Annotated in this window: 58 protein-coding genes; 6 read left to right on the top strand and 52 right to left on the bottom strand. The window is 35.5% G+C overall.

All coding sequences use genetic code 11. The features are described from left to right. Positions 1-286 (top strand): transposase (locus J2S23_RS11325; protein WP_370868705.1); only part of this gene is annotated, 286 nt, incomplete at its 5' end. Between the two features lie 495 nt (positions 287-781). On the opposite strand, the gene J2S23_RS07975 is transcribed toward J2S23_RS11325, so the two are convergent. The 5 genes from J2S23_RS07975 to J2S23_RS07955 form a co-directional block, all read right to left on the bottom strand. Next, complete coding sequence (locus tag J2S23_RS07975; RefSeq protein WP_307122191.1) at positions 782-1,942, bottom strand: tyrosine-type recombinase/integrase; 1,161 nt, start codon at positions 1,940-1,942, stop codon at positions 782-784. Next, entirely contained in the window at positions 1,943-2,185 is a 243-nt protein-coding gene (locus tag J2S23_RS07970; RefSeq protein WP_168260675.1) for a DUF3173 family protein, read from the bottom strand. 182 nt (positions 2,186-2,367) lie between these two features. Beyond that, positions 2,368-2,727: an SAG1252 family conjugative relaxosome accessory protein gene (locus tag J2S23_RS07965; protein ID WP_024397052.1), complete on the bottom strand. Its 360-nt coding sequence runs from the start codon at positions 2,725-2,727 to the stop codon at positions 2,368-2,370. A 384-nt stretch (positions 2,728-3,111) separates the two neighbouring features. Then, the gene (locus J2S23_RS07960) at positions 3,112-4,098 is read right to left on the bottom strand and encodes an aldo/keto reductase (RefSeq protein WP_307122190.1); all 987 of its coding nucleotides are present in this window, start codon (positions 4,096-4,098) and stop codon (positions 3,112-3,114) included. Between the two features lie 84 nt (positions 4,099-4,182). Further along, complete coding sequence (locus J2S23_RS07955) at positions 4,183-5,046, bottom strand: aldo/keto reductase (RefSeq protein ID WP_307122192.1); 864 nt, start codon at positions 5,044-5,046, stop codon at positions 4,183-4,185. A 118-nt stretch (positions 5,047-5,164) separates the two neighbouring features. Here J2S23_RS07955 and J2S23_RS07950 point away from each other — a divergent pair, with 118 nt between their 5' ends. Further along, positions 5,165-6,040 carry a LysR family transcriptional regulator gene (locus tag J2S23_RS07950; protein ID WP_307122189.1) on the top strand — a complete coding sequence of 292 codons (876 nt, stop codon included), beginning with the start codon at positions 5,165-5,167 and terminating at the stop codon, positions 6,038-6,040. A gap of 398 nt (positions 6,041-6,438) precedes the next feature. Here the strand turns inward: J2S23_RS07950 and J2S23_RS07945 are convergent, their stop codons facing one another. From J2S23_RS07945 to J2S23_RS07815, 27 genes are all read right to left on the bottom strand, one after another. Beyond that, on the bottom strand, positions 6,439-7,353 hold the full coding sequence (locus J2S23_RS07945) for a pre-toxin TG domain-containing protein (RefSeq protein WP_307122188.1): 915 nt from the start codon (positions 7,351-7,353) through the stop codon (positions 6,439-6,441). A 26-nt stretch (positions 7,354-7,379) separates the two neighbouring features. Beyond that, the gene (locus J2S23_RS07940; protein WP_017770768.1) at positions 7,380-7,673 is read right to left on the bottom strand and encodes a DUF4176 domain-containing protein; all 294 of its coding nucleotides are present in this window, start codon (positions 7,671-7,673) and stop codon (positions 7,380-7,382) included. A 13-nt stretch (positions 7,674-7,686) separates the two neighbouring features. Next, positions 7,687-8,565: a hypothetical protein gene (locus tag J2S23_RS07935; protein WP_002943583.1), complete on the bottom strand. Its 879-nt coding sequence runs from the start codon at positions 8,563-8,565 to the stop codon at positions 7,687-7,689. Next, a complete protein-coding gene (locus J2S23_RS07930; RefSeq protein WP_307122187.1) occupies positions 8,558-10,078 on the bottom strand; it encodes an LXG domain-containing protein in 1,521 nt (506 codons plus the stop codon). Before J2S23_RS07930 ends, J2S23_RS07935 begins: the two co-directional genes overlap by 8 nt. Further along, the gene (locus tag J2S23_RS07925; RefSeq protein ID WP_017770766.1) at positions 10,068-10,412 is read right to left on the bottom strand and encodes a DUF3958 family protein; all 345 of its coding nucleotides are present in this window, start codon (positions 10,410-10,412) and stop codon (positions 10,068-10,070) included. Before J2S23_RS07925 ends, J2S23_RS07930 begins: the two co-directional genes overlap by 11 nt. Next, positions 10,399-10,716, bottom strand: coding sequence for a TIGR04197 family type VII secretion effector (locus J2S23_RS07920; protein ID WP_017770765.1), 318 nt, complete (start codon positions 10,714-10,716; stop codon positions 10,399-10,401). Before J2S23_RS07920 ends, J2S23_RS07925 begins: the two co-directional genes overlap by 14 nt. Before the next feature lie 12 nt (positions 10,717-10,728). After that, complete coding sequence (essC, locus tag J2S23_RS07915; RefSeq protein ID WP_141600306.1) at positions 10,729-15,105, bottom strand: type VII secretion protein EssC; 4,377 nt, start codon at positions 15,103-15,105, stop codon at positions 10,729-10,731. A 15-nt stretch (positions 15,106-15,120) separates the two neighbouring features. Continuing rightward, the gene (essB, locus tag J2S23_RS07910; RefSeq protein WP_307122186.1) at positions 15,121-16,263 is read right to left on the bottom strand and encodes a type VII secretion protein EssB; all 1,143 of its coding nucleotides are present in this window, start codon (positions 16,261-16,263) and stop codon (positions 15,121-15,123) included. A 13-nt stretch (positions 16,264-16,276) separates the two neighbouring features. Continuing rightward, positions 16,277-16,519 (bottom strand): hypothetical protein, encoded by a 243-nt coding sequence (locus J2S23_RS07905; RefSeq protein ID WP_017770762.1) that lies wholly within the window; start codon positions 16,517-16,519, stop codon positions 16,277-16,279. Between the two features lie 111 nt (positions 16,520-16,630). Beyond that, positions 16,631-17,095 carry a type VII secretion EssA family protein gene (locus tag J2S23_RS07900; protein WP_095123090.1) on the bottom strand — a complete coding sequence of 155 codons (465 nt, stop codon included), beginning with the start codon at positions 17,093-17,095 and terminating at the stop codon, positions 16,631-16,633. 1 nt (position 17,096) lies between these two features. Continuing rightward, on the bottom strand, positions 17,097-20,381 hold the full coding sequence (esaA, locus tag J2S23_RS07895; RefSeq protein WP_307122185.1) for a type VII secretion protein EsaA: 3,285 nt from the start codon (positions 20,379-20,381) through the stop codon (positions 17,097-17,099). Between the two features lie 64 nt (positions 20,382-20,445). Further along, positions 20,446-20,742, bottom strand: a complete 297-nt coding sequence (locus J2S23_RS07890; protein ID WP_017770820.1) for a WXG100 family type VII secretion target — start codon at positions 20,740-20,742, stop codon at positions 20,446-20,448. 460 nt (positions 20,743-21,202) lie between these two features. Beyond that, positions 21,203-21,499 carry a DUF5962 family protein gene (locus tag J2S23_RS07885; RefSeq protein ID WP_307122184.1) on the bottom strand — a complete coding sequence of 99 codons (297 nt, stop codon included), beginning with the start codon at positions 21,497-21,499 and terminating at the stop codon, positions 21,203-21,205. Between the two features lie 249 nt (positions 21,500-21,748). Continuing rightward, on the bottom strand, positions 21,749-22,954 hold the full coding sequence (locus tag J2S23_RS07880; protein WP_307122183.1) for a tyrosine-type recombinase/integrase: 1,206 nt from the start codon (positions 22,952-22,954) through the stop codon (positions 21,749-21,751). 2 nt (positions 22,955-22,956) lie between these two features. Beyond that, on the bottom strand, positions 22,957-23,205 hold the full coding sequence (locus J2S23_RS07875; protein ID WP_000860227.1) for a DUF3173 family protein: 249 nt from the start codon (positions 23,203-23,205) through the stop codon (positions 22,957-22,959). A 268-nt stretch (positions 23,206-23,473) separates the two neighbouring features. Then, on the bottom strand, positions 23,474-23,698 hold the full coding sequence (locus J2S23_RS07870) for a helix-turn-helix domain-containing protein (protein ID WP_307122182.1): 225 nt from the start codon (positions 23,696-23,698) through the stop codon (positions 23,474-23,476). 188 nt (positions 23,699-23,886) lie between these two features. Beyond that, the gene (locus J2S23_RS07865) at positions 23,887-24,774 is read right to left on the bottom strand and encodes an aldose 1-epimerase family protein (protein ID WP_307122181.1); all 888 of its coding nucleotides are present in this window, start codon (positions 24,772-24,774) and stop codon (positions 23,887-23,889) included. Between the two features lie 22 nt (positions 24,775-24,796). Further along, the gene (locus J2S23_RS07860) at positions 24,797-25,075 is read right to left on the bottom strand and encodes a DUF3884 family protein (RefSeq protein ID WP_307122180.1); all 279 of its coding nucleotides are present in this window, start codon (positions 25,073-25,075) and stop codon (positions 24,797-24,799) included. A gap of 24 nt (positions 25,076-25,099) precedes the next feature. Next, positions 25,100-26,506, bottom strand: a complete 1,407-nt coding sequence (lacG, locus tag J2S23_RS07855) for a 6-phospho-beta-galactosidase (protein ID WP_307122179.1) — start codon at positions 26,504-26,506, stop codon at positions 25,100-25,102. A 97-nt stretch (positions 26,507-26,603) separates the two neighbouring features. Further along, positions 26,604-28,289 carry a lactose-specific PTS transporter subunit EIIC gene (locus tag J2S23_RS07850; RefSeq protein WP_046391246.1) on the bottom strand — a complete coding sequence of 562 codons (1,686 nt, stop codon included), beginning with the start codon at positions 28,287-28,289 and terminating at the stop codon, positions 26,604-26,606. Further along, positions 28,289-28,606 (bottom strand): PTS lactose/cellobiose transporter subunit IIA, encoded by a 318-nt coding sequence (locus tag J2S23_RS07845; protein WP_001078262.1) that lies wholly within the window; start codon positions 28,604-28,606, stop codon positions 28,289-28,291. The genes J2S23_RS07850 and J2S23_RS07845 overlap by 1 nt, the downstream gene beginning before the upstream one ends. Positions 28,607-28,642: 36 nt before the next feature. Next, on the bottom strand, positions 28,643-29,476 hold the full coding sequence (locus tag J2S23_RS07840) for a PRD domain-containing protein (RefSeq protein ID WP_037592259.1): 834 nt from the start codon (positions 29,474-29,476) through the stop codon (positions 28,643-28,645). Between the two features lie 235 nt (positions 29,477-29,711). Continuing rightward, a complete protein-coding gene (gene lacD / locus J2S23_RS07835; RefSeq protein ID WP_307122178.1) occupies positions 29,712-30,692 on the bottom strand; it encodes a tagatose-bisphosphate aldolase in 981 nt (326 codons plus the stop codon). Between the two features lie 2 nt (positions 30,693-30,694). Further along, entirely contained in the window at positions 30,695-31,627 is a 933-nt protein-coding gene (gene lacC, locus J2S23_RS07830) for a tagatose-6-phosphate kinase (RefSeq protein WP_307122177.1), read from the bottom strand. A gap of 10 nt (positions 31,628-31,637) precedes the next feature. Continuing rightward, the gene (gene lacB, locus J2S23_RS07825; RefSeq protein WP_050196751.1) at positions 31,638-32,153 is read right to left on the bottom strand and encodes a galactose-6-phosphate isomerase subunit LacB; all 516 of its coding nucleotides are present in this window, start codon (positions 32,151-32,153) and stop codon (positions 31,638-31,640) included. Between the two features lie 32 nt (positions 32,154-32,185). Further along, a complete protein-coding gene (gene lacA, locus J2S23_RS07820; RefSeq protein ID WP_000215993.1) occupies positions 32,186-32,611 on the bottom strand; it encodes a galactose-6-phosphate isomerase subunit LacA in 426 nt (141 codons plus the stop codon). A 225-nt stretch (positions 32,612-32,836) separates the two neighbouring features. Then, entirely contained in the window at positions 32,837-33,592 is a 756-nt protein-coding gene (locus tag J2S23_RS07815; RefSeq protein ID WP_307122176.1) for a DeoR/GlpR family DNA-binding transcription regulator, read from the bottom strand. A gap of 414 nt (positions 33,593-34,006) precedes the next feature. Between J2S23_RS07815 and J2S23_RS07810 the strand changes: the two genes are divergently transcribed. Then, positions 34,007-35,764 (top strand): DUF4365 domain-containing protein, encoded by a 1,758-nt coding sequence (locus tag J2S23_RS07810; RefSeq protein ID WP_307122175.1) that lies wholly within the window; start codon positions 34,007-34,009, stop codon positions 35,762-35,764. Positions 35,765-36,666: 902 nt separating this feature from the next. On the opposite strand, the gene J2S23_RS07805 is transcribed toward J2S23_RS07810, so the two are convergent. The 4 genes from J2S23_RS07805 to J2S23_RS07790 all read right to left on the bottom strand — a co-directional run bounded on the left by J2S23_RS07805 (position 36,667) and on the right by J2S23_RS07790 (position 39,489). Next, positions 36,667-37,401: an ABC transporter permease gene (locus tag J2S23_RS07805; RefSeq protein WP_307122174.1), complete on the bottom strand. Its 735-nt coding sequence runs from the start codon at positions 37,399-37,401 to the stop codon at positions 36,667-36,669. Beyond that, on the bottom strand, positions 37,398-38,153 hold the full coding sequence (locus J2S23_RS07800; RefSeq protein WP_307122173.1) for an ABC transporter permease: 756 nt from the start codon (positions 38,151-38,153) through the stop codon (positions 37,398-37,400). Before J2S23_RS07800 ends, J2S23_RS07805 begins: the two co-directional genes overlap by 4 nt. 1 nt (position 38,154) lies before the next feature. Next, on the bottom strand, positions 38,155-39,063 hold the full coding sequence (locus J2S23_RS07795; protein WP_307122172.1) for an ABC transporter ATP-binding protein: 909 nt from the start codon (positions 39,061-39,063) through the stop codon (positions 38,155-38,157). 255 nt (positions 39,064-39,318) lie between these two features. After that, on the bottom strand, positions 39,319-39,489 hold the full coding sequence (locus J2S23_RS07790) for a lacticin 481 family lantibiotic (RefSeq protein ID WP_050572218.1): 171 nt from the start codon (positions 39,487-39,489) through the stop codon (positions 39,319-39,321). Between the two features lie 202 nt (positions 39,490-39,691). Between J2S23_RS07790 and J2S23_RS07785 the strand changes: the two genes are divergently transcribed. Next, on the top strand, positions 39,692-40,390 hold the full coding sequence (locus J2S23_RS07785) for a response regulator transcription factor (RefSeq protein ID WP_024380728.1): 699 nt from the start codon (positions 39,692-39,694) through the stop codon (positions 40,388-40,390). A 10-nt stretch (positions 40,391-40,400) separates the two neighbouring features. Beyond that, positions 40,401-41,771, top strand: coding sequence for a sensor histidine kinase (locus J2S23_RS07780; protein WP_307122171.1), 1,371 nt, complete (start codon positions 40,401-40,403; stop codon positions 41,769-41,771). Positions 41,772-41,862: 91 nt separating this feature from the next. Here J2S23_RS07780 and J2S23_RS07775 read toward each other — a convergent pair whose 3' ends face one another. From J2S23_RS07775 to J2S23_RS07705, 15 genes are all read right to left on the bottom strand, one after another. Further along, complete coding sequence (locus J2S23_RS07775) at positions 41,863-43,728, bottom strand: SAG1250 family conjugative relaxase (protein ID WP_307122170.1); 1,866 nt, start codon at positions 43,726-43,728, stop codon at positions 41,863-41,865. Beyond that, positions 43,715-44,080 carry a plasmid mobilization relaxosome protein MobC gene (mobC, locus tag J2S23_RS07770; protein WP_307122169.1) on the bottom strand — a complete coding sequence of 122 codons (366 nt, stop codon included), beginning with the start codon at positions 44,078-44,080 and terminating at the stop codon, positions 43,715-43,717. Before mobC ends, J2S23_RS07775 begins: the two co-directional genes overlap by 14 nt. Positions 44,081-44,089: 9 nt before the next feature. Then, entirely contained in the window at positions 44,090-44,449 is a 360-nt protein-coding gene (locus J2S23_RS07765; RefSeq protein WP_000529541.1) for an SAG1252 family conjugative relaxosome accessory protein, read from the bottom strand. A 394-nt stretch (positions 44,450-44,843) separates the two neighbouring features. After that, positions 44,844-47,492: an AAA family ATPase gene (locus J2S23_RS07760; RefSeq protein ID WP_307122168.1), complete on the bottom strand. Its 2,649-nt coding sequence runs from the start codon at positions 47,490-47,492 to the stop codon at positions 44,844-44,846. Continuing rightward, on the bottom strand, positions 47,489-48,184 hold the full coding sequence (locus J2S23_RS07755; protein WP_307122167.1) for an ABC-three component system middle component 1: 696 nt from the start codon (positions 48,182-48,184) through the stop codon (positions 47,489-47,491). The genes J2S23_RS07760 and J2S23_RS07755 overlap by 4 nt, the downstream gene beginning before the upstream one ends. A 2-nt stretch (positions 48,185-48,186) precedes the next feature. Beyond that, the gene (locus J2S23_RS07750; protein WP_307122166.1) at positions 48,187-49,560 is read right to left on the bottom strand and encodes an ABC-three component system protein; all 1,374 of its coding nucleotides are present in this window, start codon (positions 49,558-49,560) and stop codon (positions 48,187-48,189) included. Positions 49,561-49,582: 22 nt separating this feature from the next. Next, positions 49,583-50,341: a type II toxin-antitoxin system toxin PezT gene (gene pezT / locus J2S23_RS07745; RefSeq protein ID WP_307122165.1), complete on the bottom strand. Its 759-nt coding sequence runs from the start codon at positions 50,339-50,341 to the stop codon at positions 49,583-49,585. Then, a complete protein-coding gene (gene pezA / locus J2S23_RS07740; protein ID WP_307122164.1) occupies positions 50,341-50,817 on the bottom strand; it encodes a type II toxin-antitoxin system antitoxin PezA in 477 nt (158 codons plus the stop codon). The genes pezT and pezA overlap by 1 nt, the downstream gene beginning before the upstream one ends. 70 nt (positions 50,818-50,887) lie before the next feature. Beyond that, a complete protein-coding gene (locus J2S23_RS07735) occupies positions 50,888-51,175 on the bottom strand; it encodes a hypothetical protein (RefSeq protein ID WP_307122163.1) in 288 nt (95 codons plus the stop codon). 44 nt (positions 51,176-51,219) lie between these two features. Continuing rightward, positions 51,220-51,615: a DUF5945 family protein gene (locus tag J2S23_RS07730; protein WP_307122162.1), complete on the bottom strand. Its 396-nt coding sequence runs from the start codon at positions 51,613-51,615 to the stop codon at positions 51,220-51,222. Between the two features lie 3 nt (positions 51,616-51,618). After that, positions 51,619-51,846: a DUF5965 family protein gene (locus J2S23_RS07725; protein WP_124758848.1), complete on the bottom strand. Its 228-nt coding sequence runs from the start codon at positions 51,844-51,846 to the stop codon at positions 51,619-51,621. Between the two features lie 53 nt (positions 51,847-51,899). After that, a complete protein-coding gene (locus J2S23_RS07720) occupies positions 51,900-52,988 on the bottom strand; it encodes a toprim domain-containing protein (protein WP_307122161.1) in 1,089 nt (362 codons plus the stop codon). A gap of 38 nt (positions 52,989-53,026) precedes the next feature. Next, positions 53,027-53,665, bottom strand: coding sequence for a peptidylprolyl isomerase (locus tag J2S23_RS07715; RefSeq protein ID WP_307122160.1), 639 nt, complete (start codon positions 53,663-53,665; stop codon positions 53,027-53,029). Positions 53,666-53,835: 170 nt separating this feature from the next. After that, positions 53,836-55,413: an ATP-binding cassette domain-containing protein gene (locus J2S23_RS07710; RefSeq protein WP_307122159.1), complete on the bottom strand. Its 1,578-nt coding sequence runs from the start codon at positions 55,411-55,413 to the stop codon at positions 53,836-53,838. 1 nt (position 55,414) lies between these two features. After that, a complete protein-coding gene (locus tag J2S23_RS07705; RefSeq protein WP_307122158.1) occupies positions 55,415-55,651 on the bottom strand; it encodes a hypothetical protein in 237 nt (78 codons plus the stop codon). A gap of 363 nt (positions 55,652-56,014) precedes the next feature. Here J2S23_RS07705 and J2S23_RS07700 point away from each other — a divergent pair, with 363 nt between their 5' ends. Continuing rightward, positions 56,015-56,866, top strand: coding sequence for a helix-turn-helix domain-containing protein (locus tag J2S23_RS07700; protein WP_307122157.1), 852 nt, complete (start codon positions 56,015-56,017; stop codon positions 56,864-56,866). A gap of 138 nt (positions 56,867-57,004) precedes the next feature. Here J2S23_RS07700 and J2S23_RS07695 read toward each other — a convergent pair whose 3' ends face one another. Beyond that, a complete protein-coding gene (locus tag J2S23_RS07695) occupies positions 57,005-57,295 on the bottom strand; it encodes a DUF5966 family protein (RefSeq protein ID WP_307122156.1) in 291 nt (96 codons plus the stop codon). Positions 57,296-57,349 lie beyond the last annotated feature (54 nt).

Raw genomic sequence — 57,349 nt, 5'->3', positions numbered from 1 at the left:
GATTGAGAGGCTTTTTGGGACATCTAAAGAATACCACAACCTCAGATATACACGAGAGAGAGGCAAGTCCAAAATGGAAGATAAGGTTGGGCTGACTTTGGCATGCTTAAATATCAAAAAATTGGTAAAACGACTGGCGGGAAGGCCTTTTTATTTTGCCCAAAATAGAGCTATCACCCTGATACTTTTAATCCATGAACACGTTTTATTCAAATCGCAAGAAAAGACAAACCTCAAAATGAAGTTTGTCTTCGGTCTGAATATTTTATTTATTTTATTAAATTAAATAAATATTTTTCCAAAAACTCTATTTTTTATGAACTCACTTTACATCTTTTGATGCAAAGCGATTATTTCTACAATAAAATTAATTGATTGGACGTTAATTTTTTATTGATTTTTGTTTTCTAAAATTCTATTTCTATTTTCTAACAAGTTTGATCGATGTCAAATCTTTAAAATAATACTTTTAAATTAAGTATATTTTTAGATTGTTTAAATTTAAATGATACTATTTATTACTAATAATTTTAATCGAATTAGCATTACTTAAAATAAATCTAAAAAACAAACCCCACCAAGAAAAAATCTTGGTGGGGTTTTAGTGAGGAATGATTTCATTCGCCCTATTTTTAATCGCTTTGAAAATACGTCAAACCTTGCTATGCTAGGATTCCGCAATCAAATTGCGATACTCTATTATTTAAGAGTAACATAAGCAAATTGCTTTTAAACCTTAGTATTATGCATTTTTTTAGTCAAATATTATTGATAGTGGTCCTTATCGGGGTGTTGATGAAACACCCTCCTTTTTCAATAATTCTGTTATCTCATTACCTACTGTCTGCTTTCTAGCATTGTAAAAATGAGAATAAGTATTTAGAGTTGTAGCTTTATCAATTCTACCTGAACGTTGAGAGACTGCTAAAACATCTTTTCCTAGGACATTGATCATAAATGAATCATGACTATGTCTCAATCCTTTACCAGTTATCTCAGGTACTCCTGCTAACTTAGCCTGTCTCTTCAACATTCTAGTTAAGGTACTCTTAACCATAGGTTCACCAAACTTAGATAAGATGTAGTTATCATCAGAATTAGCAATTTGAACTTTTCTCCAACGTTCTAAGACATTAATCGTTTCATCATCTAGATCAACAAATCGAACCCCTGCATCCGTTTTAGTCTGGTCTTTTATACGATAAATACCACCTTTTAACGCTTCTAAAGTTGAATGGACAAAAATTCGCTTATTCTCTTTATCATAGTCAGACCACAATAAAGCAAAACCTTCACTGACTCGCACCCCGGTCATGTAGTATAACCAAGTTGTTGTAAAGCGATGTAAATCTTCATAGTCTTCTATATCAAAGGTTGCAATAACTTTTTTGAACTCATCGAATGTCCAAAATTTTGTATCTGGTCGCTTCCCTTTTGGATTATCAAGATTCTTACATGGGAAAGTTTTAATATATTCCATTCTTTCCGCATATCCTACGCATTGTTTGAAACGAATCCAAACACATTTTGCATAATTAGGAGAATGGTTTGCTATAAGCTTTAGTCGAAATCTCTCGCAATCACGTGGCTTAATATCACGCAATTTCATTTTCCCGAATTCCTCTATAAATAACGTAAAATGAGTGATTGCAGTTCTATATGTTGAATCCTGTACCGTTTGTTTATAATACGGTAAGAAAATGTCTTCCATGTATTGAGCAAATGTTAAATTATAATCTGAATAATCAAATTTATCATAAAACTCAACTCTTGCTCGACAAAGCTCATCATAAGCTTCTTTCTCTGTCGTGAAAGATTTTCCCCACATATTGCGATAACGTTTAAAACGTTGACGTTTCCCAGTTGCAGATGCCTTAAATTCAGTTTGACAATATATCCTACCTTTTTCATCTCTAAATACACCTTTATATTTCTTAGACATTTATTTGTTTTCCTTTCTTTCATCAATGATTGGAAAACCGAGCAGCTCCTCTACGATAATTTTTGGAGCTAAGTCTAATCGTCTATTATCAAAAGGCGATTTTCTTAATTTTACCGCATTATTATCTAAATGACTACTATAAAATTGATTAACGGCTATTGCTTTAGCTTCTCTGATAATCAACTTTGAAGCTGTCTTAGAAAAACCAAGCTTCATAATACTTTTATGTGTAACAGTTTCCATAAGATACTCCTTCTATTTTTATTCTGATTAAATCTCAGTAATAGTAATGTATCAATTTATGTTTGAAAAAGTTATCACAGTACAGTCATTTCTAAAATACTACTTTAAAACTTTCATTACTTAAAATTAAAGTAAGTAAATCCCTAGGATTAAAACAGCTATACACTATAAAATTAAATCTACTAACCTATATACTTTTCACGAAACTCTCTACTCAATGGTTGCATCTGACTAACTTCGAAAATTAAATCTTGAACACAGGTCAATAAAATAGATACATGTTCCTGAGTCACTTGATTATTCACTCTTGCGACAGTCATAATTTCATGAACATCACGTCCAATCTGTTCTAACTTTTGAGTTTTCCAAAATGAAAACCACTCTTTAGCAGTTAACTGTTTATCATCAGTCATTAATAATTGATCTCTGACAAATGGTGAAAAGTGTCGATAACGCTTCTCCCTCATTAATTGTTCAATTTGTTTTAACTCATTGGCTGTTAAATTTATTTCTTTTCGAATATCTCTATATTGTTCAGACATGTTATTTTCTCCTTTTTATCCTTTCTCGGGTAATCCCCGACCCCGTATGTCATACGGGAAATTCCCTAAAGACCTTGTTGGGTCTTTGCGAGCTCAGATATTGTGTCCACAATATCCCAAAAATCATATCGCCAGCCAACCAAAACTTTCCAGTTTTGACAGCCAACGATAAGATAACTTGGTAGCTTTGCCCCCAAACCCCCAACAAAAAATCAAGACTTGATTTTCTTAGGTATAATATTAGGATAACAAGGATGATTTGGAAAAGTTATCACATCACTCAATAAAGCATAATAAAAAGAGAACAGAATGCTCTCTTTAATACTTTATAATGAACTTATTTTTGTGGCTCTAAGAATGTTAGTTTCTAAGAAGATATATTAATTACAAAGCACCTACAATTTTATGAGGGAGATATTTTTCATCTAAATAAGCAATATCTTCATCTATCAATGTAACTTCAAAAGCTCCCATAAAATCATCTAAGTATTTTTCTTTTGTGACACCAACAATAGGAGAATCCATTCCCTTCTTCCACAACCAAGCAAGTGCTACTTGAGAACGAGTAACGTTATATTTTTCTGCAATTTCTGCTACCCTCATTACAATTGCTTTGTCCTGCTCCATCGTACTATCATATTTTGAAATAGCTACTGTATCTGTTTTACTTCTAGCAGTGTCAGCATCCCAGTCTCTAACGATACGACCTGATGCAAGTGGGCTATAAGGGGCAAGACCAACACCATAATCTTTACAAAATGGAATCATCTCTCGTTCATCTTCACGATAGAGCATATTGTAGTGATTTTGCATGACGGAAAACGGTGTCCAACCATTTTTCTCAGCAATATACTGCGCTTTTTGAAATGGCCAAGCGTACATCACAGAAGCGCCTAGATAATGTACTTTTCCAGAACGGACCAGATCGTTTAACGCAGATATCGTTTCCTCAATTGGAGTGTTGTAATCCCAACGATGAATGTACAAAACGTCAATGTAATCCGTACCTAAGCGTTTTAAGCTTGCTTCAACTTGGCTAAAAATAGCCTTTCTAGATAAACCAGTTGTATTTCTTCCCTCATGGAGACCGTCTCCGAAAAACACTTTTGTTGCAATAACAACCTCTTCTCGATCTGCAAAATCGCGTAAGGCACGCCCCAGATATTCTTCACTAGTCCCTTTACCATAAACATTTGCAGTGTCAAAAAAGTTAATCCCCATATCCAAGGCTTTTTTGATAATCACACGTGATTTTTCTTCATCTAATAACCATCCTGAATGAAACTCTTGACTGGCATCTCCAAAACTCATGCAACCTAAACATAATTTTGAAACTTCGAGACCTGTGTTACCTAATCGTGTGTATTTCATATTGTCTTCCTTTCTATTTTGAAAATCTCAATAAGTCAGTCTGCCAAGACCAACTTTTTTGCTATTTGCTCAAGATGATATAGCTTAGAAGCTTTTCCCCACAAATCCAGCCAAGAGTTCAACAGTTGTAGCGTCGTGGTGGTCGGCAAAGACAGTAGTATCAGTGTTGAGAGTGGCAATTTGTGCCATATCGTCATCCGACAATTCAAAATCAAAGATTGCAAAGTTTTGACGAACACGTTCTGGATTAGCTGATTTAGACAGGCTTACGATACCACGTTGCAACTGCCAACGCAACATGACTTGGGCGGTTGTCTTGCCGTACTTGTCTGCAATAGCTTTCAAGACAGGATTGTTGAACACATCATTTTTACCTTCTGCAAAAGCACCCCAGCTCTCCATTTGAATCCCTTTTGAAGCGAGATAGTCTTGGTCAGCTTGTTTTTGGTGAAAAACATGGACTTCTACTTGGTTGACAGCTGGAATGACCTCATTAAAGAGTGACAGATTAGCAATCTGGTCATTTTTGAAGTTTGAAACGCCAATAGCACGGATTATTCCTGCCTTGTAAAGTTCTTCCAAAGCACGCCAGGCCCCAAAAGTATCACCGACAGGCTGATGTAAGAGATATAGGTCAATATAATCCAAATCCAATTTTTTCAAAGATTCAGCGAAGGCTTCCTTAGCCCCCTCGTAGCTCATATGCTGGATAAAGGCTTTGGTCGTAATAAAGAGCTCCTCACGTGGCACACCAGAGGCTTTAATGGCTTTTCCGACTGCCTCTTCATTACCATAGACTTCAGCCGTGTCAATAAGGCGGTAGCCTGTCTTGATGGCTTCTTCTACCACTTGTTGGGTCGTATCGGCATCTTGAATCTGGAAAACACCAAAACCAACTGCTGGCATTTTTACGCCGTTATTAAGGGTTACTGTAACTGTGTTTGTCATCATGTTTACCTCACTTGTTTTTCTTGATGATATTAGTATAACCTGCTTTAAAGGACTTGAAAATTGCTAGTTAGGCATGGTAGTATACTATTAACATATACTTATGAAAGGAGATATTATGATTGACAATTACCTCTTAGAAGAATTGGTGGCTTTTGCTAAGTACGGGACGCTGGCCGCCACAGCAGAGCACCTCATGGTGACCCAACCTACCGTCACGCGCGGCATGCAAAAGTTGGAAGATGACCTAGGTGTAGCCCTCTTTGACCGCAAGCCCAACCGCATCAACCTGACCGAAACAGGCCAACTGGCAGTCAAAGAAGCAGCCAAGCTTCTGAAAGCCCAAGACAACTTCATCCAGACTGTTCAAAATTTCGATCGCCACCACCGAAGTATTCAGATCGGCTTTACACTACCCGGACCACGCCTAGTTTTGAAAACTGAGGTAATTAAAAATACCACATTATTACCAGGCTTGCTAAAAACGTCTGACATCATACAGCGATTGTTCAATCGTAAAGCAACACTTATCCTCTCCGATCAGGAACTCCACTCCGACCAAATAGAGTCGCTTTACCTGGCAGATGAATATCTCTATGTCAATTTGGACGCCATGACGACAACCGCCGATAAAAGTGAGACAAGCTTTAACAATTTGGCTGGGCAGAGCTTCTTGGTACTAAGTGACATAGGGGTATGGCAAGAGATTATCGAGAAACATATTCCTCGTGCAAAATTCCTCTACCAACAGAATGACGATAGCTTTGAAGAAATCAATCGATATGCCAACTTCCCTGTCTTTACAACCAACCTAACCAACAAATTACGCAGTGAGAAAATCGACAATTTCGACCGTAGAATTGCCCTAAAAATCACTGACGAGGTTGCTACTGTTCCCATATATGCCAATTATCTGATTGAAGACAAGCAGCGCCTAGCACCTTTACTTACAACTATCCGAGACAAGCTGAACCAAACAATCTCTTCAGAATGAAGCCTCTGAAGGGATTATTTTTACGTTTATGATTTAGGGACATATAAAAGTCAATATTTTCTCCATCTTCTGGGATAACCAATTGGTCGACAAAGCCTTTTTCGGTTGTAAAACGATCCAACTCTGAACGCGAAAGTACCCAACGGTTGACGGCTTCCATATGAACAGATAATAACTGGGCACCATGACCTCCTATAAAGTGGGTACGATTCTATTCCCAAAAACTCCTTGTCAATGGAAACAAACACGTACCCACAGGGTAAATGGAAATAGAAACTGATAATTTCTTGCTATCACTTCTACTTACTCCAAAAATTTACTCACTCTGATACTTCCCCACTATAAAGCAAAAAGCCTTGTAATCAAGGCTTTTCATTATCCCTTTCGTTCCAATGTTTCTAGGCTTTTACGGCCGCAAGTCCTGCCTTCTTCCCTGTCTTGGCCAAGTCATTGAGATAGGAAACACCTGGGATTAGGTCAAAGAGAGAAAAGACGCCACGAAGCACACGCTCTGTGTTATCCAACTCTCGGCCCGTTCCCCAGTCTTTCCCGACAGCTGCTGAGTACATATCAGCTCCTGCTAGAACGACACCTGCCGCAGCTCCTGCTGGTGGACAGAAGATAGTAAGGATAATGACACCCGCAGTCAGTGCAAGGTCACGCCACATCTCAATTCTTTCCTTCTGGTCATCAATAGAGTCATAGGTAAACGCCCTAGTATGATGCATGGCCATCAGGTAGTCGTCTTTGCTGAGTTTATTGTCCTTGTAGGCATCGCTATTTCTAAATTGCTCATAGCTTTTCTCAAGAGTGGCCTTATAGGGGCTATCCACCTTATATAGGTCAGAAAGACTGATTGTTGGAGGAGTCACCTCCCGGGACACAAATTGCATTCCAGTCGCATCTGGGACATACTCTGTCCTCTTAAATCCTACCGTATTACTTGTCGTATAACTCCTAATCGATACGGCTTCAAGTCTTGCACCAACTTTATCCATCTCTTCATAGAAAGGTTGGTCAATCTTCTCCTTGAGGTAGCAAGAGACATTGCTGGAGTAGCGTTCTAACTTGACCAAATTAACCTGCAAGTTTGTTGCAGTAGTTCGGTCATCGTGATAGTTAAAAGAGACTACACCGTCTGTATCTTTCTCGGCAATGAGACGCTTGGCTTTTTCAGAAATTTTAACCAAATCATCGATTCGTTTACTAAATCCCTGCTTTCCTGAACTGATGTCCATAGAGTAGCTTGAACCCATGTAAGACCCTCCATAGCTGGAGGAGGCTTCTGTAATGGCAGCTAAAGCTCCTTTCATCTTCGACCAGGTATTTGAACGATGGTTTACATTTTTATTTTTATTACTTCTAGCTCAGATTCCCAACTTTCATACACTTCCATAAAGCGTTTTTCTTCATCATCTTTATAGCCTTCAAATACAACCTTTTCAATATTTTCGTGGTTGAAGAAAATGGCATCTTCTGGATTGATCCCTTCTGGATAAATTACTCCTACATAATCACTATACACATTCTCCCCATCTGATTCAAAAATAGGACCTCTTCCTACAATCATCAACTTTGTTGTTGCTTCCTCTAAGTAAATCACACTTCCTAATGGTAATAATTCTTTAGTCATTATTTTACTCCTATTATTTATTTTTATTCATCTTTTTTGCACGCCATTTACCATACCATTGCTCGTTTGAGACTTTAAAGAACTGGCGATATTCTTTTTGGTACTTGAAAAAGTAAAATGCAGCTACAAAATTTTTCAGGGTCATGCCCGTAGTAAAAATCATGAGAGCCGCAACTAATAAGAAAGCCCAACCATACAAGAAACTGAAAATGTCTGGTTGCGTTTTGATCGCTTCCCCAAAATTGAAGGTCCAACGATTGACAATAGCTAGAAGTAATAGAACACCTCCATACTTCTTGATAAATGCCATTAGGCTCTCTCCCCAGTCTTTATTAGCTGGTTCCCCCTTATAAAGTTGTTTTTTAAGCTGTTCTACATTTGAGATTACTAGAGTCTTCCACAGATATACACATACTAACAGTTGAAGTAAAAAACCAATCCATCCAAAGGCACCTACTGTGAGACCGATTGTAAAGGGAAACAGCATCAAAAATACTGTGATTAAAAAAACAAGAAGAGTAATGGTTCCATAAAGCAATTGATGTGCATAATTTTTTTTTGGAAAAACATTTATGATAACCATTACTATTGAGCAATACATCAGTGCCAATAGCGGGATTCTAAAGATTGTTCCAATAGTGACAATTGATTGGGCAGTAGAGGTTGATATGTATCTAATTTTCTCTGTTGAGGTTAAGAGACTTTCTGGTAGATATACTCCTACTCCATATGACATAATAAAAAGTAATAAAATGACTAGCCCAGAAAACCTTTGAGATAGCTTCATAGAAGATAATACGCCAACCTGTGCACCTTCTTCTGTTAGTATCTTCTTACTAACAACCTTTTTTGATTGCTCAAAGGTTGCCGATAGTAACCTCTCTTTACGCATATTTAGCTCCTCCACCAAACCAACTAGTCACAGAATTCCATGTACCTTTAACCGCTTTCCCGACACCATCCGCAATGAAATCGTATCCATCGTCTAGTACATTCTGTACTCCAGAGTAAAACGCATTTTTTGTATCTGGTGACACAATACCCCAAACAGTATTTATAGTGCCTGCCGCAAAACCGGCAAGAGCGCCCCAGGGTCCAGCTTTAGCACCTATCAGAGCCCCTTCAATCGGTCCTGCGCTCTTCAGTTGTGCAACACCTGCATGAATTAAAGACTTTCCTACGCTACCGTAGGCTCGACTGTCCTTATTATTAAATTCTCTGACACTAGTGACAGTGACATCAACCCCAACAGCAACCCAACCCAGTACTTTTGCAGCCTTACCTACGAATTTAAGTTTACTTCCTATTTTAGACTTACTTACTGTCTCGATTAATTTTTTTCCATAGGTTTTTATTGGATCTGTCATTTTTCCAAGCACGGAATTAATATTTTTTACAGGATATTTACCAAATACTTTAAAGTTTGCAGCCTTTGAAGTGATGGAATGATGGAATGTACTCAAAAACTGATTGAAGCTTCCCTTTTTCCACTTCGAACCTAGTTTAGCATACCACTTCCAATTTTTCTCGTTTGCAAGCTTTTTCACACTACGCCATGCAGTCTGTAAATTCTCGTTGGCTTTTTTCCCCAACTTACCGTATTTCATAAAGCCAGATTTTTTGTAATCTTTTGAGACAGCTGACATATAACTCTTCCCCATTAAATATGCTGTTTTTGCATAAGGATGAATTGCACCTGCCCCTTTAGAAATAAAATCTGGTTTTATGAGGTAATCAATACCAGCTTCGACAAGGTCTATACGCTGCTCCCACTTCTTGTTCACACCTTCAGCCCAAGATAGCTTTTCCTTTTCAGGTATCACGAAACTTCGAGTGCTCGAATTCCAAGAATTTTTTACTTGCTTCAAGCCTTGTTGAACAGCATCTATCAAAGGTTCAATTGAAGAGAAGAGATGTGCAGACTGATTATTAAATATCAAAAGTTTTTGCAACTTTTCCTGCAACCTTCGCTCAACCTCCATATAGCGACTAGCTGTAAGAGATAGGTTGTAAGCATGCGATAGATTGGGAACTTTCTTGTTTCGCTCTAAAGACGCTAGGTAGTCGTACCGACTAGCCATGAGGCCTGCCCTCTGAATCTTATCACGCAACTCGTCCTCCCTCAAATCAATATTGTCTACTTGGCTACGATACTCTCTAGGTAGTTTAGCGCAGGCTTCTTTTATCGCTTCATCAAGCAAAATGGCTCCTTTAAGTAGCGGAATTAGGACTTGACTACTATAAGTTTTGGCTGTTTTATAGGCCTGTCCTTGCAAACTATTAGAACCAATAAAAATTCTCAGACTATCCCTAATAGACTGGTAAGCATTAATCCGATTAGATAAAATAGCCGACGCAGTTCCTGCTTGTTGTTCCGACTGACCTAAGTACATTTCAACGCCCATTTTTCTCCTCCTCTAATCTCCGTTTCTGTGACGCCATTTCATCCACTCGAGAACTTACAAAACGGTATTCACTTTGTAATTCGTCGTATTCTCGCTCAATATCACCTTTTAATTTTTTGTCAAGCGACACTAACTCATCATAGAATCCTTGAAAGATATGGCCTTCTGAAGAGCCTTGAAGAAGAGCCAGTGTCTCTTGAAAAAATCCTTGCCCTTCCTTAGACAATTGTTGAATTTCTTCTAGACTGGTTTTATTTTCTTTTAGTCTTTTTTGAATTTCAATTACTTGTTCAGTCAGATTTTTTTCATCACTAAGTAGTTTATTTTCTTCCATTTAAGCTAAACTCCAGACTATTGGCTTGATCTAACTTATTGAGTTGATTGCCCAATTGATTATCCATCGCTTCAAATTCACTAGAGACACTTCTGATATTTCGTGACATTTGTTCAATCGCCTGACCTATTGCTTTAGAAATATCGTAAGAGGCACTAATAGCACTCTTAGCTTTGTCATTTCCGCTGAGTCTGCTACGTTCGTCTCTGATAACCGTACCTGTACTAGCTAGAGACGACACACCTCGAGCTAGCGAGGTGGCATTCCTTCCTGCTACATGAACATCGTTTTGTAAGATTTCCATCATATTTCCTTTCTAAATCTCTAATAACTGAATAAACTCATAGCCCTCGGGATGCAAGATATAACCCTGATTTGGTCGAAGAGCTGGTTCATTATTGATATATGGGTAGCGTGTATGATTTTGATCACTGATACGTACGCCAAGGAAGACCTGCTCCACCAGTTGGTTGGCCAACTTAACAAAGCTGTCATAGGTATTAGAGACCAAATCTTGATAAGTTCCAATGAGAAGCACCGTCACCCCATGCTGGCTGCCTTCCACAAGCAAGAGCTTCAAGTCCGACTCGCTAATCCCGGCTGCCATTACAGTCGCCGCAAGGTCAGGAATTACAATCAACCATTTTGGATAATCTGGATTTGGTTCTGCCACTCGTTTTCTCAAATCTTCTAGAATGGTTTTCATGACATTTTCCACATCCAATGATTTATCAAACCGCTTAAGCCCTACAAACAGGTTGTTAGACAGGCGTTGGCTAGAATCCAGAATAACCGTATTGTAAACTCCTGCCAAGCGTTTCAAATGGAACTCAAGCAGTTTATAGTAATTGTTCACAAAAGCGGGACTGTCTGAGGCCATCAAAATTGGACGCTCAAAACTCATTATCGCTGGTACAACAGCTTCACGCTCCAATCCCAAGACAAAGTCTTGGCTGCTTGCTAGGACATCTGCCAGTACCTTTTCGCTGACTTTCTCTGGCAACATTGGGATACCCATAGGCAGTGAACCGATGTAGGCCTCTTTCATAGCCTCCACCTCATCTCTGACCTCAGAAATATAGTCAGTATAGTGTTCACTACTATAAGGCAGCGTCATTTGGAATTGGATAATTTCATCTAACTTGGTTATCGCCCGTCCCTTGATTTCATCTAGTGAAATATTGGAACGACCGACGACACCTGACAGGTCACTATTGTCAAATAAGAAGAGAGATAGCTTGGTCTTGAAGTTAGACTGTAGCTGCAAACGCATAGCATTAAGACGTGACAGAGTTACCACAAGATAGATGCCTAGGGAAACACCGTCACGGGCAATGACATTCAGGACATCATAGAAGGCGTCGGAGAATGGGGCATCTGCTACACTATCAAAACCGTCAATCTGGATAAAGAGAGTAGGAAAGCTATCAGAGGATAGCTGATTATACTGGGCTAGGTTGGTCGCCTTGACTTTGGATAAGGCTTTCTTACGTTTTTTTACTTCCTTGGTCAAGAAACGAAGGGATTTCATAATCTTCTCTGTCTCATCTAAAGCAAAATAATCAGCCACATGAGGAAAATCAGACAATGAAATCAAACCACTTGTCCCAAAGTCATAGAGGTAGAAATGAACCTGGGCTGGCGTCTGCTTCCGCATAACGTCTACTGCAAAATTCTGTAGGAAAGTGGATTTACCAAAACCTGGACTGGATACGAGGAGAATATGGCCTCGTTGTTCCATATCAAAGTAGAGAGGGGATTGTTCCTGTCTCTCAGGGATATCCTGATAACCTACCAAGATTGGTTGAAGGCTATCAGTCTGGTTCCAATAATCTCTAAAGTCTACAGACTGCAAGTCTTTGGCATAAATCTTTTCCTTCAAAGGAGGAAGCCATGGACTAGCTACTTTTGGAATCTGCAAGCCTTCAAACAGCTGATGTGCTTCTTCCACGATGGCATCCAACTCTGTTGGCACAGATTTGGTTTCTTTTTTCTTATCCAGGCCACTCAAGTCCTTGTTAATGGCGTTGTACTGACCATTTTCTGTAATTTCATAGACTGTCGTATCTCGCTGGATATGATTGCGACCTTCAGGATTATAGTCAGCACCTGACCAGGCACTCTGGAAGAGTTCATAGATCTCATTATTTCCGACCTGCAAATAGGCACGACCAGTCTGCGTGATTTCTGCTGCGTCCGGTGTCTTGATGACTTCACGAGAATCTGCGACATCTTGAACCTTCAGGGCGATTTTGAACTTGGAGTTAGACCAAATTTGGTCGTTTACCACACCACTTGGTTTCTGAGTCGCTAAAATCAATTTCACACCAAGTGAGCGACCGATACGAGCTGTGGAGACAAGCTCATCCATAAAGTCAGGTTGGTTGGCTTTCAATTCCGCAAATTCATCACTAATAATCAAGAGATGCGGAAGAGGTTCGCTCACTTTTCCTTCCTTGTAGAGCTTCATATACTGATTGATGTGGTTGACATCATTTTCAAGGAAAATTTGTTGGCGTTTTTTCAGTTCTGCCTTGATGGATACCAAAGCTCGGTTAGCTTGGTTTCCATCCAAGTTGGTAATTGTACCAACCACATGAGGAAGATCCGCAAAGAGATTGGCCATTCCCCCACCCTTATAGTCAATCAAAAGAAAGGCAACTTCATAGGGATGGTAGTTGACTGCAAGGGAAAGGATATAGGACTGGACCAGCTCAGATTTCCCTGAACCCGTCGTACCCGCAATCAGACCATGGGGCCCATGAGCCTTTTCGTGTAGGTTGAGATAGAGAATATCGTCTCGTCCCCGTACCCCAAGAGGCACAGCCATGGTTTGATAGGTTTCATTTTCCTGCCAACGATGTAAGAGGTCCAATTCTTCAACCTTATTGACACCATACATTTCTAGGAAAGTAATACTGTTTGGAATGGAATTGCGGAGCGTTTGAACATGGTTGATTCCTGCCAGATTTCTCGCAAAGTTTTCTTTCTCTGCCAAAGGAATATGCGGTAGCGGTGCAATTTCTTTGTTGGTATAGTCACCATCCTGCAGCAACAAAATCCCATTCTTATCCCCTCGGAAGTCGACAACTGTTGTCACATGTTCTGGGAGACTTTCAATCACTTCTTCCACAAACACATAGTGGATACCCAAGTGGGATAAATCCTCATTGATGTACTCCATGATATTGTGATCCAACATCAAGCTCATGTCTGTGATAAAGAGAATAAAGCGTGGCGCATACTGCTTCTCAGTCCCCTTATCTTGCTCGCTATCCAGCTTTCTCTCTTTGATGACTTGGTACAAAGAAGTTAACAACTGGTCACGAGTTCGCTGACTGTAGACAAAGCCCCGACTGTTTAAGGCCTTAATCTTTGTATGTGGCAACCAACGACTCCAATTCCAGATATCCAGCTCCTCTTCACGGAAAATCGGAATAAACTGAACATCATGGTAACTTTGGAAGGTCGCCAGCTGCATCATCATCTGTTGGACTTGCTCAATAACTACCTGACGTGCCCCAATATAGCCAATAGGTCCTGTTATGGTATGAGTAATAGGAACCTGATCAATGATACGGTAATAAGAAAGGAGTTCCTTTACCTTTTGATGAGCAGACAGATTATACTTGGTTAGTTCCGAATCTGAATATTCTACTTGGAAACTAGTCTGTACATTCCCCAGCCCCAAGCGGTAAGATAAGAAGTCAAAATGGTAAGGTGTCTTTTCATAGATTCGTCGATCTACTTTCTCGACCATCTCTAAAATCTTGTCAGTTCCTGGATAGTGATACACTAAGGCTTCTTGTTGTTCTTCTTTCAAGTCTGCCAGTTGAGAATACTTGGTGTCCAAGTACTCCATGTACTCATGAATTTTTTGTTCCTGATTTGCTTTTTGAGACTTCTTATCCGAGAAGTAAGAATGGATCGAGGTTCCGATCGTAATCACAGACATCCCCATCATCATCAGTACCATCCCACCACTTTGTGAAAAATAAGCAGTTAAGGCTGTAAAGACAATCATGGCTAATGGAGTCATGATATTTTTCAGTAGCGATTGTTTCGTCCCCTCATCATCTGTTGGAGCAGAAGCAATAACCACCTTGCCTTCTGGTTCTCTTAAAATAATTCTTGGGGAGCGATGGAATTCCTTTGAGCGGTCTCCAACTGCCACTTTAGAGAAAGGCAATAAACTTGTCTCTATTTCAAACAGCGACTGGATGGATAGCACTTGCCGTTGAAGGGATAATACAAGCCCTTGTTCAAATACAATTTGGTCCTTCTCCTGGATGCTTTGCTTGCCTGTTGTCTTTCGGCCATTGATAAAGTATGACGATGCACTATAGATGCTTCTTTCCTGAGGATCCAGGGAAAGTAAAATTTCTTTTCTAAAACCTCTTAATCGAATGGTCGCCTCTTCTTTATCTGCCAAGTATAGAACTTTTTCAGGAAGTAGGTAGTGGGCCTCCTCTGTCAGAAGCAAAAGAGTGGCAACTAGACCATCCTCAAACGAAACCGAATGATGCCCCAGACCATAGCTCTTCCCTAATACTTCTACTACCTCATCACCAACGTCTAGGCTTGCTTCTTCCTTAAGGGGGAGGTAGATGTCTGAATGTTCTCCCTCTCCTAATGAGTAACTCGCCCCTGAATAAAGCGGATAGACATTTTCCTTATAAATAAAGTACTTCATCCTAATCTCCTATTTTTAATCTGATGAATCTGTAGTTGAATCAGCAGTTTCTGGTGTTAGGTAAATTTTCTTCAATTCCTCTAATTTGCCCTTATAGCTGTTCAACTGATTGGTCCGTTCTTCCGAAGACAGGCTTGGGTCACGCTGCACCTCGTCAATTTTCTTGGTCAATCCATACATGAGTAGTTGCGGATCGTCCAAATAGCTGGCGATATCCATCGCTTCATCAACCTTGGCTTGTCCAATTAAAATCCAATAACGAAGGTAGTCCGCATTAGACTGGATAGATAGTTTAGACAGCTCTGTCTTTTGTACCTCTGTCAACGGCTCTGTCATAATGACCGAATAAGCGACCATATACTTATCATCCTGGCTCAGAGATTTCGAGTCTGTCTGTTTAGCCGTCTCTACAACACTAGAATAGTTTTCATGCACGAAAGCTAGACGCAGTTCGGAAATCATCTCCTGATTTGGCATGGCAAACAGTAAGAAGTAAAGAATACCAATCGTAGAGAGTACTCCGATGATAGATGTCACAATTGCTGTAATCTTCAGTCTGGACATCACCTTATTCGAGACACGAGAAAAATTCTCTAGGTTATTCTGTTTTTCCTCTTGGTATTTTTTCAATAATAGTTCAAGAATAGTAGCTAGGTTTTCTGACTTAATGACATTTTCACAGAAGAGATTTCCCTTGTAGAAAGGAAGTTTGCCATCTACCAAACTTTCATAACTCGCTCTCTTGTCAAAAAGTGATACGATCATTGCTTTGAATGCTTGAATAAACGATTCTTCCTCAATCGCTTCATAAGGAGGGATTTGACCTTTAATACCGCGGGAAACAAAGAGTGGTTCCGCATTTCTAGAGAATACTAGATGAGATGGTTCTAATTGATAGGTATAGACTGTATCCTTCAAAGTAGTAAATACCTGACCGATATTTAGAAGATGGCGTAGTTTCTCCTCATCAATCATCGTTGAAAGGGTAGCCCAGTCATAATAGGCATCCAATCCTAGACTCTCAACAACTACCTTCCCCTCTTCTTCCCTTACATTTTGGGTAACAAAAAGAGGATGCTCAGCCGTCAACAAGGCATAAGCAACCTCACGACTTCCTTTTACATCCTCAATAAGTAATTCTCGTTTTTGTGTTTCCATCTTTTTCTCTATATTAAACATTCTCCAACTCTAATAAGGCACCATCTCTTACCAGTCCCAAGAGACTTGTACTGGAGAGAATTTCACCTGTTTGCTTATTTCGAGCACTAGGATTTTGAACCTTAACATTTACTCCATATGCATCGATAACAATTTGTACCAACTCTCTGAGAGTCAAATCTATAGGAACTCGTAAGTCTAACTCCTTTGATAAAAACAACGGACAATAAAAACTAATATTTATATAGCCATCCATAGACCTATACCCCTCGTGCTTGTAATACTTTTATTATATCATGAAGAGCATGATTTTTGAAGTAACTTCATGAAGAAAAAAAAGAAAGTACTTGCGTACCTTCTTTAAGTTTTATTCTTGCTTGAGAGACTCAAATTTCTTACGAAAAATCGAATAAATCATAACTGCTCCACCTAAAATAGATAAGACAATTACTGGCCAAGATAAAGGCGTCTCTACCTGATTCAGGGATACTCCATAGTCTGATTTATTGACAACAATGGTCTGCGGAGTAAACAACAGGGATTGATAGCTATCAAGAATACTCTCCTTCTCCAATTCTGTAACAAATAAATTGGTCTTGGTTTCTCGATAGGTTTCTTCATCTGCTTTTAGTACAGTCTCAACCAGCTTTTCTGTCTCTGGTCGAAACAGCTTTACTAAGTCGCCTTCTTGTTCAAAATACTGTAATTCTGTCTTCTGGTTATTCTTGTCTAAAGATGTATCGATTTGCAAGGAACCGTCATTTGCAAATACCAGCGATGGACCTTGTATGATCCAAAATATAAGAGAGAATACAATAACTCGTTTTTTCATACTACTCCTTATGCTCAACCTGTCGATAAAGGAACATATTCCCCACTCCTAAGACACTAGCTAAAATGATTAACATAACCACAGACAATAGAAGATTTCCTTGCTGATTAATGAAACCTTTAACAAGTTCCTCTAGATAGGTTAATGGAGACAATCTTGCCAGAAGCTGAGTTGAATTGACATAGTAGGTGTCAAACAGCTGAGTCGCTGAAACAATATAAACCATTAACACACCAATGCTTAACAAGAAACCTAGACTTCTTAGATTATCCATCAATAGGTTCACTCCATAGGTCATAACCAGACTAATAAGAGAAAGGAGAACGATGAAGGAACCAATTTGCGGCATTGAGAACTCAAGTTTCAGTCCTGAAACCAGTGCGATAATGAGACCAGCAGTAGCTGATATCGCACTTAAGAACACCAGTGGACCTGTCGCATTTTTCCAAGATAGACGCTCTGTCAAGTTCAGACGCTTTTGTAATTCAGCTTTATCTGCATGCTGCATCAAGTAGGCTGCAACCAGACTAACAAGATAAGCAATCAGGATAATCAACAAACCTGAACGTTCATCTTGACGACTTGCTTGTGGTTGAGCGGATGTAGCTGCTGAGACAACATTTCCAATCTTTGCTGCATCGACTGGATTAGAAAGGTATTCATATACTGCCTCATTCTTTGTATTTCCAGTTCTAGTATTGCTCAAAACTGTAGAGAAATTTTTGAGGAACTCTTCATTGGAAGAATACTCACGAGACATAATTTGTTGCAATTCCGCAACACGGCCACTTAAGGCTTCTCCGTCTTTTTCCAAATTGGTAATGTCACCTGAAAGTTTATTTATGTTCCCTTCAATCATTTCCGACACCACTTGATTGGATTTCGTGTTGTTCATCAGATTCTGACTGGCTGCCATTAGTTTAGATAAGTCACTATTCAGATCCTTGCTGACGGTGACCATATCTGTATTATCTATCTTCTCGGTAGTAGCAAAAATTGGCTTATCTTTCAGCGTTTTATCAACAGCTACTCCCTGCTCGATTAGGCTTGACAACTGTTCGAGTAATTGGCCTGTAGTCGCTCGTAAATCTGCAATATTGCCTGTTAATTGCTCTGAATTTACCAACCGACTCTCAATAGCTGCCAACTTCTCATCAGATGTCTTCAAGTCTGATTTCAAAGCTTCAACAGTGGTAGCCTTGATAAGATTGGTCACAATAGATTGCAAGTCATTACTATTAGCCAGAGCGACTAGTGAGCCCTCGGCAGGTAAAATAGAACTTTGCGAATAAGTGCCATTCGTTAGATCTAATCCATAATAGGCAGTCACAATACCAGACAGCTGCAAGTAGGCATTCACATCTTGATAGATAGCCTGAGACAGAATCAGCGGATTGTATGTCCAGCTAGTGACGATATCCTGTTTTTCATAATGGCGTCTCAAAACTTTTGTTTCTGTCTGATTGGTTCTCGTTATGGTGATTGTTTTTGTGACAGTCACAACTTCTTTCTCACCAGTCTGTGTGGTTCCTTCTCCTTCTGCCCCCTCGCCTTCCGAACCTTCATCTTCTGAACCTGTCCCATCTGTACTAGTACCAGTTGTATCTGAGGAACCTCCTGATGTAGAGGTCGTTTCCGTCTCTTCCCTCTCTTCGTTAAACGGAGCACCTTCCTTAATAACTGAGACTTCCTCAGTCGTATCAATCGACATCTTCACCACAACCGGTGAAAAAATACTTACAGACTCTTTGTCTTGAATATTGAGTGAGTAAGGAATTTTTGTTCCACCTGCAATATCTTCTGGCAGGGATACTTGATAATTTCCATTTCCTAAATCAGTCAATGGATAGTCTGCCAAACTTAAAGAGTAACCTTCGGGAACGGTTAGCGTCATAGATTCGACTTTTCCCTCAAATGTTGGAATCGTCAACGTACGGGCTGACTCAATCTTAGAGGCCACTTCTTCCCTTAATTTTGTTAACTCTTCCTTCTCAACAGTCACTTCTTTAGAGGTTGGCAGTTCTTGACCTTTTTCTTGACTATACCACTGAATAAAGGCATTGATATTCTTCAAATGTATCTTATCTGCCTCAGATAAAGACAAGCTAGCAATCGTTGCTGCATCATAATAAACAGTAGGCCATTTAGAAGCAACTTGACGATCCATGCTAGCATTCAAGCTATCAATATAGCCTCCTAGAGTCTTGCTGGCATTATTAACGACACCTTCCTTAGTAGCCAGAGACGCTGCTACAGCTTCTTTTATTTTAGTATCGTAGTCAGACAAGGTCGTATCAATCTCACCATTAAGTAATCTCAATTCCTCAAGGAGACTAATGATATCTTGATTGTAGGCAATTACCTTATTTTCAGTTTCTTGCCAAACTGCAGGCTCTGATAGATTTGTCCCCAGATGAGTATTTATTTCTGCTAATTTAGCTAATTGTTCTTCAACTGATAAAGAAGAGAAGCCTTCGTCAAAATTAGCTAAATTTTGTTCCCTAGTAGCTAATGAAAGCTGCCATGCTTCCTGTTGTGATTTGATTTGGTCAATCACGCTTTCATAGGTCTTATCGACAGAGATAATCGAAGTGAACGCATCATTACTATTTAACAGGTCCTTATTAAACGATGAGTAGGCAGACAGCAAATCTGACGGGGACGACCCTACTCCTGCAAACTGTTGAGAGTATAGGTTCAGTGGATTAACCAAATTGTTATTAAAGGAGGCTAGGGAGGTTTCTTCATTAGCAACAACATCCGCAACCTGAACTTGAGCAGTCCTTAAGTTTCCGATAATACTGGTGAAGTAAATATTAATTAGATCTTTATTAAAAAGTTCTTTGAATTCAAGTACAGCTTGCTCAGCCTGTTTTACTGTCAACTGCTTATCGGAGACAATCTGATATTGGAAATTCGCTTTGATAGGTGAAGCTGACTCTAAAGCCAGTGTCTCTTCTGAGAACTTACTAGGTAAGACAATCATCAACTGATAAGTATCATTTTTCAAGCCGTTCTCAGCAATGGCCCGTGAAACAACTTCAATGTCATAATTGTTTTGGGCAATAAAGGAGTTGACCAATGTCGTAGCGATATTGACAGGCTGACCATTATATACTTTACCAGCGTCCTCATTTACAACCGCAACTCTGATAGTAGCTTGTTGGGCTGGGGTAGTCGAAGCCGTTCGACTAAGGGGTGTTGGTTTTACAATGGCGACAAAAGACACCAATGTCGTAACCAACAGTAATAATGTTCCTAGATAAAATAAAATTTTTTTCTTCACTGTTTCATAATCTCCGTAAAAATAAAAAGGTTAGGGACACCGCCCCAACCTTGCCATAGACTAATTATTGAAGACCAAAGTTACGAGACAAATCTTGGTCATTTTGTTGCATTGCTTGAGCAGTCTTATCAAGCTGGGTGTTGATTTGTTGCATCAATTCCGCAAAATTTTGTACCTTCGGTTTCAATTCATTGAATTGATTATCAAAACCTTGGAAGGCAGCACCTTCCCACTCCGTACGAAGTGTGTCTTGCAAACGTTGAAGGCTGTTCAAGATTGCTGTGATGTCATTTGAAGCTTTACCGTATTCACGAGCACGTGATTGTAGCGTTTCTGGGGATACACGGATTTGTCCTGACATAAGATTGTCTCCTTTAAATTTTATTGATTCTATTTTAGGACGATTTTAGATGAATTACAAGCATTTTATCAAAATTGTAATCTGAAAAAATTGTATCAATTACTGAACTCACACTTCCATCGACCATATTGGTGACACTATTAATAAAAAGGGGGGGTGCAAAACTATTCCCACAAACACCCTACCTGTTGGAACATTTTGCACCCCCTCTGCGTATGTGGGAATAAATTTCATACTTTACCACTATCAATCCTACTACATCACTTCAGAGTGTTGGATTGATACTTCACTCAAAAATTCAAAAAAGGCTTAGTATCAAGCCTTTTCTAAACCCTGAAACGGTGGGCTTTATCCCTTTCTCTCCAGCAGTCCTACAACCTCGATATGATGTGTAATTGGGAACAAATCAACAAAATAATTTTTTTCTATAAGAAAGAATAATTGCAACTTCATACATCTCTCAGTCATAAGATAAACTGATATATTTTCCAGCTATATTACAATCTAATCTTTTTAATTCATTAACTAAATACAAATATTCTCCATGTAAGCATTCATCTAAATTAGGAAAATCATTTTCTTTGGTATTGATAATAACTTCAAGTTGATTAGTTAATTCTCTGATTGAAAAACTATAATCTAAAGTTTCTTCTTCATATGAGTCCTTAAGTTCTATATATCTTTCATAATCACCATTATTTTTAATACCAAGAGTTAACATTTCTTCTAACTCATAATATAAATCTTCACTAAACATAAGTTCCCTCCTCTGTATTTGTCATTAGTTTACCGCAACAAATATAGAATGTCAGCTAGAAACAAAACACCCCCACAAAAATTTGTGGGGGTGTTTGTGGGGAAATTTCAATTGAAATTATCCCTTCTTAATCACCTTGACATTAGCGAAAAGGCTTTAAAACTCGGCTATCAGCCTTAAACAATCAATAATTGATTATTTAAGAGTAACAATAACACAAGTTACTCTGTTGGCGATATAATAGGCTTTTTAGCCTTTACTCAGAGTTTGGCAGGAATTTTGGCATAAAATGGAATCTAGTCCTGCACTAATTACATTTTGAGTGATTTCTTCTGATACTGTTTTATCTAATGCGTTAAACCAGTGACTATATGTATTCAAAGTTGTAGATTTATCAGCATGTCCCATTCGTCTTGCTACATATAAAATGTCCTTCTGCAAAACATTTATAAGATAGGAAGCATGGCTATGTCTCAAACCTTTTCCTGTTATCACCGGTACTCCAACTTCTTGAGCTTTTCTCTTGATAATTCGACAGATTGTTGATTTACAAAACGGTTCACCAAATCGTGAAATGATGTAATCTGTATCTTGATTGGAAACTTGATTTTTTCGCCAGTTTTCCAATACTGATATTGTCACATCATCTAATTCAACTAGGCGCTCTCCTGCTGGTGTTTTGGTTTGGTCTTTGCGATACCAATTTCCATTTTCATCCTTTTCCAAGGTTGTATGAACCTTCAAGAATTTGTGTTCGAAATCGACATCTTCCCACCATAACGATAAACCTTCACTCACACGAACACCTGTCATATAATATAACCAAATAGTTGTAAACCTCTGTAATTCTTCATAATCTTGTAAATCAAATGATTTAATAAAGCTCTGAAACTCAATATAAGTCCAAAATGGTGTATCAGGGTGCTTGCCTCTAGGATTATCTAACGCCTTACAAGGCATAGTTGAAATATATCCTAATCTCTCAGCATAACCCATGCATGCCTTAAATCGTGACCATAAATTCTTCGCGTAGTTTTCAGAGTAATGTTCAATGATATGTAATCTAAAAGATTCACAATCTCTAGCTGTTATCCCTTTTAAAGGTTTGGAGCCAAAATACTGAATAAATAACTTGTGATGTGGCAAAGCAGTTTTATAAGTTACAGCTTGAACCTTTTGCTTATAGGCTCTTAGATAAATGCTATTCATGTAACTTTCAAATGTTATATTGTAATTTTCAATACTAAGATTATTATTAAACTCATACCTAATTCGGACCAGTTCATCATACGCTTCTTTCATTGTACTAAATGGCTTACCATACTGATTTTTTCTAGCTTTCTTTTGAACTCGTTTACCTGTTACAGGGTCAACACCAAGATCAGCTTGATAAAATATTTTACCATTCTTATCACAATAAACACCTTTGTATTTTTTTTGATTTTTTGTAGTCATCTTTAATTCTCACTTTCTAAACTTTCTTCAGAGAGTGAAATTCCGATTAACTCTTCTACAATATCTTTAGGAGCAATACCAAGTCTTCTATTGTCAAAGGGCGATTTACTTAATTGTACCGCATTATGGTCAACTTTGCGAGCTTCTTCAAACTTTTTTACTGCTATTCTTTTTGCTTCTTTAATGATATTTCTTGCCGTATGTTCCGGAAAACCAATATTCATCAAGTTTTTATATGTTACTGTTTTCATATCTCCACTCCTGTCAAAAAATTACTTCCTCCGTGGGTATGATTGGTTAAATCATTCATGGGCATCTCACCCGCTGTCCTTTTACGTTGGCAGCCTGAACGTTCAGAAGTATCATTATCCTTATTTGTGGTCATGGCAGATAGAGAACCACTCTATTTTATAGCAAATAATTTTCGCTCCTATCACGGCGTATCTCACTAAATTGCTCGACAAATAAGAAAGTCCCACCTCGGTTTATTCAATTGTCAATGAACAAAGCAAGGAGAGACTATTTTATTTTTTGTTTAATTCTTTGAGGACAATCTGATAGTCCAAGAATGTAATCCGTACTAACGTTATAGAGTGCAGAGAGTTTTATAAGTATTTCAGCTGTCAGAACTACCTCACCTCTCTCAATCTTTGCATAATTTGTGGAAGAGAACGATAGTTTTTCAGCTACAAATTTCTGAGTGAAGTCACTGTCTTCTCTCAAGTCCCTTATACGTTGGTACATATAGCTTTCTCCTATGAAAAGTATAGAATACTTTTAGAAGAAAACTTGGAAATTGTCATAATATGACAGCTGATATATTACCTCAATATTACTGAAGTTTATTGATAAATTTTAAATCAATAAATCATAATTTCATGATATAAGTAAAAATATTAAAGTAAATATTATTAAGCTAATTGCCAAATTCATTAACAAATTTCAATTGTAAATGCTTTGCGAGATACTTCGCCTTTTTCAACATAAGTGACATGAGTTTTATCGATAAAGTTGTCCGTTTCTGTCAAAGAGGTAGATAAGCCACTCCACGGTTCCAGAGCAATAAATGGCCCTTTATTAGTTGTTGTCCAAACAACTAAGAAAGGAAAATCTTCAAATGATACCTTTAATCCTTTTTGATGGTTTTTGGATTTCAAAGTAACCTTCCGAGATTTAAGGTTATCAAACGTCAACGCATCATGTTGAAACAGTTCATAATTCAATTCTAAAATTCTTGTTTTAGATAGCATTGGTTGACGTTTGGAAAAATCAAGAAGTCCCGTATCTGGGAAACTTTCTGGAATCGTGCAATCTTCTTCCAATTCGAATTCTAGGTAATAGTCATCAAATGCTTCATCCTCTAATAATGGACAATTAAATCCTGGATGTCCTCCAATAAAGAATGGCATCGCATCTAACTCACCTAAATATCGAACTGCATATTCTGTTTCCAACTTCTTACCGTCCAAGCGATAGGTTAATTGGAGTTCAAATGGAAATGGGTATTGCTTTAACATCTCGTCGTCAGATAAAATACGAAACTGTATCTCATTTTCGGTATGTTTTACTAAATCAAAAGTGCGTTTTCTGACAATCCCATGGCGAGGCATGGATCCAGAAATTGTTTTTTCACCAACCTGAAACGTGGCCCCATCATTTCTTAGACTACCACAGATAGGAAATAGAACTGGTGCCTGACCACCCCAGTACTCTGGATTACCTTGCCAAAGATATTCCACACCATCTCGATCTTTAATCGAACTGATGGTCGCCCCCTCCGGTTTAAATTCAACCGTTAATTCATCATTTTTTAATTTCATTAGTTGATTCCCCAATTATAGTCTATGATTGCTGAAAAGGCATATAGTCCATTTCATATCTAACATTCCCTTTTAAAGAATCTTCTAAGAGATTGTTAAACAATATTTTGAATTCATCTAATTCTAAATCTGAATGACAAATCCATTCTCCTCCAGTAGAGACATACCATTTCCCTAAAGATTTTAAAACATCTTGATCGATGTACGGAATATAGGGACATTTTTCAAAATTAACAATATAAACTTTTTCATAGGCAGAAGTTAAAACACCGTCTGCCACTCTTTTTAATGTTTTAAACATAGGTACACACTTTCATAGTAAGGATTAATCAATGACTTGAGTTTCAGCAACTTTCTTGTACCAATGCGCTGATTTTTTAGGATAACGTTCTTGTGTCTCAAAATCAACATAGAAGAGACCGTAACGTTTCTCATATCCATTTGACCATGAGAAAACATCCATCAGAGACCAGATAAAGTATCCTTTAACGTTAGCACCATCTGAAATCGCATCAGAAATCACTTCCAAATGTTTTTTCACGTAGTCAATACGACCATCATCATAAACTGTTCCGTCTACAAATTCATCCTTATAACCAAGACCATTTTCAGTAATGTAAATCTTTTTATAGTTAGGATAGTCGGCTTTTACACGCATGATTTGATCATATAGACCTTGAGGGTAAATAATCCAATCCCAATCTGTTTTCGGAACATTTACTGGTGCTTCTCTTCTACCAACACCTTTAATTTGGTATTTGGAACTTCCTTTTTCCCCTTTACCGTTATGAATGATTTCAGTCTCACCATCAAAAGCTTGCATCCAATCACTCATGTAGTAGTTAATTCCAAGGAAATCATTCAAATCTTTAGCCGCTTCGAGGATGGCAAAGTCTTCTTCACGAAGATCTAATTCCCCTCCATTTGCTGCTAAAATGTGCTGAACGCCTTCCATTGTTTTCTCAGAATAACGGCCAAGGTAAGTCGCATCCAAGATAAATTTGTTGTGAATAATATCTTCTAATTCTGCAGCTCGCACGTCATCTGGATTAGCTGGATCATAAGGGTATTTGGTTGGTAAAGCATGAACGACACCGATTTCCCCTTTGTAACCTTTATCTTTATAAAGCTTAACTGCACGTGCATGGGAAACCATCATATTATGATGAGATTGAAAAACTTTTGCCAAATCATATTGGATACCTGGAGGGAACTTACCAACTAAGTATTGCCCGTCACCGATAGGTCCAATTTCATTGAAGGTAGTCCAGTAGTTCACTTCCGGAAACTCTTCGAAACAGAAGGCTGCATAGGCAACAAAATGGTCAATATTGTCACGGTTTAAAAAATCACCGTTTGAATGCAAGGCTTCTGGTGTATCAAAATGATGCAAGGTAACGAATGGTTCTACACCACGCTTATGACATTCTGCAAATAAATTATGATAGTACTCAACTCCTTTGCGATTGACCTCACCATATCCAGTAGGGAATACACGAGACCAAGCAATCGAAATACGGATTCCATTGACACCGTATTCTTCAGCCAGCTTTAAGTCGACAGGGTAACGATTATAAAAATCACTTGCAGGTTCTGCTGTGTACCAATAATTGTCTTCTAAATATTTATCCCATGCAACCGGGCCTTTACCATCTGTTTTAGTTGCTCCTTCTGCCTGGTAAGCTGCTGTTGCTCCACCGAAAATAAAGTCTTTTGGTAATGTTTTAGTCATTTCAATTCCTCTTTCTAATGAAAAAAAGAAAGGGAAGAGCAGATTATTCTCGGATAAGCTACTCCGTTAATCTCACTATTCCCTTACATGTATAGCATTAGCCTTCGATTTGTTGTGTTACAAAGTCCAAAGCACCTTGACCATCACGGGTCAATCCGATATATTGTGCACCCTCAGTTTTAGCTAACTTAATACCGAGTTTGTCAGTTTCTAATTTCATATCTTCATAGTTAGATGCCACTTGAGGCGCCAAGATAACTAATTGATATTGAGGTAAAATTTCACGGTGAGCACCATAACTACCAGCCGCAGCTGTTACAGGAGCTCCGTATTCTTTAGCAGCCTTGTTCAAGGCATTCGCTAGAAGACCACTTGTGCCGCCACCTGCACAAAGGACGAGAACGTTTGTTTGTTCTTTAATTTCTTTAGTAACGCCAGCATTTTCAAGAATAGCGTCTGCTTTTGCTGTGTTGAAGTTAGCAGCAACTTTTTCTTTCAAACTATCAGATGATTTACCTGAACGTTCTTCTTCCAAAATTTGTTGGTCATAGACTTTCAAGAATGGGTAGTAAATAAGTACGTCTACAACAATCAAAGTCAAAGCAAGAACAAATGACCAAAGACCAAAACCAGTACCCATGATAATACCTAGAGGACCAGGTGTTGTCCATGGCAAGTTCACACTAAAGCTGTTCATACCAAGAACATCAACGAAGAATTTGAAGATCCATACGTTTGCAATTGGAGCAAAAACAAATGGAATAAAGAAGATTGGGTTCAAAACAAGAGGTGCACCAAATAAGATTGGCTCATTAACACCGAAGAAGGTTGGAACAACTGATGCACGACCGATTGCTTGGTTACGTTTTGATTTTGTCAACCACATGAACATGAATGGCACCACAAGAGTTGCACCTGTACCACCCATCGTTACGATAAACATTTGAGTTCCTGAAGTCAAGATTTTATCAGCGTGTTGTCCAGCTTGAAGTAATTGGAAGTTTGTTTCAATATTGGCATAAGTAATAGCAGCAATAGCAGGTTCAACGATTGATGGCCCATGAATACCAACGAACCAGAAAAGAGCATAGGCACCAAAAATAATCGTGATTCCAAGATAACCATCAGCTGCTGTAAAGAGTGGCGCAAGTAATGTACCAATCGCTTCAGCAACGCTTGTGCCAACAGTATTACGAACAATAATATCAAGAGCATAAAGAGTTACAATTGATAATGTGAATGGGATTAAGTCTTTGAATACTTGCGAAATGTTCGGTGGAACTTCGTCTGGCATACGAATAGAAACGTTATTTTTTACACAGACTTTGTAGATATTGACAATGACAAAAGCTGAAATGAATGCTGAAAGAAGACCTTTAGTCCCTAAGAAGCCACTTGCAAAGCCACCTTCAATTGCATCTGATGCCAAAATCAAGAAACCAGTGATTGAGGCAAGCATAGTCGACAAGAAGTTGATTTGGTTTGTACTTTCAAGATCACGGTTTACAGAATCAGTTAATGATTTTGCAGTTGTTCCAGCAACCAAAAGTGCGACCACGCCCATTGTGTAGTTGTAAGGTTTCATCAACATCCCAACTACTTCTTCACTCCAATTAAATCCAAAGATGTTTGGAACAAAAGCAATCAGAAGGAAAATACTTGAGAATAAGATAACTGGCATGCTGGCAATAAAGCCATCACGGATAGCACGTAAGTAGATATTACGTGAGATTTTCTCGAAAAATGGTTTCCCTTTTTCAATTTGAGCAATTAGTTTATTCATTAGTTTGTACCTCTCTTATAAAGTTCGATCATATGTTTCATCATATCTTTCAATAGAAGAGTTGTCATCAAGTGGTCTTGCCCGTGCATCAAAGTTACACTAAAGGCTAGATCTTCACCTGCTGCTTCTTTTTGAAGTAGACTTGTTTGAGCATGGTGTGCTTCAACAATGCTTGAATTAGCAGATTCCACCAACTCTTCAGCTTTTTCAAAGTCGCCATTTTGTGCCGCTTTTAAAGCATCTAATAATTTGGAACGTGCTTCACCAGCATAAGATACAATTTCAAATCCCAAGAGGGTAATTTCTTCTCTATTCATTTTATAAGCTCCTTTATTAATTTTTGATTTCAGTGATTAGAGTAAGCGTTGTACATGTAATACAATATAAAATTTTTCACTTTCATGAATCGCTACACCTGTTTCTGAGGCTATGATTTGATAAATTTTATCACCAACATCATAAGCTTCAGGATAGGCTATCTGAATATGTTTCCCCATATCCATGAGAGGCCCATTATCATTTGGACTTCTATCCAAATATTGAAGGAAGTATGTTAGGTGGATCATTAAGCGATCGTAAAAATTACTATTTTCTTTTGTTCGCTTAATTCCTAATCTTTCTAACTCTTCTTGCACTTTTGATAACACCGATCGTGTTAAGTCTACTTTAGGTGACTTTTCAACAGCCGTTACCCCTTTTGCATTGATGAAATGTAAGGCTATCCTCCCAATCTCATCATCAGGTAAATCGTTCAAGAGTTTCTGACGAAACATCGCCAAAGCTTCTTTTGCAATGACATACTCTATGCTGTATTCTTGTGAAATATTTGGCAACTTACTTTCTTGATAATTATCTTCAAGAACCGCCTTATAGGCACAATGAATATGGTCCGTCAAGGTAACATAGAGATATTCTTGAACGGGATAGGAATATTTGCTTGACAAGGTTTCAATCACATCATAGGTGACTGTGATAAAGTCTAATGGCACATCTTTTAGCAAGGTCATGAAATTTTCTTGCGATTCTGTGCTTTTTAAGGAAAAGACTTTTTCAATCTTATCAGCAATAACGAGATCTCCTTTTCGTTTCTGAAAAGTAATCCCAAGTCCCATCACCACAAACTGTTGATCATGCTCATCTTTTACTAAAGCGACATTATTATTAAGCGCTTGTAAAACACGATACATTTATTACCTCCCCCTCTTGATTTATAATTGGATAGAAAAAGAGACCACAAATAAACTAAAGACAGCAAAGGCTTACCTTCCATTCATTTGTAGTCTCGCCTATTCGTAATAGTTACGATCTACCCGTATTCGATTTATGAACTTATTATAACACAGGACAAGAGGTTTGTAAACCCTTTCTGTTTAAAAAAATGACATTTTTTAAAATTTTGTTTGTTTTATGTTGTTATAATGTTTAAATACGTTTTGTCCAAGGTGTTGCTGTTTCTTTCAAGACCTTGTTCAATTCATCAATATTTTGGAATCCAGTAGTACGTAACCACTCACGAGCAGCTCCTTCACCTTGTTCGATATAGTCTTTGACACTGCCAGCCCAAGTTGCACGCCCACAAAGGACACCGTTAAAGTTTGCACCAGATTCTTTGGCAAAAACCAAAGTGTCTTGGAAAAGCTTAGCTGATACGCCTGCGCTCAGGTAGATATATGGAAGGTGAGTCGCTTCATCCTGTTGTTTGAAATAAGAAGCAGCTTCTTCCTTAGTATAGACCACTTCGGCTTGACCGAAGCCTTCTACGAAATTCATATTGACTGGAACTTCTACCTTCAAGACATCAATACCAAAACGGTCATCTGAAAAGACTTTCATTGCTTCAATAACCTTGCGTGGTTTAACTTTGGCATATTCTGCACTTGAAGCATCAGCGATTTTCTCATCATAAGCTAGGATTTCAAGATAAAATGGAATATCTTCAGCTGTACATTCTGAACCGATACGTTCAATGTAAGCTTGTTTCTGACGATTTGTCGCTTCATCACTATCGACATCATAGTAGAGCAAGAATTTAATGGCATCTGCCCCTTCTTCTTTCAAACGCTTTACAGACCAATCAACCAAGCAATCTGGTAAGCGTTTCGTGCTAGTGGTGTCATAGCCTGTTTTTTCATAAGCGAGAAGCAACCCTGCGTCTTTATGAAGTACCTTAGTGGCAGGCAAACCGTATTCAGGATCCAAAAGCATAGATGAAGCAAATGGCGTCAATTCTTCAGAAACCAATACTTTAAGCTCTTCCATTTGAGCAACTGTTGGTTCATCAGTTTGATGTTGTGCCATCAAACGTTTTAGAGCACCACGTTGGTCAAATGCTAATGCTGAAATAATACCATTTTCATCACTTAATTTTTCCATGTAACGACGTTTTTGTTCTGTTAATACCATGATTATACCTCTTCTACTTTAATACGTTCAAATAATGCTGAATAGTTCGCCATATTAACATGGCCGGTTTGTTTTTCCTGGGCATTTAACATCCCCAAACAATTGGCTTTTTTCAATAACTCTTCATCTGATTCTGCATGGTAAAGAGCTGATGTAATTCCTGCTACCGTTGAATCACCCGAACCTACTGGGTTGATTACTTCTATTTTGGGAATCGTCACCTGATAATACGAATCAATATGTTTGGCAAAAGCACCCTTCGAACCTAGTGATACAATCACCCATTCTACTCCGTCAAATAAATCTTGATCCAGAGCTGCTTTTAAGACATTAGTATCACCCGTAACTTCCATATTTAAGAGCTGAGACAATTCTTCTGTATTGGGCTTGATTACTGTCGGTTTTGCATGTCCTTTCAAAACTTCTAATAAGGCTTGGCCAGAACAATCTAACACCACAGGCTTCTGATAACGCTCACAAATCTCAATCATTTTAGAGTAAAAATCCACTGGCAAGCCCTTCGGTAGGCTACCTGAAATAGAAATAATACTTACTTGCTTAACCAGGCTTTCAAAGTGCTCTAAAAATGCTTTACCTTCCTCATCAGAAATAGTTGGTCCTGACTCTAAAATCTCTGTTTGCTGACCTTCATGTAAAACCGCAATACAGTTGCGTGTTTCTCCTGATATTGGTGAAAAATCATGCTCAATACCAACTTGATCTAATTCCTTTTGGATAAATTCACCGATTTTGCCACCCAATATACCAGTAGCAAGAACATCATCTCCGACTTGAGAAAGAACTCGTGTAACATTTAAGCCCTTACCTCCAGGGGTTTTGTGTGTTTCAGCAACACGGTTAACCGTATCTAGATTAAAGACATCCAGTTGATAAGCAATATCAACCGACGGATTCATAGTGACTGTTAAAATCATGATTCACCTCTTAGTCGTGGTATTCTCCGCGATCCCATTTTTCTAAAAACTCATCGAAGAAATGCGGATCAGCTTGTCCTTGATTCAAACTTTCAACTTTTGCAATTTTTTCAATCAACGCTTTGTTTTCTTCAGTTGGTTTATATTCTGCATGGATAAATGCTTCAATAATATCCGTCATTAATAAGCCACCAGTGATTTTACCACCAAAGCCAATTACATTAGCATTCAACTCTTCTTTAGCGTAGATTGCAGAGGTCATATCACGAACCAAAGCTGAACGAATTCCTGGTACTTTGTTTACAGCATTATTGATTCCAACGCCAGTTCCACAGATACAAACACCTAAATCTGCTTCACCACTCGCAACAGCTTCACCCACTTTTTTTCCAAAAATTGGATAGTGAGTCCGAACATTGTCATAGGTTCCACAATCAATGACTTCATAACCTTGAGTCTTCAAGTAGTCAACAACAGCAATTTTATCGTTTGTTACAATATGGTCACAGCCAACAGCAATTTTCATCTTATTTTACCTCTTGATTATATTATTTTTTATTAGCACATTTTGTTAAGCATGTCGACACGGATTTGGTGACGACCACCGTCATACTCACCTTCGACAAATCCTTTAGCAATGTTTTTTGCAACGCCAGGACCAACAATTTCAGACCCCATTGTAATAATGCGAGAATTATTGTGTCCGCGGGTCATATAAGCTGAACGTTCATCTGAGACTTCAGCAGCAATCATGCCTTTAATTTTAGTAGCCGTCATAAATGAGCCAACACCGTATGCATCAATTACAATTCCTAGGTTAACATCGTTAGCAGTTACTTCTTTAGCTACTGCTAGTGTTGTATCAACAAAATCACGACCTTCAGCAGAAACATCTTGGACATCATGACCAAGTTCTACCAAATAAGATTTAACGATTTCTTTCAATTCTAAGCCTGCTTTATCAGCACCAATAATAACTGTCATCTGTTTTCTCCTGTTTAAAAATGTTGTTTTGTTTGATTTACAATTATATTATAAACATTAAAAAACATCTTGTCAACCCTTTTTGTTTATTTTTTGTTTGTTTTTGTTTGTTTGTTTCTAAAAAAAAGAACATCCATCATAGAATGTTCTTTTAAATCATGACCAAACTAGCTGCGAAGACGATAATGTTAACATTATTTATGCCTGGCAAGAATTTAAGCCTTGTTAATTAATTATTTCCGTCCATTTCGCGAGTTGACTGACCTTTTCCTCGTCTTTTTTATCGGTTATAACACCTGTTAACTGTGAAAGTTGGCAAAAGACTGAAAAATCCTCTTTGCCTATCTTTGAACTATCTAGCAGAAGATATTGTTCAACCGATCGGCTAATCGCTAAACGTTGGGTATAGGCCTCTTCAACTGTTGAAGTCATAACATCATCTTCACGATTACCATTTGCACTAAAAAACATTTTACTAAAGTGCATTTTTTCTAGACTTGTATTTGTCACTTCTCCTACAAATGATTCCGTGACCTGCCGCATCTCACCTCCTAAGAGAAAAACTTTAAATGTCTCTGATTTTTTCTTAAGTAAGATATTAAATACAGGCAAACAGTTTGTTACGACACTCAATCGTTGATTATTGATTTCTTCTGCAAAACTCTCAACCGTAGTACCAGGACCTAAAAAGATAGTATCCCCTTCTTCAATGATATTTGCAGCTAATTTAGCAATATGGCGTTTTTCTTCTATATTTAATGTATGTTTTTCTTTATGTGAAATCTCTCGGTATTGGAAAGCTGAATTACTTCTTGCTCCACCATGAATTTTTTTTAGCAAACCTTGTTCTTCCAGTTCGATTAAGTCTCTACGAACGGTCATATCTGTTACACCAAAAGATTCCATAATTTCAGAAATACGAACAGTCCCTTTTTTGTTAACCAATTTCGTAATCTCTTCTAATCGTTGAAATTTATTCATTTTACAGCCTCCTTTATTTTATTATATCTCTTCCTTAAACATTATTCAACATTTTTTGTTTGTTTTTTAAACAAAACTCATAGATAAATTATTATTACTATTTTCTTATTAAGGTGTGAACAATTAAGTCAAAATCTGAATATTAAGCGCTTGCTTCTAATAAATCTTGAATATCTTTATACTATAACGAAATCTCCTCGTCAAACTGTTTGTCAACTCCGTTATCAAAATTCAAGTTTTTTAGAAATTTTTCCAGTCTTTTTGTACTCTTCTCATAGTCATCTAGATAAAGTTGCAACTTGTGACAATCTGATTTTTCATTTTGTACAATAATAACAACAAGTATGATATAGAAAAGTATTCACAAAAATTGATATAATGTTAGTATAAAATTACTTATTCAAGAGGTTATTCATGGTTAAATCATCTAAGCAAATTGAAGAAGATGCTGTCGATTATTTGAAATTGGCATTAAAAAAATCTAAACATATTAACAGAGAAATTTCCGAAGGAGATAGAGAACCCATCTGGGACGGTCATATCTATTTTTATAAAAACATAAAAAAGCAAAATATTGATTTAGTTGAGAGAATTCCAGTTCAAGTAAAAGGTAAGGATGAATATTATAAAGAAAATGTTGGATACTCAATAAACAGGAATAATTTGGAGCATTATCTGACAGAAGGTGGTGTACTCTACTTTGTAGTGTATTTAAAAGATGATATCCCTACCGTCACTTATGCTTCACTAACCCCAAAGGTCATTAAGAAAGTTTTATTAGCCAGCGATAAGAAAAAGAAAAAGATTAAGAATATTTCGATTCATATGAAACCTCTCCCTAACAATGAAGATAAGTTAAACTTTGTATTTCTTAATTTTATTCAAAAACGCAAATATCAGAAAGGATTTGCTCATATTGATTGGAGAAGCCAAGAATCTCTCTTTGAAAATTTGGAATCATTTGACGGAGACTTAGAGTTTAAATTTATTGGCAAGGATTATCTAGACATTCTTGATTATGCAATATCTGGTGAGTTAGATCTTTATTACAAACCTAAAGGAGCTAGGATACCTGAACCTCTCATTGACGATATTGCTAATTTAAAAATATTTGAAGAAAAAGAAATGTTAGTTCAAATTCAGGGACAAGATCGTGTATATAAGACAACTTTTGCTTATGAAACCAAGAATGACTTCACCATAGATTTTCATAATGGCTGTTCGATAAAAATACAAAAAACACCTGATTTAGTAACACTAACTCTTAATTACTCACTTTCAAATATTCTCTCAAAAAGACTAGATGGATTAGAGTTTATTATAGAGCTTCAAAAAAATAAAGGAATTATTTTAAACAGAAAAAGACTAGAGTTTAGTGATGAAAATATAGCTAAAATTGATTTTAATTTTCTGAAAAAAGCGTTTAATGCGAACATACGTTTAAAAGAATTAGTAGACAAACTTAAAATTTCTACTGACCTTGACAGTACAGGTTGGTCACAAAAAGATGCTAGAACAATTGAATTATTGTATGATGGTATCGTAAATGAACAAGTGGTAACTCTAGATCGTGTAGACTATAATCCTACTCAAGTCATTCAATTTGCTAATGTACATGTATTACTATTTTTAATTCCAGAAAACGAAGGAACTAAAAGCTATAGACTATATAACTTTAGTGATTACGATATGGTACTAATCAACAAAGATAAACAGTTATTTTCAAAATATGAAACAGTTGAATTAGAGCAGCTACTACTTATTGATAATTTTAACATCTCTGATTATCTTTCATCATATTTGTCAAGTGGAAATAAAATTGAAAATATGGATCTTGGATTATTAAAATTATTAAACTATGCTGATTCTAAACACGATCAAAATGCCTTGCTATCCTGTTTAGAATTTGCTCAAAAGATATTAGCTATAGATAATTCTGAAAATAATATTCTTAATCTACTACAAATAAAAAAACGTTTAGACAAATTAACAAAAAAAGATAATAATTATCTTCGTTCATTAATGAGCCACACATCAGTAGAAATTAGATTTGCTGCAAATTGTATTTTAGATTATAAAGAACAAGCAGAATATTTATTTGAAAATGAATTTTCCAATGAGCAAAGAGAACGTTTTACTGACTATCCTATCTACAATCTCTTTATTAATTAATATATAATACTTGCAACAAAACACATAGAAAATATTTTATTTATTTTATTAAATTAAATAAATATTTTTCCAAAAACTCTATTTCTTATGAACTCACTTTATATCTTTTGATGCAAAGCGATTATTTCTACAATAAAATTAATTGATTGGACGTTAATTTTTTATTGATTTTTGTTTTCTAAAATTCTATTTCTATTTTCTAACAAGTTTGATCGATGTCAAATCTTTAACAATAATACTTTTAAATTAAGTATATTTTTATTGTTTAAATTTAAATGATACTATTTATTACTAATAATTTTAATCGAATTAGCATTACTTAAAATAAATCTAAAAAACAAACCCCACCAAGAAAAAATCTTGGTGGGGTTTTAGTGGGGAATGATTTCATTCGCCCTATTTTTAATCGCTTTGAAAATACGTCAAACCTTGCTATGCTAGGATTCCGCAATCAAAATGCGATACTCTATTATTTATTGCGAACTAATGACTATAAAATATTGATTCATTTTAGAACATATATTCATAACATCCTATAACTACTTGATTACACTACAAAAAACTAGAGGCAATCTAAATGACAAAACAATTATATCTAGACCGCAATTGAAAAAACGTAAACCGATTTAGCAAAGTAATAGAAAATAATAAACTCACGAAGTAGAAAACGCCTTATTGTAATTGATACAGCGAGAAAACTGAAACAATTCTTATTTATACTGATAGTAAGACTGAGAATTAGTAAAGCTTATATCGGTTAAAACGTTATCGCACTAGGAATGCTCTTTCGACTAACATTAACTATCATGCGAGCAACATGTATATTGTTAGATAACAACAATTAGATACTAAATTTTATTTATCAATTAATTGGTCTAATTTAAGGCAGTTACATAATTACATCATCCTCTTTTTTCTAGTTCATAACATGTTAATCTGTAAAAAATCACACTAAACAGAAGATTAACAAAGATAAAAATAGTAAGTTCTAATAGTGAAAAATCTTCTAAGGCTCTACTTCTCAATGCTATCATAAGTTGAGAATATGGGTAAAATTTATTTAAGTTTTCATTCAAAAACAATAAGACGAACCCGCCCATAGCGCCTAAAGCTGAAATGCCAATTGATTGACCAAAACTTCTAGTTTTAGCATAGGCAAACGCTTGTATGCATAAAATTGATAAAGAGCTCAAAATAGATAAAAGTGTCCATTTTAAAGTTAATAGGACAAAAGAAGAGAGTTCAACATTAGCTACTTTTAAAGCTACAATATAAACAATTAGTACGAGGAATTGAATTGGAATGACTAATGCAGTAACGGTAAATAGCTTGCTTATCAGTAACTTTTTGATAGATACTGCATTTGAATATAACATTTCCAAATTTTTTCTTTCAAACTCTTGAATTAAAGATATTGCTATAAAAATTGCGAGCATTGGAGGATTAAGAATTTGCGTATAATAGAAAGTTAATTGTCCCCACATCACTTTATCCTGTGTACCATCAATTAAAACTGATTGATTAGCAAAATAGGTACCTAAGCCAATAAAACTTGATAATGCTACAAAAACAACACCAATTATTAAAAGCTGAATTTTATTCAGCTTTTTCCATTCAGCTGAAATATAATGTCTCATTTTCTTTGTCTCTCTTTCTTCAAAAATATACCTCTTACAAGAAGATATAACAGTAAACAATAAATTAGATATATTAAAACTCTAAAGTATATTGATTGGTCAAATTTATAAAGATAGCTTGAATTATTTATTAGAGTAAATTTGTAAGGAGACAAATAAGAACAGCCGACCCACGGTATAGCGAATGTCCACAATATTGTAGATTTGGATGCTAATATTAAACCTATAAAGCCACCTATAAAACCTGATGATAACAATAAGCCTTGTTTATCAGTAAACATTGCGAAAGTTAAATAAAGGCAAATGAGACTGAAACTTGACAATAGTTGTCCTAAAATTTGAAGAATAGTGATTGTTAGAGGGACACTTACTCCGTTAACCATTGCAAATACATTCGTTGCAACTGTTTCTAAAATAGCCAATATCAAAAAGAAAACAGTTGATAAAATTAATTTACTGTAAAAAATTTGAGTTAATGTAGTTCCGTTTGATTCCTGTAGCTTAAATGTCTGTCCTTCAAGTTCATTAGAAACTATACGGCTAGTGAAAATACTAATAGCTATGGGAAGAAAAAAGCTATTCATTGTTTGATTATTAAATAGCACACTAACTCCGTCATAACTTACTGAATTAATTTCACTACCAGTACTAACTGTATTCCACAAGAATCCAATTAACATGAGGAATATTGTAATAATAAACGATTTTGTCCTACGACTTTTCAATAATTCTATTTGTAAAGCATTAACCATTTTATAACTCCTTAGTTAATTCTAAAAATATATCTTCGAGATTTTCTTTTCTATGTTCTACACGAAAAATTGGAAAGTCTAGTTCAACCAAGGAACGGACTATATTAGCGATTTGCTCGTTATTAGCATTCCAGATTTTAATAAGTTTTGCAGTATATTCTACTTTTCTATTACTAAAACTATCACCAAAAAGATTTTTTAATTTTTCAATGTCAAATTTTCCTTCAATCTCTACCCAATTATTAGCATTTATTTTTTCAATTTCCCCCTCGTATACTAATCTCCCATGATTTATAATTCCAACTCTATCAGCAATCTGCTCAATTTCAGATAGAATATGACTAGAAATGAAAATTGTTAGTCCTTCCTCTTTAGCCAAACGAATAATCAATTCACGTATCTCATGAATACCAGAGGGATCTAATCCATTTGTTGGTTCATCCAATAATAATATCTGAGGTTCTTTTACTAAAGCAAATGCTAGGGCTAAACGCTGTTTCATACCCAAAGAGTAGGCTTTTACTAATTTTTTTCTATTTTTTTCTTCTGATAACCCCACAAGTTCAAGTGTTTTTAAAATATTCTCTTCTTTAAAACCTAACATTTTTTGAAAAACTAATAGATTTTCATAACCTGTTAAATTTGGATAGTATGAAGGTTCTTCAATCATTGACCCTATATATTTTAGGCAATCGTTTGATTTGTTAATTGGAGCGTTCATTACTTCAATTGAACCAGAAGTAGGTTCAATTAATGATAGAATCATCTTCATTGTCGTAGTTTTTCCTGCACCATTAGGACCAAGGAAACCATAAATTTCCCCTTTTCTAACTGTAAGTCTTTCTAAATCAACTGATGCTACTCCTTTAAAATTTTTCTTCAATTTTTTTAGTTTTATTACTTCTGTCATTGTATAATCCATACCTTTCGTTTTAAATTTTTGTTAATGCCAACACTAAAGTACTAGACACTTTTATTACAAATAAATTTCTTGTAGTCCAAGTTATTCTTTTTTAAATCCTCGTGAGTTGATTTAATGACCTCACCTGTTTCATCATTTATAAAGATAACACTACCAACATAGTTCACAATATCCAAGTGGTGACTTAATATGTAACAGATAAAAATACTTGAGTGCTTAAGTAAAATTTTTCTATTTAAATGATTAACAACATTTTAGTTTTTTAGTCCAAGTTGCTAGGTTACATTCGTGAGTAAGAGTAAGTACTACTCCGTTTCCAGCACCAATAATTTGGTCGAGTTCCTCCATACTTACTTCTTGTAGTGCATTTACTGCTGCGATTTCTGCGATACTTTGATTATTTGTTGATTTCATAGCTATTCTCCTCGGTTAAAGTAAATCAATATCAAGCATCTTTATCTTGTTACAGTTACATTTTATAAGTACAAGATAAAGAAATATTAAAATTCACTTTAAGAAATCCTAAAGATTTTAGTGGACTTACTTTTTACTTGAAATTTTTGATATACTATAAATATAGATATGGAAAATTCAAATTATTTTACTAGGAGAGCTTATGGATATAGAAACGCCTTTTTTAACTAGAAAAATATTGGTTGTAGATGATGATATTGCGTTAAACAATTCAATAAGGGAGATACTATCAGTTTCTGGTTTCAAAAAAATATATAGTGCATACAGCATCAGTGAAGGAATAGAGTCTTTTATTAATAATTCTATTGATTTGATTATATTAGATGTCATGCTTCCAGATGGGAAAGGATATTTACTATCAAAATACGTAAGAAAAAATTCTGATATTCCAATTCTTTTTCTAACAGCAAAAAATGAACCTGAAGATGAAATTCAAGGGTTACAATCTGGAGGAGATGATTTCGTGACTAAGCCTTTCCTTCCTAAAATTCTCATTTATCGCATAATTTCTCTTCTCCGTCGGTCGTACAAAGAAGACAGTAACATTATTAAATTAGATAATTGCATTATTAATTTAGGAAATGCTATTGTTGAAAAAAATAATGAAAAACTTTCTTTAACCCCAATAGAAATTCAAATCGTTCGGAAATTATATGATAATAAAAACTATATTGTATCTACAGAGGCGATTTGTGATACCGTATGGGGCATTGATAGTTTTGGATATGAAAAGTCTTTAATGGTCCATATCAGAAATATCAGAGAAAAAATCGAACTTAACCCTTCAAAGCCACAATACTTAATTACTGTTAAAGGACTCGGCTATAAACTAATGGTATAGGAGCTTGTACATGTTTAAACTACGTGTAATAACACAATTTATTAGACGTTTTATTGTTTCAATCATAGTCATGTCCATAATAAACGTTTTTATTCTAGGATTTTTTGTTTTTAGTCAAGCAAATCAAACTAATGTGATGGACACAGTGAATAATCTAGTCAAACAACTTGATATCAGTTCTAATTCTGCCAAATTATCTAACTTTGGGAAAAAATTAGCTAATTCTAAAGAGGTATGGATTATGATTTTAGACTCTGATAGTGGCGAGGAAATCTATGATTATAAAAAGCCAAGTGAAGTCCCGACACAATATAACCTAGCTGACGTCGCTAAGTTTACACGTTATTATTTAAATGATTACCCCGTATTCGTACAAATTGTTAATAATAAGATCCTTGTTTTTGGATTTTCAAAAGATAGAGTTTTTAGATTTCCTTTCGATTATTATGAAAAATCCGACCTTCATGGCTTATTTATTTTAGCTTTTTTTCTACTTGGAATGAATTGTCTGTATCTATTAATTATTTATACCTACAGTACTAGATTAGTCCAACGTAAGATTACTCCTTTAGTTTTAGCGATTAAAAAATTACCAGAAGGGCTAAGTGGTTCTGTTTCAACTCAAGATGAGCTAAAACAATTAACGGAAGCTATAAATATTGCTGACAAAAAACTAAAAGAAGGTGAACTTTTTAAAGAAAATTGGATTTCTGGTATCGCACATGATATAAAAACCCCTCTTTCCGTCATTACTTCAAATGCTTCTCTTATTAGATCTGATACAGTGGATAAAAATCAATTAAGACGTTTACGTTCCATACTTAATGAGAGTTATTATATTCAAAATACTGTAAATGACTTAAATATTTTTGCCAGATTAACTAATAGCCAGTTCACTCTGAAATTAGAATCAGTCAAAATAATTCCATTCTTCAAGGAGATCATTATACAAATAATAAATCAAGAAGTTTGGGAAAATATAAATTTTTCATTTGAATTTGATGATGAACTTCAAAATAGTAAAATCTCAATTGAAAAAAACTTAATTTCACGTGTAGTTCATAATATTATCTATAACTCTATTCTCCATAATCCTGAGGGCTGTAATGTGAATATTAGTCTACACAGAGATAAAGAATTTTTAATAATTACAATTGAGGATGATGGCATCGGCATAGCAAATGATAAACTATTATCAATTTATGATAGTAATAAAATCATTGAAGAATTTGACATCTCAGGAATTAGACGACACGGTATGGGATTAAAAATCTCAAAACAAATTATTGAAGTTCATGAGGGAACTTTTAAAGTAGAAAGTAAAGAGAATCAATTCTTTAAAGTTATTATTAATTTACCTCTAGAACATGATAATTATTAGTAGCCATGGCAGATAAAGTACCATTCTATTTTATATTCGACAATAATTGCAAACGTCACAAAATATCTCACTGATTGATTAACAAAATTGTTTATTCAACAGAGACATTTTCTTGAAATTTTTGGTAAATATTCTTGTTGTTATTAAAAATTTTCGCAAATGTTTCCAATTTTCTAACTAATGATTCATACTCATCGAGATAACGATCTAATTTCTCTTGTAATCTCCATATTTCTTCACTCACATGTTCTAATGAAGTTGATTCTGTTAAATTCAGTTCTGAAAAGTCATACCTTGCTAATTTTCGACTATTCGAATCATCACTCTTTAGATTGATAAGCACTTCTGCCATCTTGTTTAAGGTGGCGATTTTTTCATTTGTTTGAGTCAGTTTGATGTCTAGCTCTGCTATTTCTACAACCAGTTCGTCTTTGATGTCCTGGTATTTTTTGTCTATCTCTGTTAACTCAATCAAGAGGTTAATCTCAGTAATCTTTTCTTGAAGTCTTTCAACAGTCGGTCGTCTGTATGGTATTGCTCGACTATCGTTGGTTAGCTGTCTAATCAAGGTTCGCCCTTTAATATACTGATTCTTATCCGAATGTTCCTTGTTATAGACAAAATATGAGGTTGTCTCACGGATATAGACTTTATATTTTGTCTGATTCTCTTCTTCAAGAATATCTAATTGATAGTTGGGAATGAAAATAAGACCGCTCTGTTTGACACCGAAAGACACCTTGATATAGACACCCTTATCAGCTAGCTTCTCTATTTGGTGTCCTGCAAGTTCCACTTCAAATTCATGAACGGCATCTCGTTTTTCCTTAAATGTCTCAAAGGCTTCTTCAATCTCTTCAGTGGATACCTTATCCTTATCTCGTTCTTCTTGAAAAGCATGGTACTGTTCCTGTAAATTTTCTAATCCTTCTGAATCACCGACCTCCTTATTTTTAAAGTAATCTTGAAAAAAATTAACATCATATAATTTCTTGTCACTTATTTTTTTATGACCCAAACTTATCTTTTGAGTATCTTCTTCTAGTATAAAAGTTACATTTTTTTGTTTTAAGTCAATGGTTAGATTCAATTCTTTTGCTTTTAATAGTAGCTCCTCTAAGGAATTAACACAGTTCAACAGAAATTCTAATCGACTTTCAATCTCTTGCTTGGCAAAATGTGTACGGAAAAAGTCTTTATCATATAAATCTCGTTTGCTGAGTTGGCGTCCTCGAATTGGTTTTGTCATTGCTCTATCCGTCATCATGAATCGACTATGCTTCTGACTAAAATCAATATAAACATGTAACTGCACTGCTTTTTCTAAAAAATCATCAAAAGACTTTGACTGTTGCATCAAAAAATACAGACGTTGCTTTAATTCAAATTTATGACTAGACTGCCTATATTTTTGATAGTCACGATACGAGTAACGCTTCTCGATAATTTTTGCCCCTGCCATTTTAGAAATACGGTCTGAAATCATACGAAGGTTTCGTTCCAAGGCATAATTCCATATCAACTTTTTATCTGAATTACGATCAATGGCGTTGATTAGGATGTGATTATGAACATGATGTTTGTCTGTATGAGTTGCCACGATAAAACGAAAACGGCCTCCTGTTAATTCCATCATGGTCTCATAACCAATGCGGTTAATTTCTTCAGGTGTCAGATTATCCTCTGGAGAAAATGATTGGATGAGGTGATGGGCATGAATATTTTGTTGGTGTTTTTCTTGTCGGTCATTTCTGGATTCGTACAACTTGTCGTTATTGGTAAAGTTGACATTGTACATTTCTACCATTTCTTCATAGCTAGGAAAGTCTAAGTAATTGCTCATGCCAAAATCAGATACCAATTTCAAATTGTCCGTTTTATCGGGATTGAGGATATACTTAATCAGACGCCTACGGTATTTTTTTCCGTGCGTTGCAAAGTGTTTAGTGACTACCATGAAACTCCCTCAGTCTTTTCACTTCCACTTGAAATTCTTTCCCTACTCCAGTAATCAACTCACTAACTCCCTTACTCAATTCTTGTAACTGTTCCTGAGAAATCAGATGGCTTTGATTGATGGCACGCGCAATTTGATTAATGTTATTTCCAATCCGTCTCAATTCAAATACTAACTGGTCATAGGTATCCGTGTTAATGGTGATAAATGACATATTGGGATTCAGCAACACTTTTCTGGCATAGACTGAAAAATTTTGACAATGACTCTTAGCAATTCGTTCATTCAATTGATGTAACTCTGAATCTGTTAAAAATACTTTTTTGAGATTAGTGCGATATCGATAAACCATAGTAGCCTCCTATCTCATGTATTTTTCACGAAACTCATGACTGAGTGGTTGTACTTGATTGACTTCCGCTATCAATTCTTGAACGCAGCTCAATAAGATTGAAACGTGTTCTTGAGTCACTTGGTGATTTTCTCTTGCAATAATCAAAACTTCATACACATCTCGACTAATCTGCTCAAACTTTTGAGATTGCCAAAGGGAGAACCAACTTTCAAAAATTCTATCCTGATAATTCTTTTTCAACAAATTTTGACGAAGAAATTCTGAGAAACTATCCAGTTTTTGTTCCCTCATCATTTCTTTTATCTGTTTTTCTTCTTGTCTCGTGATTCTAAATTGCTTACGAATCAACTTAATTTCTTGTCCCATCCTACTATCCTTTCAACATTATACTTGTCTGACAATGTCAGGCTGCCTCACATTGTCAGTACGCTTCCTAAATACCTCACTCTCTTCTTGTTCGGTCTTTGCGAGCTCAGGCATTGTGGTCACAATACCCAAAAAATCATATCGCCAGCCGACAAAAACCTTCCAGTTTTGACAGCCAACGATAAGATAACTTGGTGGCTTCGCCCCCAAACCCCCAGTAGAAAATCAAGACTTGATTTTCTTGGGAATGATATTAGGATAGCAGGGATGATTTGGAAAAGTTATCACATTACTATAGCAGGTAAGAAAAAAGAGAGCCTGGGCTCTCTTTTTCTATATATATGATAATGATTCCAATACTTCATTAGTAATAAATAGAACAAGTCACTGTCTATTAATCGCTAACTTCATCATCTAATAATAAAATATTCTTTATATTTTTTAGTCCTACATTTGATATTTCAGAATCTGAAAATAATTCAAATTTATATTTGATAAACATAGCACTACCATCACTATGTGTGGACATAATAATTTGATAATCTGATAATGAATGCCTTATCAAATCAATCAAAGCATATACATTCATAGAATCCATATCTTGAATCGGATCATCAATTGATAAAAATTTGAATTCTTTTGAAATCTTAAATGTTGTATTTAGTGCCAAAGTGAAAGCAAATGAAATAACAGCTACTTGTCCAGAACTCAATTGATACATCACATCCTGCTCACTATTACTATTTGCTATAAGCCTGATATTAGAATTATTTTGAGTAGTTAGTAGAACTCCCATTCCTTGTTGGTAATTTTGTAAAATTTTAGCAGTGTACATATAAAAAGGAAGCTTTAACTTTTGAATCATCTGCTCTTGGTAAGATTTTATATTATTATTTAATTCCCTAACACGCTGATGAAGATAAGTAATTGTTCGTCCGATTATTTGAAGGCGATTATCAATTTGGTTAAACATCGTCAACCTTTGTAATTCAAACTGGTTAATAATATACTCTCGTTTTTGAATGATCCTTTCTATAGTACAGTCCTCAAAAGTTTTTTCATTAGATGCATAGTATTTATCAAATAGATTTTGTGAATCTAAACTTTTAGAATAGTCAAATACTATTTGTGATCTAAGTTCATCCAAAAATGCTGAAAGTTTCCCACCATTCTCTTGAAATTTATGCAAGTTAGTTGGTAGATTTTCAAACGAAATTTGAAATTCCTTTATAGATTCTCTCTCTAAAACTGAATATTTTTCTAAAAGCGTTTCAAAATCTACTCTCTTATTTACAACTCTAAGGAAAGTACCATAGACTTCATTTGGAATCAACAGTTTTTCTTGCAATGAACTTATTAACTCTTTTTTCAAAATCTCAAACTTTTGTAGCGAAGCACTTTTATCAACTGACATAGGCGTAATCTCTGAGTTCATTACAACTAAGTTGCTAAAAGACTCAGGAAAATTATAATTACCTATGGATCGTATCACCGCCAAAAATTCATCAGGAAGAACAAAGAGTCTCTCTTGCTCAATTTGAATCTGATTTTGTAACTCTATTTTTAATCTATTTAATTCTTCAACCAAATTTAAAACTTCTATTTCAAAATTAGTCAAATTTTTACGTAGTTGATTCGTTGTTTCTTCATAAGCAAGCAGTAAATTCTTGCTTTCAATCCAATCATAACCACAAAATATACATTCTGAATGGTTATTATCACTATGTTCTTTTAGACGACTTCTTATCTCGAGTAGCTTGTTAATCGAATCTGTTCCATCATCCAACTGCTCTTTTTTAATCTTGTAATTTGTTAACTTGGAATCAAACCTTTCAAACCATACTTGGCCAAATTCCCAACCTGCAAAGCTATTTAAAGAATTCTCAATTGACTCTATATTAAGTTTATCAATTTCTACATCAAGCAGACTCTCTAGAATTTTTCCACGTTTAAACATTTTACTGTCATTTTCCAATGACTCTAGTTGTCCGATATAATTTTTAAGTAAAAAATAGGAATAATTTTTATCATTTGAAATTAAAGTATGATTTTGTTCAATATACTCTATATTCTCCTGATTTTCAAGAATTTCTCTAACTATTAAGTAGATAATAAAATCCTTATCATCCAGTACCTCTCTCGCAAACTGCTCACTTTGTCTTCTGAGGAAGTAATCCTTTGGAGAGAATGAATTTCGAAATTCTTGTAATTTAGCAATTTCTGATAGATATATATTTAAACTTTCATTTGACAATTCATCATCAAAAACAATCGACTCATTGTTAAAAGCAAAGTCAGAATCTGCTCTAAGGGGCAGCTCATTATAAATAACCTCATTTCCTATAGAGAGATTTTTTAACACGTTTTTTTTCTTTTCCAGCTCGTTTTTACTAGACAGTAGAGTTTTTCTTAGTTCAGCTAATCGATTTTTTCTATTAACATAGTTTCCAATATTTAATAGAAAATTCAATTGTTCCTTTCTATCTTTCTCCTTTTGCTTCAAATAATAAGCTGTTTCATCTTGTTGAATATAATGAAATAAATCGAAAATATCACCTAGGCTATAAACTTCTGATTCATATCCTAAAAATTGCCTAATTTCTTTTTGTATATCATTTTCATCTAAACCATCAAAATCTTCAATCGGTTGAACTGAGATTTCTGAATCAAACCGAAATCTTCTTTTGAATTTAGAAAACGAAAACTTTGGCACATTGCTGCCTTCAGAATTCATAGAACTCTTATAAAGGCTAGTTACTATCAAAGAACTACCTTCATCATTTGTCAACATTAGCTCAATGAATGTATCTTCCTCAGGATTATTTTGAAAATAAGGAGTGCTAAAACTACTTCTGCCATCGCTATAATCGGACTCTTCAATTCGACGGATTCTCCCAGTTAATGATAACTCAATGGCATCAAAAATTGTAGTTTTTCCAAATCCATTTGGTCCAACAAACAAAGTTACATTCTCTTGAAAATCAATAATTCTAGTTTCCTTTATATTTTTAAAGTTTTTTATTATGATTTTTTTGATTCTCATGGTAATAATTCCCCTATTTTTCGTAATTCAGAAATATTTTCATCATCAAGAGAAATATCTTTTAGTGATTCTGATAAGTTCTCATCAGTAACTTTACTATAAAAATCCAATAATCTATCATCTAGTTCATCCTTATTATCATGATACTGATTTTCTATACTTTGATAAATATCATTTCTTTTAGGAAGCGTAAAAAACGGTAATTTGACTCCAATTTCCATCGCCATAAAATACGATTCATTAAAAAACATATCTTTTTCAAAATCATCAATATGAGATTCTAAATAATTATAGAGTGCTTCATTAGTGGCTTTGTCTCGTAAATCCGATAACCCATTTTGAGTGTATAATAAAACGAACTTTCTAAAATAGTAATAGTCCTCTTCTATCAATAATATTGATTTTTGTATTTTTTCATCTTCAAATGCTCCTTTCAAATCATCAACTTTTACCAAAATAAACAGAGAGGTATTTTTCTTAATATTCTCGTGTTCTGATTTCACAGACAGTCTTTCAAACTCTTTTATTACTTGTGAAGTCTTACCATCATCAAAAAAATTATACAGCTCTTCTTGACTATATTGACTAACTATAAAATACTCTGAGTTTTGCGAGTTAGTATAGAAATCAAAATCTGTATCCAACTGGTTAAAATGATTATTTTGTAAAAATTCTATAACGATGTCTCTCATAATTAGTCCTCCTGCACACTCAAATTCTTTTCTTTTGCCTTCTTAATACCAATGAATTCCATATTAGGTTTAAAAATATTATGTTGTACTCCTGTATTCCATTCATCTTTATATCTATTATCTGACATACTATCAAATTCATCTATTCTTATTCCAATCGGAAAACCATCTATATCCCTATTAATAAGAAAATCATGATTAAAAGTAGCTTTTAAAAATTCTGAGTTATCAATAATATTTTTAATTACTGTTGCAATACGACCAGGGGACTCCTCAATATCGATTAAGGAGAATCTATAACTTTTTTTTACTTCATCTAAGAAACTGTAATGTTTAAACGAGAATTTTCGAACATCTTTTATCAACGAATAGAATATTCGTTCTAAGAGAGTTATATTAAATATTTTAAAAAAATCTTCATCAGACTTTTCATGAGGTAAAACCATTCTTACAAACTCACAAAACTCTTCTTTAGACATAGACAGTAATTGATTGATTATTTTGTCCATCAGTTTAAAATCATCATCAGAAATGTCACTTACATAATCTCGATGATATTTCTCCCAACTATAGATTAAAGTATTTTTCATTTCATATACTTCATCTTTAGGTGCTTCCTCTTCAATAATGGCAAAAATCTCTTTTAGAGAGATTTTTGGGAATCCTGATTCGTTATGTGCTGCTCCAATACTATGGTCTAATAATGCTCCAATATATCTTAGATATACCTGTTGTAAATGGGATTCATTTTCTTTTAACAAAGACTTTTCTAATATTAAAATCTCTTTAATTTCAGTTATACAATATTCTCTAATCTTATCATTACTATAGTCTTGTGAAAGTGGGCAATAACAAATGTTTTTTTCTCTATCATATGGATATAATTGAATACAGGAATTATTATCAGTATAGTTTTTTCTGCGACCATCTTTTTTTAAATATTCATATCGAGATAATTTGAAATCAATCACATCCACAATGACATGTACATATCTAGAATCAGTACGAACATCAACAGATTTTATTTTTCCCTGTCCATCAAAGGAGTGTATTTGAAACCCCTTTGTATCTATTTTTTCCTTTCCATCTTCAAACTTCCTCTTTTGTATATTAAATAAATCTGAGTAATCTTCTCTCCCATTTCCATTAATATATGCTTTCACTTGATGCCTCGATAATACTTGCCCATCATTGCCAATGATGTCAAAGTCCTCAGCATTCTCATACCGTATACTATACTCCTCATAATTTACATTATCTTTAATACACTGTCGTAGTTGCCTTAATGCTACTAAAAAACCAACTTTTCCTTGATGAATATAACCACTCCAACTTGATGTCGCGTTTCTATTTTGATCAACATTTGAACTCGCCAACTTAATCTCCCTTATTATTTTACTATTTATTAAATTCCCTCAACCGTTCCTGCCCCACTTTAAGCATCTCCTCCTCAACCTTGCTCCATTTTCCGAAGAGGCATTCTTGTAGAACTTCTGCTACTGAACCATCATCTTTTTCAGAATCATAGACACATGTTCTATCTCTTTTATATATTTGAATCTGGTCAAAGAGTTTATCGTTTTCTAACTCTCTTAGATTATCAACTAAATGTTCTACAATACCATCGTGATGTTCTTTAGGAGTTGCTCTAGCCTGACCTGGATTCACTGCATAGACTTCCTCATAACGGATTAAGGTGCTGAGATAGGACAATTCAGGCTTGGTTGCTATCAAAGCTAATGAGACTTGATAGCCTCGTGATTTCAATAGCCGAGCAGTTTTTCTTGGGACTTCTGTTGTTCTCAAGGTTCCTTCGATTAACAAATGATAACCTTGTTTACTTAGCTCATCGACAAGATGCTCCACCATTTTTCCTGCAAAACCTTTGGTATAATCCACGCTATCTTTACCGTATTCTTCTTGTAAAACTAGATAGTTCGGGTGTAAAGAACGATAGCTGTCACCGTCAATAATAATGATATTACCTTGGAACTCTTTCTGCTTGATACGGTGTATCGTTGTCTTACCCGCTCCGCTTTGCCCACCAATTAAGATGGCTTTGGGGTTAACTGATGTCGTTTTACCACGAGTTAAGGAACGAAGAGTCCGTTTTAAGGCTAATTCAAAGTCATCTTTGCTAAATTCTTCTAACCGCATTAAGCCACCACCTGATGACGAGCAAGCTCCAACATTCGCTCAATACCATCCAAATAACCATTGTAACGCTCTACCTCATCAAAGGTATCAACAAGATAAATCTTGGTATTGATAAGATTAGACAAATCATCACTCATCAAAATCCAAGGATTGGTTTCATCGTCAAATGCAATTTCTTGGCTATCTTGATAGCGATACAGTTGGGATAAAATCGCTGCGCCTCGCTCTTTAATGACTTCTATTTTTAACGTTAATTGATAATCTTCTACTGGTGTTAGCATTTTTTCTTCTCCTACAATATCGACATAAGACACGTTGAATTTCTGACAAATACGGTCTATCAGTTCTGTCGAAACAGAGCTTGTTCCATTTTCATAACGGCTAAGGCTATTTCGTGAAATTCCAACAATCTTTGCGAATTCTGGTTGTGTTAAATCATGGGTTTTACGTAACGATTTAATATTCTCTCCAATCATAGATGATGGCCTCCTATTTAGTTACTTTCATTATAACACAAAAAGCGAACAACGCACCAAAAATGGTGCATTATTCGCTTTTCGGTTTCTTCGCCTGCCTAAACTGCTCTATCCGCTTTTCAAGTTGCTCAGTCTTCAGTGTATTCTTAGCTTCAGTAATGGTCTCATCTAAGATTGGCTCCTTTGGCTTAGCTTTAGGAGACTTTTTTTCATCATGGATAGTTTGACGTGTAGCGTCAAAAACGACATCTAATAATTGGTTGACCTTATGTAAGTCCGATTCAGACATTCCTGATAACCGATGAATAAGACGCTTAAAACTATCTTGTTGTTGTGTTCGTTTTTTGAATAACTTCATCTTCTCTCCCCATAAAAAGCAGCCCTTGTGAGGACTGCTCATCGTTACAAGTCATCAATAGCTGCTGAAATGGCTTGTAATTTCTTATTTTGCTTATTTTTGTCATCAATCAACTGGTGCAACTCTTCAATTTTCTTCTGACTTTGACGAATGTCCTCATTGTTTTGATCCATCACATCGGCTAGGTGTTGCTTGTAGTCACTGGTAATAGTTGAGGAGGGCTTTACATCTGGTATAGATTGCTTTTGAGGTTCTTGCTGTGGAGCCATCTGATTTTTAGCCTTTTGTTGTTCCATTTCAAAGGCTGCCACATAGTCAACATCTTCAGTGCCCTCTTGGTTTTCTTTATGAAATAGTGCCGCAATCTTCGCACGTTCTTCCGATGAAGATGTCGGTGTGTTATCATCTAAGGGTTGGTCAAAGGTCCAGTCTTTTGTCATGTGTTATTCCTCATTTCTATTATCTGATGGTATTGGTTTTTGTTCATACTGGCCAAAGGCTTGCGTCAATGCTTCATCAAATGTCCAGGGACTATTTTGTTGGCGTTTGATAAAGGCTTGATACATCGCTGTTTGTAATTGACTGCGATAAGTTTCTAGTTTTTCCGTTTCTTTCGCAACTTTTTCCTCTTGCCTAGCCACTCTTTCAACTAGGCGTTCAATCAGACTCATAGGGTGTCCTCCTTATCACTTTCTAGATTAATCTAAGAAACTTGATTTTGTTATCACAACTCTAAAGCAGTATTTTTTCTAGGCGGAGGATTGCTTCGGATAACTTGTAACTTGGCCGATTGGATCACATCTCTCAGAGAAAGATTTCTCTGACTTTTCACGACATCATTCCAATCTGCTTTAGTTTCCAGTTCCTGTAATGATGGTAAGTCTATTTCAATGGGAAGTCCTTTCTCAGATAACTTCTGACAAAAGTCTCGCCCTGCTTCATCATTGTCAACAGCTAATGTTATCAAACCTGGGTGGTTCTGAAAAAAGATAGTTGTTTCTTGTATGATACGAAGAAAATGCGTTAATTTACTTGGCTTGATATTATCTAAAAAATTGAGCTTGTCATGTTCCTCTGCTGTTAACCTTAGTGTCTGATAAGCAATCACAGAGAGTTTTAAGCCCTCCATAGAAACTAAACGCACATCTGATAACTGCTTCTGATGGAGTTGATAATAACTCATCATATCAATTACCGATTCACAAAAGATAAGGCGTTTCGGTTTTCCAATATCAAAGCTCATTCCCACATATCCATGAGACCCTTTCATGATTTTCTTGAGGTAACCTCGATCATGTCTCTGAGCATTTTTGACAAGCCCTTGAAGACTTGCCCCCTCTAGTTGTCCATGATGATTGTAACTTTTAAAGACAAGGACTGATTCCTGAAAGATCTTTGTCTGGTAATGTGCCTGTGCTAATAGACCTTGTCTGCCAAAAGCATTGATAGTGTCATCACTTAGACCACGAATGTCATTCAGGTATATCTGTGCTTGGTCAAATGGTTCTTCCCTTAGATAATAACGAAAGGGTTGGTAGGTCTCTTCGAACACCTTAGCCTGTTCAAAGTCTCCAGTTTCAAGGTAAGACAGGGCTTCTTTAAAAGACACTCCTGTCATTAACTGAACGAAATCAATCACATCTCCTTGGATGTCACGTGAAAACCATTTGAAAGTATTGGTATCCGCAAAAATCCTAAAAGAATCGTGTTCTGGATGTTCATAGACTTGCGCTGATAGTCGTTTAAAAGAATAACCTAGACTTTCTGCCACCTCTAGAATCGCCTTTTGTTTCACTTTTTCAATTCTTGTCATCTCATCTCCTTATCAAAAAAGCAGAAGATATACTCCTGCTAGTTGGTCTCACTTGTCGTAGTGCCTTGAATCTTTGGAATGCTTGAATTTACTTCATCAGAAGATTCTTTCAAGTCTCCTAGCTTCCCATTCCAAATGGTTACCTGATTGACAAGGAGTTTATCTGACAATTTGGCATAAGATAGTTTAAGAGAGGTCGTTTCTGTCTGTGTACTTTTCTGAGCCTTGTCACTGACATCTGACACGTAAACAACCTGATAAGACACTTCCACAAAAGCTTCATTTTCTTCTGTATTGACATAGATATTGGCAGACTCAAAGCGATAATCCAACATATAGTCTTTATAGACTTGGTTGATAGAATCTTCTTGACGAGCTACCTCTTCCTTAAAGGCAGAATCTGTCATATAGGGCTTGATACGGTTGTTGTTCTCGCCCAGCTTTTCCTTGGTATAGTATTGGGTAAGGAATTCCTTGACTAACTCATCAGAGAGGACACTTGCCTTCTCTTTTTCTTTCTCTTTGATCAGCAGTTTATGAGCTTCAGTCTGAATCTGTTTCTGCGTGTGATTGGTTACAGACTGAGAACCAATGGTGTAGCCCATCATCACCATAAAGCTGGTGACTGCTAGACCACCAAAACCAATCAAAAATCTAGCCTTCATTTTATTTAACATCACTAGTGCTATCTCCTTTTTCCATAAGATAGCACTATGATAACAAGATGAACTTGAAAAAGTTATCACAAAAAGAGGTTAACTTTGACATTAACCCAACCTAATATATAAAAACAATTCCTAAATCAATAGCAAAACTAAATTTATAAAACCCCTTAGTTTCACAACTCTTAATTACAGACTCTGTACTCTTCTAAATTAATAACCTCATCATAATTGTCTTTATTGAATTTATGAGAAATTTCGATTATTGTACAATCTTGGGAATGAATCAGGTGCCGTATCTCTTTCGCATTCGTCTCGTCCAACGCAGCCGTTACCTCATCAACGAGTAAAATCGGCTTAAGTCTTAGCAAGCATCTAGCCAATTCTAATTTCATCATTTGACCACCCGATAAATTTTGTCCGTCAAGATGTATTTCAAGATTTCCACCAACTTCCTCAAACAGATTTACTTTTTGTAATACATCCTGTAAAGTTCTGTCTGAAAAATGCTGGAACAAAGTCAAATTATCCCTCAAGCTACCGTTAAAAATATAAGGTTTTTGATGAATAATTGAAACAATATTATATGATGGCTTGAAAAATGTCTCATTTTCGTTTTCAATATATATATTTCCTGAAAATTCAATATCTTCTCCACTTAATATTCTAAACAAGGTTGTCTTACCACTACCACTCGCTCCTGTAACCAAAACTTTTCTCCCAAAGGAAATACTTAGCGATAATTTCTGAAAGAGATTTTTTTCTCCAAATGATTTACTTAATTGATCTAGGTAAATTCGTAACTTTCCTATTTTTACTGTGCCACTCTCAATATTAATGCACTCATCGCTTAACTGTAAAATTGAAACGACCTTATCCTTAATAGCAGATGCTGATTGTAGACTTGATGTGGCTTCTAGGAGTTGTTGTAAAGGAGAAATGAGATTCATAGATGCTGTCATCATAGCTAATAGGGTTGTCAGTGTTAAAGACGTCGTTCTAGTGAGTAATAAACCTATCATTAAAGGGATCACTAAGCCAATACCTTTAAGAGGTCCGGTCCAAAACATGACCAAATTATGACTTGTAAAATAATGATATTGCTTATTTTCAGTGTTCTCGATATCATCTAAAACATGGTCTGAAAACTGTTGGCCAGCTTGATTGCTCCGAATAGTATCTATTCCTTTTGTAAAATCTGTAATAGATGCCATACTTTTTTCTCTAGATGAACTCAGCTCTTCACCACGTCTCTGTAAAAGTTTATTAAATACAAACTGAGGTATAATCATTAAAAATCCTCCAACTGTAAATAATAAACCAAGTTGAATATGTTGCATTAAAAGGTAGGATACTGATGCAAGAATAGATAGTCCAAAGATAGGATAAATAATTAAAGGGGTAAGATACTCTTGCCAAAACATGGGAATATCTTGTGCCAAAAATGAGTTTAGCTCTGAGGAGCTGTAATGTAATTTTTTTTGATAAAAATTTTGGAGTGCTTTTTGGGAGATGATTACATTAATGTCCTTAATCATTGACCGTGCTAAGATATTATTTACATACATGCAAAAGTATATAAAGACAAACAGTAGCACTCCAAAAAATCCAAATGATAAAATTATTCGAGTATCATTTGCATTAATCTGCCCTGCTATTTGAATAAGAAAAGATGTCAATAAACCTTGCAAGGAATAGAGTAGAGCAAATAGTAGGTATAGAAATAGCTTGACCTTAGAAATATTTTTGAGTATTGTTTTCATATCACTCCACCTTCAATTCATAGTTTATTTTATTTGACAAAATCGCAAGTTCAAAATTTTGTAGTATATTTTGCTGCATACGTTGGCATTTCTCATTAAAGGTACGTTCATTAAAAATATCATTTTCAATCTTTTTAAATAGACGATTCTCAATTTTAATAGCCAAATTATTCTTTGTATTAAACAAAAAGGTATTTTCATCCTTTGGGATTGATACAACATAACGTGAATAATTCATCAAGTTCCTCCTTTAAAAATAATATTTCAAGAGCAGAAAGTATACTCTCTGCCCTTGAAATATAGGTCATATGGAACACTGTGGGCAGTTACCACATATGTTCAAGTAAACTATCAACCTAACAAATAATTTTTAATTTTTTTTATTTGATTAATAGTGTTTACAGAAAAGTGAACATAGGTTTTATCGGAAATCATCTAGCAACCTGAACCACATCCAAGATTTTTAAAGATTTCATAATCTTGATTAAAATCATGTTCTACAATTTCATTGATAATCATGTTTTTTCTCCTTCCCTTTTTGATACCGATATTATATAATGTAAAAAAAGTAAGAAGGAGAAATTTCGGAAATCCGAATATGATGAATCGAGAAAAATTCAAGGCCATTCGTAAACAAAGAAAACTATCCTTAAAAGCACTTGGAGAAGTGGCTGGATCCGCTACTAGTATTTCTGATTTTGAAAATGGACATACAACCCTTTCAAATGATGTGCTATTTCAACTTCTAGGATTTATGCTAGTTGAAATTAATGAATTCTTTGAATGGAAAGATTTTCAAGATAAAGATTTTTACTCGCTAATTGAACAGTTAGAAGAAGCAATAAATAACAAAGATATCCAGGTACTCTCTGAACTAAAGTTATATCTTTCTGAGTTATCATATCAAAAAGGTCAATACATTTATCAAATAATGTCTCTCGTTCTAGAAGTTTTAATTTGCGAGCTCGAACAAGTAACGGTTAATCACAATACTATTTTTCAACTTACTGACTACTTTTTTTCATTAGAATATTGGACAAATCTTGATATTGGTCTACTCGGTAATCTAGTACCTTATTTCACAACTAATGCACTTATAGTCTTCACTAACACTATTCTCGAAGATACTCCTCAATCTTTAAAAAATAATCTCGATCGTATAAAAATTGATACTGTTCTAAACTGCCTCTCTGTTTTTCTAGAACGAAAAGAACGAGATGCTAGCCAAAAACTTTTGACACTATTATTTTGTAAAAAATACCCAACCTATTTTTCTTTTGAAAAGCTATATCTACATGAACTTCAAGCAATGTTTGATTATTTATGGGGGGACAAAGAGAAAGCAATAAAAATACATGAAACGATTCTAGAAACAGTTAATATTATTTTTAACTCTGATACAATGAAAGAGTGGGATTATTACTTTAGCAAAAATACATCTAAAAAAGAATGAATACAGTTCTTAAAACTTTAATTGTATTTCAATTACTAACATGATCATATATTTCTCACTTTAACTAATAGATGTTTCACAAAAAAAGGTTTAGAATACGTCAAATAAAACGTTAATTCTAAACCTTTTTCTTATTTTTTATGCCATCCGACTTCTAACAACTTTTCTAACAAGTCCAAAGACAAGTAAAAGATTAAAAATAATATAGAAAGCGGTAAAGCTGAAAATTCCATTGGTGGCTAAATCTTCCACATAGAGGTATCGTTCTGTAAAAAAGAGGTAAATTCCATAGACTTCTGTGAAAACTAAAAATCCGATTAATCCAATGACAAATAAGCTTCCAAGCATCTTCGCAATCTGGTAAAGGGCAAGCAAAATCAGCCCTGTTGCTGCGATAATCAAAAGACTTTGAATGATTTGTTCTAACATCTCTACACCTCTTTCTACCCTAATTGCTTACGATAATAATCTGCCTTCCCCTTG

The organism is Streptococcus moroccensis (assembly GCF_030812835.1).
Classification (GTDB): Bacteria; Bacillota; Bacilli; order Lactobacillales; family Streptococcaceae; genus Streptococcus; species Streptococcus moroccensis.
The sequence above is the reverse complement of the archived record's forward strand: the minus strand, read 5'-3'. Positions and strand labels throughout refer to the sequence as shown.

Bases quoted from the DNA above. Each gene is read 5' to 3' on its own strand.
- J2S23_RS07975 (WP_307122191.1), bottom strand. From the start codon at position 1,942: ATGTCTAAGAAATATAAAGGTGTATTTAGAGATGAAAAAGGTAGGATA.
- J2S23_RS07970 (WP_168260675.1), bottom strand. From the start codon at position 2,185: ATGGAAACTGTTACACATAAAAGTATTATGAAGCTTGGTTTTTCTAAG.
- J2S23_RS07965 (WP_024397052.1), bottom strand. From the start codon at position 2,727: ATGTCTGAACAATATAGAGATATTCGAAAAGAAATAAATTTAACAGCC.
- J2S23_RS07960 (WP_307122190.1), bottom strand. From the start codon at position 4,098: ATGAAATACACACGATTAGGTAACACAGGTCTCGAAGTTTCAAAATTA.
- J2S23_RS07955 (WP_307122192.1), bottom strand. From the start codon at position 5,046: ATGACAAACACAGTTACAGTAACCCTTAATAACGGCGTAAAAATGCCA.
- J2S23_RS07950 (WP_307122189.1), top strand. From the start codon at position 5,165: ATGATTGACAATTACCTCTTAGAAGAATTGGTGGCTTTTGCTAAGTAC.
- J2S23_RS07945 (WP_307122188.1), bottom strand. From the start codon at position 7,353: ATGAAAGGAGCTTTAGCTGCCATTACAGAAGCCTCCTCCAGCTATGGA.
- J2S23_RS07940 (WP_017770768.1), bottom strand. From the start codon at position 7,673: ATGACTAAAGAATTATTACCATTAGGAAGTGTGATTTACTTAGAGGAA.
- J2S23_RS07935 (WP_002943583.1), bottom strand. From the start codon at position 8,565: ATGCGTAAAGAGAGGTTACTATCGGCAACCTTTGAGCAATCAAAAAAG.
- J2S23_RS07930 (WP_307122187.1), bottom strand. From the start codon at position 10,078: ATGGGCGTTGAAATGTACTTAGGTCAGTCGGAACAACAAGCAGGAACT.
- J2S23_RS07925 (WP_017770766.1), bottom strand. From the start codon at position 10,412: ATGGAAGAAAATAAACTACTTAGTGATGAAAAAAATCTGACTGAACAA.
- J2S23_RS07920 (WP_017770765.1), bottom strand. From the start codon at position 10,716: ATGGAAATCTTACAAAACGATGTTCATGTAGCAGGAAGGAATGCCACC.
- essC (WP_141600306.1), bottom strand. From the start codon at position 15,105: ATGAAGTACTTTATTTATAAGGAAAATGTCTATCCGCTTTATTCAGGG.
- essB (WP_307122186.1), bottom strand. From the start codon at position 16,263: ATGGAAACACAAAAACGAGAATTACTTATTGAGGATGTAAAAGGAAGT.
- J2S23_RS07905 (WP_017770762.1), bottom strand. From the start codon at position 16,519: ATGGATGGCTATATAAATATTAGTTTTTATTGTCCGTTGTTTTTATCA.
- J2S23_RS07900 (WP_095123090.1), bottom strand. From the start codon at position 17,095: ATGAAAAAACGAGTTATTGTATTCTCTCTTATATTTTGGATCATACAA.
- J2S23_RS07890 (WP_017770820.1), bottom strand. From the start codon at position 20,742: ATGTCAGGACAAATCCGTGTATCCCCAGAAACGCTACAATCACGTGCT.
- J2S23_RS07885 (WP_307122184.1), bottom strand. From the start codon at position 21,499: ATGTTTAGTGAAGATTTATATTATGAGTTAGAAGAAATGTTAACTCTT.
- J2S23_RS07880 (WP_307122183.1), bottom strand. From the start codon at position 22,954: ATGACTACAAAAAATCAAAAAAAATACAAAGGTGTTTATTGTGATAAG.
- J2S23_RS07875 (WP_000860227.1), bottom strand. From the start codon at position 23,205: ATGAAAACAGTAACATATAAAAACTTGATGAATATTGGTTTTCCGGAA.
- J2S23_RS07870 (WP_307122182.1), bottom strand. From the start codon at position 23,698: ATGTACCAACGTATAAGGGACTTGAGAGAAGACAGTGACTTCACTCAG.
- J2S23_RS07865 (WP_307122181.1), bottom strand. From the start codon at position 24,774: ATGAAATTAAAAAATGATGAATTAACGGTTGAATTTAAACCGGAGGGG.
- J2S23_RS07860 (WP_307122180.1), bottom strand. From the start codon at position 25,075: ATGTTTAAAACATTAAAAAGAGTGGCAGACGGTGTTTTAACTTCTGCC.
- lacG (WP_307122179.1), bottom strand. From the start codon at position 26,506: ATGACTAAAACATTACCAAAAGACTTTATTTTCGGTGGAGCAACAGCA.
- J2S23_RS07850 (WP_046391246.1), bottom strand. From the start codon at position 28,289: ATGAATAAACTAATTGCTCAAATTGAAAAAGGGAAACCATTTTTCGAG.
- J2S23_RS07845 (WP_001078262.1), bottom strand. From the start codon at position 28,606: ATGAATAGAGAAGAAATTACCCTCTTGGGATTTGAAATTGTATCTTAT.
- J2S23_RS07840 (WP_037592259.1), bottom strand. From the start codon at position 29,476: ATGTATCGTGTTTTACAAGCGCTTAATAATAATGTCGCTTTAGTAAAA.
- lacD (WP_307122178.1), bottom strand. From the start codon at position 30,692: ATGGTATTAACAGAACAAAAACGTCGTTACATGGAAAAATTAAGTGAT.
- lacC (WP_307122177.1), bottom strand. From the start codon at position 31,627: ATGATTTTAACAGTCACTATGAATCCGTCGGTTGATATTGCTTATCAA.
- lacB (WP_050196751.1), bottom strand. From the start codon at position 32,153: ATGAAAATTGCTGTTGGCTGTGACCATATTGTAACAAACGATAAAATT.
- lacA (WP_000215993.1), bottom strand. From the start codon at position 32,611: ATGACAGTTATTATTGGTGCTGATAAAGCAGGCTTAGAATTGAAAGAA.
- J2S23_RS07815 (WP_307122176.1), bottom strand. From the start codon at position 33,592: ATGAATAAATTTCAACGATTAGAAGAGATTACGAAATTGGTTAACAAA.
- J2S23_RS07810 (WP_307122175.1), top strand. From the start codon at position 34,007: ATGGTTAAATCATCTAAGCAAATTGAAGAAGATGCTGTCGATTATTTG.
- J2S23_RS07805 (WP_307122174.1), bottom strand. From the start codon at position 37,401: ATGAGACATTATATTTCAGCTGAATGGAAAAAGCTGAATAAAATTCAG.
- J2S23_RS07800 (WP_307122173.1), bottom strand. From the start codon at position 38,153: ATGGTTAATGCTTTACAAATAGAATTATTGAAAAGTCGTAGGACAAAA.
- J2S23_RS07795 (WP_307122172.1), bottom strand. From the start codon at position 39,063: ATGACAGAAGTAATAAAACTAAAAAAATTGAAGAAAAATTTTAAAGGA.
- J2S23_RS07790 (WP_050572218.1), bottom strand. From the start codon at position 39,489: ATGAAATCAACAAATAATCAAAGTATCGCAGAAATCGCAGCAGTAAAT.
- J2S23_RS07785 (WP_024380728.1), top strand. From the start codon at position 39,692: ATGGATATAGAAACGCCTTTTTTAACTAGAAAAATATTGGTTGTAGAT.
- J2S23_RS07780 (WP_307122171.1), top strand. From the start codon at position 40,401: ATGTTTAAACTACGTGTAATAACACAATTTATTAGACGTTTTATTGTT.
- J2S23_RS07775 (WP_307122170.1), bottom strand. From the start codon at position 43,728: ATGGTAGTCACTAAACACTTTGCAACGCACGGAAAAAAATACCGTAGG.
- mobC (WP_307122169.1), bottom strand. From the start codon at position 44,080: ATGGTTTATCGATATCGCACTAATCTCAAAAAAGTATTTTTAACAGAT.
- J2S23_RS07765 (WP_000529541.1), bottom strand. From the start codon at position 44,449: ATGGGACAAGAAATTAAGTTGATTCGTAAGCAATTTAGAATCACGAGA.
- J2S23_RS07760 (WP_307122168.1), bottom strand. From the start codon at position 47,492: ATGAGAATCAAAAAAATCATAATAAAAAACTTTAAAAATATAAAGGAA.
- J2S23_RS07755 (WP_307122167.1), bottom strand. From the start codon at position 48,184: ATGAGAGACATCGTTATAGAATTTTTACAAAATAATCATTTTAACCAG.
- pezT (WP_307122165.1), bottom strand. From the start codon at position 50,341: ATGCGGTTAGAAGAATTTAGCAAAGATGACTTTGAATTAGCCTTAAAA.
- pezA (WP_307122164.1), bottom strand. From the start codon at position 50,817: ATGATTGGAGAGAATATTAAATCGTTACGTAAAACCCATGATTTAACA.
- J2S23_RS07735 (WP_307122163.1), bottom strand. From the start codon at position 51,175: ATGAAGTTATTCAAAAAACGAACACAACAACAAGATAGTTTTAAGCGT.
- J2S23_RS07730 (WP_307122162.1), bottom strand. From the start codon at position 51,615: ATGACAAAAGACTGGACCTTTGACCAACCCTTAGATGATAACACACCG.
- J2S23_RS07725 (WP_124758848.1), bottom strand. From the start codon at position 51,846: ATGAGTCTGATTGAACGCCTAGTTGAAAGAGTGGCTAGGCAAGAGGAA.
- J2S23_RS07720 (WP_307122161.1), bottom strand. From the start codon at position 52,988: ATGACAAGAATTGAAAAAGTGAAACAAAAGGCGATTCTAGAGGTGGCA.
- J2S23_RS07715 (WP_307122160.1), bottom strand. From the start codon at position 53,665: ATGTTAAATAAAATGAAGGCTAGATTTTTGATTGGTTTTGGTGGTCTA.
- J2S23_RS07710 (WP_307122159.1), bottom strand. From the start codon at position 55,413: ATGAAAACAATACTCAAAAATATTTCTAAGGTCAAGCTATTTCTATAC.
- J2S23_RS07705 (WP_307122158.1), bottom strand. From the start codon at position 55,651: ATGAATTATTCACGTTATGTTGTATCAATCCCAAAGGATGAAAATACC.
- J2S23_RS07700 (WP_307122157.1), top strand. From the start codon at position 56,015: ATGAATCGAGAAAAATTCAAGGCCATTCGTAAACAAAGAAAACTATCC.
- J2S23_RS07695 (WP_307122156.1), bottom strand. From the start codon at position 57,295: ATGTTAGAACAAATCATTCAAAGTCTTTTGATTATCGCAGCAACAGGG.